The 40,379-nt window shown below is 65.7% G+C and carries 38 protein-coding genes, 1 tRNA gene and 1 pseudogene; 32 read left to right on the top strand and 8 right to left on the bottom strand.

Annotated features, from left to right (window positions below; genetic code table 11):
* The first annotated feature begins 203 nt into the window (after positions 1-203).
* The 7 genes from FJU11_RS15965 to FJU11_RS15935 all read left to right on the top strand — a co-directional run bounded on the left by FJU11_RS15965 (position 204) and on the right by FJU11_RS15935 (position 4,188).
* On the top strand, positions 204-653 hold the full coding sequence (locus FJU11_RS15965; RefSeq protein WP_141168076.1) for a DUF2948 family protein: 450 nt from the start codon (positions 204-206) through the stop codon (positions 651-653).
* A gap of 178 nt (positions 654-831) precedes the next feature.
* The gene (gene hisD / locus FJU11_RS15960) at positions 832-2,124 is read left to right on the top strand and encodes a histidinol dehydrogenase (RefSeq protein WP_141168075.1); all 1,293 of its coding nucleotides are present in this window, start codon (positions 832-834) and stop codon (positions 2,122-2,124) included.
* Between the two features lie 127 nt (positions 2,125-2,251).
* Positions 2,252-2,731, top strand: coding sequence for a UPF0262 family protein (locus FJU11_RS15955; protein WP_235891072.1), 480 nt, complete (start codon positions 2,252-2,254; stop codon positions 2,729-2,731).
* 142 nt (positions 2,732-2,873) lie between these two features.
* Complete coding sequence (infA, locus tag FJU11_RS15950; RefSeq protein ID WP_141168073.1) at positions 2,874-3,092, top strand: translation initiation factor IF-1; 219 nt, start codon at positions 2,874-2,876, stop codon at positions 3,090-3,092.
* A 43-nt stretch (positions 3,093-3,135) separates the two neighbouring features.
* On the top strand, positions 3,136-3,762 hold the full coding sequence (locus tag FJU11_RS15945) for a Maf-like protein (RefSeq protein WP_141168072.1): 627 nt from the start codon (positions 3,136-3,138) through the stop codon (positions 3,760-3,762).
* Between the two features lies 1 nt (position 3,763).
* Positions 3,764-3,988: a DNA gyrase inhibitor YacG gene (gene yacG, locus FJU11_RS15940; RefSeq protein WP_141168071.1), complete on the top strand. Its 225-nt coding sequence runs from the start codon at positions 3,764-3,766 to the stop codon at positions 3,986-3,988.
* 124 nt (positions 3,989-4,112) lie between these two features.
* Positions 4,113-4,188: transfer RNA gene (locus tag FJU11_RS15935), tRNA-Phe, on the top strand.
* 44 nt (positions 4,189-4,232) lie between these two features.
* On the opposite strand, the gene FJU11_RS15930 is transcribed toward FJU11_RS15935, so the two are convergent.
* On the bottom strand, positions 4,233-4,637 hold the full coding sequence (locus FJU11_RS15930; protein ID WP_235891071.1) for a hypothetical protein: 405 nt from the start codon (positions 4,635-4,637) through the stop codon (positions 4,233-4,235).
* Positions 4,638-4,757: 120 nt separating this feature from the next.
* Between FJU11_RS15930 and FJU11_RS15925 the strand changes: the two genes are divergently transcribed.
* The 11 genes from FJU11_RS15925 (at position 4,758) to FJU11_RS15875 (ending at position 18,216) form a co-directional block, all read left to right on the top strand.
* Positions 4,758-6,107 carry a PQQ-dependent sugar dehydrogenase gene (locus tag FJU11_RS15925; protein ID WP_141168070.1) on the top strand — a complete coding sequence of 450 codons (1,350 nt, stop codon included), beginning with the start codon at positions 4,758-4,760 and terminating at the stop codon, positions 6,105-6,107.
* Positions 6,108-6,270: 163 nt separating this feature from the next.
* Complete coding sequence (locus FJU11_RS15920; RefSeq protein WP_141168069.1) at positions 6,271-7,482, top strand: MFS transporter; 1,212 nt, start codon at positions 6,271-6,273, stop codon at positions 7,480-7,482.
* An 85-nt stretch (positions 7,483-7,567) separates the two neighbouring features.
* Complete coding sequence (gene fliF / locus FJU11_RS15915) at positions 7,568-9,250, top strand: flagellar basal-body MS-ring/collar protein FliF (RefSeq protein ID WP_141168068.1); 1,683 nt, start codon at positions 7,568-7,570, stop codon at positions 9,248-9,250.
* 224 nt (positions 9,251-9,474) lie between these two features.
* Positions 9,475-10,851: a substrate-binding protein gene (locus tag FJU11_RS15910; RefSeq protein ID WP_141168067.1), complete on the top strand. Its 1,377-nt coding sequence runs from the start codon at positions 9,475-9,477 to the stop codon at positions 10,849-10,851.
* Between the two features lie 161 nt (positions 10,852-11,012).
* Positions 11,013-11,888: a branched-chain amino acid ABC transporter permease gene (locus FJU11_RS15905; protein WP_141168066.1), complete on the top strand. Its 876-nt coding sequence runs from the start codon at positions 11,013-11,015 to the stop codon at positions 11,886-11,888.
* Positions 11,888-13,750 (top strand): branched-chain amino acid ABC transporter ATP-binding protein/permease, encoded by a 1,863-nt coding sequence (locus tag FJU11_RS15900; protein ID WP_141168065.1) that lies wholly within the window; start codon positions 11,888-11,890, stop codon positions 13,748-13,750. Before FJU11_RS15905 ends, FJU11_RS15900 begins: the two co-directional genes overlap by 1 nt.
* Complete coding sequence (locus tag FJU11_RS15895) at positions 13,747-14,445, top strand: ABC transporter ATP-binding protein (protein ID WP_141168064.1); 699 nt, start codon at positions 13,747-13,749, stop codon at positions 14,443-14,445. Before FJU11_RS15900 ends, FJU11_RS15895 begins: the two co-directional genes overlap by 4 nt.
* A 380-nt stretch (positions 14,446-14,825) precedes the next feature.
* Positions 14,826-15,491 carry a transcriptional regulator VisN gene (gene visN / locus FJU11_RS15890; protein ID WP_141168063.1) on the top strand — a complete coding sequence of 222 codons (666 nt, stop codon included), beginning with the start codon at positions 14,826-14,828 and terminating at the stop codon, positions 15,489-15,491.
* Between the two features lie 62 nt (positions 15,492-15,553).
* Positions 15,554-16,303, top strand: a complete 750-nt coding sequence (locus FJU11_RS15885; protein ID WP_141168062.1) for a helix-turn-helix transcriptional regulator — start codon at positions 15,554-15,556, stop codon at positions 16,301-16,303.
* Positions 16,304-16,551: 248 nt separating this feature from the next.
* Positions 16,552-17,451, top strand: coding sequence for a bifunctional methylenetetrahydrofolate dehydrogenase/methenyltetrahydrofolate cyclohydrolase FolD (folD, locus tag FJU11_RS15880; protein ID WP_141168061.1), 900 nt, complete (start codon positions 16,552-16,554; stop codon positions 17,449-17,451).
* A gap of 204 nt (positions 17,452-17,655) precedes the next feature.
* Complete coding sequence (locus FJU11_RS15875; protein WP_181408218.1) at positions 17,656-18,216, top strand: DUF4142 domain-containing protein; 561 nt, start codon at positions 17,656-17,658, stop codon at positions 18,214-18,216.
* Between the two features lie 362 nt (positions 18,217-18,578).
* Here FJU11_RS15875 and FJU11_RS15870 read toward each other — a convergent pair whose 3' ends face one another.
* Entirely contained in the window at positions 18,579-19,451 is an 873-nt protein-coding gene (locus tag FJU11_RS15870; protein ID WP_141168059.1) for an SDR family oxidoreductase, read from the bottom strand.
* Positions 19,452-19,681: 230 nt separating this feature from the next.
* Here FJU11_RS15870 and ftsZ point away from each other — a divergent pair, with 230 nt between their 5' ends.
* Positions 19,682-20,674: a cell division protein FtsZ gene (ftsZ, locus tag FJU11_RS15865; RefSeq protein ID WP_141168058.1), complete on the top strand. Its 993-nt coding sequence runs from the start codon at positions 19,682-19,684 to the stop codon at positions 20,672-20,674.
* Between the two features lie 40 nt (positions 20,675-20,714).
* Here ftsZ and araD1 read toward each other — a convergent pair whose 3' ends face one another.
* The 4 genes from araD1 to FJU11_RS15845 all read right to left on the bottom strand — a co-directional run bounded on the left by araD1 (position 20,715) and on the right by FJU11_RS15845 (position 24,693).
* On the bottom strand, positions 20,715-21,716 hold the full coding sequence (araD1, locus tag FJU11_RS15860; protein ID WP_141168057.1) for an AraD1 family protein: 1,002 nt from the start codon (positions 21,714-21,716) through the stop codon (positions 20,715-20,717).
* 67 nt (positions 21,717-21,783) lie between these two features.
* Positions 21,784-22,563: an ATP-binding cassette domain-containing protein gene (locus FJU11_RS15855; protein ID WP_141168056.1), complete on the bottom strand. Its 780-nt coding sequence runs from the start codon at positions 22,561-22,563 to the stop codon at positions 21,784-21,786.
* 3 nt (positions 22,564-22,566) lie between these two features.
* Complete coding sequence (locus FJU11_RS15850) at positions 22,567-23,595, bottom strand: ABC transporter permease (protein WP_141168055.1); 1,029 nt, start codon at positions 23,593-23,595, stop codon at positions 22,567-22,569.
* Between the two features lie 9 nt (positions 23,596-23,604).
* Positions 23,605-24,693 carry a sugar ABC transporter substrate-binding protein gene (locus tag FJU11_RS15845; RefSeq protein ID WP_141168054.1) on the bottom strand — a complete coding sequence of 363 codons (1,089 nt, stop codon included), beginning with the start codon at positions 24,691-24,693 and terminating at the stop codon, positions 23,605-23,607.
* A gap of 574 nt (positions 24,694-25,267) precedes the next feature.
* On the opposite strand from FJU11_RS15845, the gene FJU11_RS15840 reads away from it, so the two are divergent.
* The 13 genes from FJU11_RS15840 to FJU11_RS15780 all read left to right on the top strand — a co-directional run bounded on the left by FJU11_RS15840 (position 25,268) and on the right by FJU11_RS15780 (position 38,818).
* Positions 25,268-25,990, top strand: coding sequence for a FadR/GntR family transcriptional regulator (locus tag FJU11_RS15840; RefSeq protein ID WP_181408217.1), 723 nt, complete (start codon positions 25,268-25,270; stop codon positions 25,988-25,990).
* A 115-nt stretch (positions 25,991-26,105) separates the two neighbouring features.
* Positions 26,106-26,891, top strand: coding sequence for a DeoR/GlpR family DNA-binding transcription regulator (locus tag FJU11_RS15835; RefSeq protein ID WP_141168052.1), 786 nt, complete (start codon positions 26,106-26,108; stop codon positions 26,889-26,891).
* Positions 26,884-27,660 (top strand): triose-phosphate isomerase, encoded by a 777-nt coding sequence (locus tag FJU11_RS15830; RefSeq protein WP_141168051.1) that lies wholly within the window; start codon positions 26,884-26,886, stop codon positions 27,658-27,660. Before FJU11_RS15835 ends, FJU11_RS15830 begins: the two co-directional genes overlap by 8 nt.
* Before the next feature lie 38 nt (positions 27,661-27,698).
* Entirely contained in the window at positions 27,699-28,166 is a 468-nt protein-coding gene (gene rpiB / locus FJU11_RS15825; protein WP_141168050.1) for a ribose 5-phosphate isomerase B, read from the top strand.
* A gap of 280 nt (positions 28,167-28,446) precedes the next feature.
* A complete protein-coding gene (locus tag FJU11_RS15820) occupies positions 28,447-30,015 on the top strand; it encodes an FGGY-family carbohydrate kinase (RefSeq protein ID WP_141168049.1) in 1,569 nt (522 codons plus the stop codon).
* 16 nt (positions 30,016-30,031) lie between these two features.
* Entirely contained in the window at positions 30,032-31,549 is a 1,518-nt protein-coding gene (locus FJU11_RS15815; RefSeq protein WP_235891070.1) for a glycerol-3-phosphate dehydrogenase, read from the top strand.
* A gap of 17 nt (positions 31,550-31,566) precedes the next feature.
* Complete coding sequence (locus FJU11_RS15810; protein WP_141168047.1) at positions 31,567-32,496, top strand: sugar phosphate isomerase/epimerase family protein; 930 nt, start codon at positions 31,567-31,569, stop codon at positions 32,494-32,496.
* 102 nt (positions 32,497-32,598) lie between these two features.
* Positions 32,599-33,567, top strand: a complete 969-nt coding sequence (locus tag FJU11_RS15805) for a sugar-binding transcriptional regulator (protein WP_141168046.1) — start codon at positions 32,599-32,601, stop codon at positions 33,565-33,567.
* Between the two features lie 37 nt (positions 33,568-33,604).
* On the top strand, positions 33,605-34,261 hold the full coding sequence (locus tag FJU11_RS15800; protein WP_141168045.1) for a DUF2291 family protein: 657 nt from the start codon (positions 33,605-33,607) through the stop codon (positions 34,259-34,261).
* Positions 34,258-35,802 (top strand): sugar ABC transporter ATP-binding protein, encoded by a 1,545-nt coding sequence (locus tag FJU11_RS15795; protein ID WP_141168044.1) that lies wholly within the window; start codon positions 34,258-34,260, stop codon positions 35,800-35,802. The genes FJU11_RS15800 and FJU11_RS15795 overlap by 4 nt, the downstream gene beginning before the upstream one ends.
* Before the next feature lie 75 nt (positions 35,803-35,877).
* Complete coding sequence (locus FJU11_RS15790) at positions 35,878-36,957, top strand: ABC transporter permease (protein ID WP_328591734.1); 1,080 nt, start codon at positions 35,878-35,880, stop codon at positions 36,955-36,957.
* A gap of 36 nt (positions 36,958-36,993) precedes the next feature.
* On the top strand, positions 36,994-37,992 hold the full coding sequence (locus FJU11_RS15785) for a D-ribose ABC transporter substrate-binding protein (RefSeq protein WP_141168042.1): 999 nt from the start codon (positions 36,994-36,996) through the stop codon (positions 37,990-37,992).
* A 145-nt stretch (positions 37,993-38,137) separates the two neighbouring features.
* A complete protein-coding gene (locus FJU11_RS15780) occupies positions 38,138-38,818 on the top strand; it encodes an HAD family hydrolase (RefSeq protein WP_141168041.1) in 681 nt (226 codons plus the stop codon).
* 26 nt (positions 38,819-38,844) lie between these two features.
* Here FJU11_RS15780 and FJU11_RS15775 read toward each other — a convergent pair whose 3' ends face one another.
* The gene (locus FJU11_RS15775; RefSeq protein WP_141168040.1) at positions 38,845-39,414 is read right to left on the bottom strand and encodes a polysaccharide biosynthesis/export family protein; all 570 of its coding nucleotides are present in this window, start codon (positions 39,412-39,414) and stop codon (positions 38,845-38,847) included.
* 159 nt (positions 39,415-39,573) lie between these two features.
* Positions 39,574-40,379: pseudogene (locus FJU11_RS15770) on the bottom strand (IS630 family transposase); the annotation flags it as partial.

Below are 40,379 nucleotides of genomic sequence, written 5' to 3'. Positions count from 1 at the left end.
CAACCGCGTCTACCACCTCGACCGCGGCTTCGAACGCCTCGAAACCAAGCTCGGCGCATGCGGCGCCGAAATCGAGCGCGTCAGCGGGTAGCGTCGGCCCGATCCTTCACGCCCGTTTGGCGCGATTGAAGCGGAGCGATGCGTTTCCTATCTGCGCATTTCCAGGGCGATCACCGGCCGCGAAGAAGGAAAGACGCAAAGCGATGGACGAAGACCGCCGCCTGAAGCTCTACGGCCTCGACACGGAAGATCTCGGCATCGTTTCCGCCCATGCGCAGGATGCGATCGTCAAGGTCGGCGACATGGAGTATGTGCCGCGGCGCCACCAGTTCAGCCTCGTCTGCAACCGCTTCGTCTGGGAAAAGGCGGGTGGCCGGAACCAGCGCCGCTTCGAACGGCGCCACGCCGTCCTGCATTTCGACCGCGTGCAGCGCGTGCGCATCTTCGGCGTCGATCGCGGCCGGCCGGATACCGTCCTGTCGCTGTTGTCGTTGACCTATACGCCGTCGGGCGAGCCGCCTTCGGGCGAAATCGAACTCGTCTTCGCCGACGACGTCTCGGTCGTCCTCGACGTCGAGTGCATCGAGGTCGAACTCGCCGATCAGGCAGGCGCCTGGGAGACGGACCGCAAGCCGCGCCATCCCGTCTCCTGATCGGCATCCGCCGTTTCGGCCGTTGAGCCATTCGGACCAGGCGGCATCCGGCTCGAACGGCGAAGACCGCCGCCGATTCGCCCGGAAGTGGCTTCTCACATTCCGAATGCCGTTTTAGAACGTCCGGGAACGGCCCGCAGCGCGTGCGCCATACCGACATGAGAAGAGGGGACCGCCCGTGGCCGTCAGGCTCGACGCGAACGATGCCGATTTCGAGAACGCGTTTTCGGCGTTCCTTACGACGAAGCGCGAAGCCGCGGCCGACGTCGCCGCGCAGGTGGCCGAGATCATCGCCGACGTGCGGGAGAGGGGCGATGCGGCGCTCGCCGATCATACAACGCGTTTCGACGGACTGGATCTCGCGAAGGTCGGCATGCGCGTTGCGCCGGAAGAGATCGATTCGGCGTTCGATACGCTCGACGACGCGGTCGTGGACGCGCTGAAGCTCGCTGCCCGGCGTATCGAATCGCACCATGCGCGCCAGCGGCCGGAGGACGATTCCTACACGGACGATCTGGGTGTGCGGCTCGGCCATCGCTGGACGGCGATCGAGGCGGTCGGCCTCTACGTGCCGGGCGGCACGGCGGCCTATCCGAGCTCGGTGCTGATGAACGCACTGCCGGCCAGGGTCGCCGGCGTGGAGCGCATTGTCATGGTGGTGCCGGCGCGCGCCGGAAACCTCAATCCCGTCGTGCTCGCCGCCGCCCGGATCGCCGGCGTCGACGAAATCTACCGCGTCGGCGGCGCGCAGGCGGTGGCCGCACTCGCCTACGGCACGCCGACGATCGCGCCCGTCGCCAAGATCGTCGGGCCGGGCAACGCCTATGTCGCGGCCGCCAAGCGGCAGGTCTTCGGCACCGTCGGCATCGACATGATCGCCGGGCCTTCCGAAGTGCTGGTCGTCGCCGACGGCGAAAACGATCCGGACTGGGTGGCGGCGGACCTGCTTGCCCAGGCGGAGCACGACGCGGCGGCCCAATCCGTACTGATCACCGACGATGCGGATTTCGCGCACGCCGTGGAGCGTGCCGTCGAACGACAGCTCGAAACGCTGGATCGGGCGGCGACGGCTTCGGCGAGCTGGCGGGATTTCGGCGCGGTGATCACCGTTGCCGACTTCGATACGGCGATGGCGCTTGCCAACCGCTTCGCGCCGGAACACCTCGAGCTTGCGGTGGCCGAACCGGACGCCCTCGTCGCGAAGGTGCGCAATGCCGGTGCCGTCTTCATCGGCCGGCATACGCCCGAAGCGGTCGGCGACTATGTCGGCGGATCCAACCACGTTCTGCCGACGGCACGTTCGGCGCGCTTTTCCTCCGGGCTCGGCGTGCTCGACTACATGAAGCGCACCTCGCTTCTGCGCCTCGACGCCGACGCCCTTCGTGCGCTCGGGCCGGCGGCGATGACGCTTGCCGAAGCCGAAGGGCTCGATGCCCATGCCCGGTCGATCGGCGTGCGGCTGAACCTTTGAGCGAAGTCCTATGATTGCCGGCGCGCAACGCGTGTTCTACGCTATATCCGACGTGCCGGCCGCGAGGACCCGATCGACGAGGGGTCAGCGTGTCCGGCGCTTTGCGAAGACCCTCGAAGGATCGACCGTGCCGGGAGGCGACAAGACCAACCGCTTGAGCGAGGTGACCCTCGACGAAAGCATCGCGCCCGGAACGCTGGCCGTGGAGCGCGAATGCGCGGCCGCGATCAGCGATCTCGTGGGAGAGGGCACGTTCGAGCCGATCGGCCGCACGGGCGGGCCGTTCCGGCTGAACCTCTCGATGGTCGAGGGTCGGCTCGCCTTCGCCGTCGCCGATGCGAAGGGGGAAGCTCTGGTCACGCATCTGCTGGCCGCTTCGCCGCTGCGCCGGGTGGTCCGCGACTATGCGGCGATCTGCGAGAGCCACCGCGAGGCCGTGCGTTCGGCAAGCCCGAGCGGCCTCGAGGCCATCGACATGGCCAGGCGCGGCCTCCATAACGAGGGTTCGGAGATCCTGGTCGAACGCCTGAAGGGCAAGATCCGGGTCGATTTTCCGACGGCGAGGCGTCTTTTCACGCTGATCTGCTTGCTTCTTGGAAGAAACTGACCTTCACACGGGCCACGGAAGCGCGGTCGAATCAATCCGGTTCACAAGCACCGGCCGATTGTGTAGTTTCCGGCCAAATTTGCCGGCGCGCCCATGATCAAAGCCGGGACGCGCCTTATCAACAGAAAGACGACAACCCTGCATGGCAAAAGAAGAAGTCCTCGAATTCCCCGGTACGGTCGTGGAACTGCTGCCGAACGCGACGTTCCGCGTGAAGCTTGAGAACGAACACGAGATCATCGCCCATACGGCCGGGCGCATGCGCAAGAACCGGATCCGCGTTCTGGCGGGCGATCGCGTGCTCGTCGAGATGACGCCGTACGATCTGACCAAGGGCCGTATCACCTACCGCTACAAATAGGGCTCTCGCGAGCCTTCCTTTCTTGCGTCAGCGCGACGGGACCATGTCGAAGTCCAGGAAACTCATTCTCGCCTCGGGCTCGCCGCGTCGGCTCGAGCTTCTCGGCCAGGTCGGCATCGAACCGGACCGGCTGATGCCGATGGATCTCGACGAGACGCCGGCAAAGGCGGAGCACCCGCGCGCGCTCGCCAAGCGGCTTTCGGTGGCGAAGGCGACCGCCGCCCGCAAGGCGCTGAAGGGCGATCCCGTGTGGGACCGTCAGCTGGTGCTCGCGGCGGACACGGTCGTCGCCGTCGGCCGTCGCATCCTGCGCAAGCCCGAACATCTCGACGACGCTTCGGACGCGCTGCACCTGCTTTCGGGACGCAACCACCGCGTCTTCACCGGCCTGACGCTCGTCACGCCGTCCGGCGGGCAGCGGCTTCGCATGGTCGAAACGCGCGTGCGCTTCAAGCGGCTCGCGCGTGCCGACATCGAGAACTACGTCGCTTCGGGCGAATGGCGCGGAAAGGCCGGTGGTTACGCGATCCAGGGGCTTGCCGGTGGTTTCGTCGCGCGCCTCGTCGGCTCCTATTCGAACGTCGTCGGGCTGCCGCTCTACGAGACGATCGCGCTTCTGAACGGCGAAGGCTACGACGTGCATAGAAGCTGGCATGCGGAGGCGGGCTGAGATGGCCGGCACGGATCCGCGTTCGACGCACGATTCCAATGTCGAGCCGCTGCGCCCGACGCGGCCGTGCCCGGAATGCGGCCGGCCTTCGGCGCGCGCGCACTTTCCCTTCTGCTCGCAGCGCTGCCGCGATCGCGACCTGAACCGGTGGCTTTCCGGCTCCTACGCGATCCCGGTCACGGAAGAGGACGAAAACACCGATCCGGAAGACGGAGACCAGAGCTGATTGCGGCGATAATTTTCGCCGCGATGCTGGACAGGCCTTTCCCGATACGCTAACCCCACCGCCGTCCGCCGATGGCAAGATTTGAACCGTTCGTGAATGACGGCAGGCCTTGCACCGCCGGCTCGCCCAGGTAGCTCAGTTGGTAGAGCATACGACTGAAAATCGTAGTGTCGGTGGTTCGATTCCACCCCTGGGCACCATTCCCCGATACGATCGACCGTAGCCAAGCCTGAAGGCAAATGTTCTACTGCGCGTCCGGCCGGTCTTTTTCCCGTGAACGGGCGCCTTCGAACGTCATCGTGAAGACCTGGCCGGCGATGCCGGCGGCGAGAGCCGGTGAAAGGTCGAGCGGTGCGCAGGCGCGAACGGCGTCTTCTGCCGCCTCGACGAAGGCGGCGCGGGCTTTCGGTTGGCCGTGGTACACGACACCCGTCGGTCGCGGCACGCCGAAGATGGAACCGTCGCGCCTGAAGCTGAAGCGCAGGGTGACGAGGGCGCCGGTGCTGCCGGCGGGTGGGTTCCAGCATGCGAGAAGCGCCGAGCCGATCTGACCCATGGATACGAGCGGTGCGGCCGTGCACGGCGCGCTCGCTGCGAGGCCGAGCGCGAAAGCCGAAGCGGCGGCGCAATCACGAAGCCGTGCGGACATGGCTGACACCTCGCTTTCGCCCGAAGGAGCCTTAGGATGCGAGCCGACGGCAATGCGGACGAGCCCCGCGCTGCCTGTGCGCGGGAGCGGCCGCACCCGTCGTTTTTCGAGGAGGAGATCATGCGAGGCGTTACGCGATTGTTCAAGCCGGCACTGGCGGTTTCGGTGCTTGCCGGCGTTCTGGCGGGCGGACACATGGCGGCCGGCGCGCAGGAAGTCGTTACCGGCAGCAAGGCCTATGGAAGCTGGGAGCAGAACGAACCGGGGCGCAAGCTTCTCATTCGCCCGTCCGACCTTCCAGCACCCGGGGCGAGTTCGGTATCCAGCAATTCGCCGGGCATCGTCGCGCGGCCGAAGAACGCCGCACCGAAGGCGATGGCCGGCTTTTCGGTTCACGAGTTCGCAAGCGGCCTTCAGGCACCGCGCGTCATCGAGATCGCGCCCAACAGCGACGTCTTCGTCTCCGACAGCAGCGCCGGCACGGTCGACGTCTTCCGCATGGGCGACGACGGATCGGTGGCCGAAAGGTCCGTCTTCGCCTCCGGCCTGACGCGGCCCTACGGCATCGCCTTCTATCCGGCGCGGAACCCAAAATACGTCTACGTCGCCAATACCGACAGCGTCGTGCGCTATCCCTATTCGACCGGCGCGATGAAGGCCGGCGGCAAGGCGCAGACCATCGTGAAGCGCCTGCCGACCGGCTACCACTGGACGCGCGACATCGCGTTTTCGAAGGATGGCCGGACGCTCTACGTTTCCGTCGGTTCCGGCTCGAACGTCGCGCGCGGCATGGGCGATCGGCCGCCGCGCGGCTTCGCGGACCAAGCGCCGACGGGTGCGACCTGGGGCGACGAGCGCTGGCGGGCCGACGTGCTGGCCTTCGACCCCGACGGCGGCAACCGGCGGATCTTCGCGACCGGGCTGCGCAACTGCTCGGGCCTTGCGATACAGCCCGACACCGGCGATCCGTGGTGCGTCGTCAACGAGCGCGACATGCTCGGCGACGACCTGCCGCCGGACTACGCGACCCGGGTCGAAAAGGGCGCGTTCTACGGCTGGCCGTGGTACTATATCGGCGACCACCCCGACCCGCGCTGGTCCGACGCGCCGAGGCCCGACCTTGCCGAAAGGGTCCGCGTGCCGGACGTGCTGATCCAGCCGCATTCGGCGCCGCTCGGCATCGGCTTTTATTCCGGAACGGCGTTCCCGGCCGCGTTCCGGGGGGATGCCTTCGTCGCGCTGCACGGTTCGTGGAACCGCAACCATCCGACGGGCTATAAGGTCGTTCGGCTGCTCTTCAAGGACGGCAGGCCGACGGGCGTCTACCAGGATTTCCTGACCGGCTTCATCCTCGACGACCAGCGGGTCTGGGGTCGTCCGGTCGACGTCACGATGGCAAAGGACGGCTCCCTGCTCGTCAGCGAGGATGCTTCCGGCACGATCTGGCGGGTGAGCGCGACGGGCGAGTAGCGGTTCGGCGGGACCTCTTTCGCGACCGCCGAAACCGACGAAAGATGCATGACGACGTTTCTTCGCCCGGAGAACCGCTCTAAGGTCGTTCCATGATGATTTTCGCTTTCATGGTGCCGTGACGGCCTCTAACGAACCCGTTCGGGACGGAACGGCCGGGGGCATGGCGGACGAACGGTCGGGCGAGCGCGCCCATGGCGGCTGGATCGCCGCCGGCACGCCGGAGTTCCGCCGCGTGACGTGGTCGCTCTTCGCGGCGAGCTTTTCGGTCTTCACGCTGCTTTATTTCGTGCAGCCGATCATGCCGCTCTTCGCGAGCGATTTCGGCATCGGACCGGCAACGAGCAGCCTCGTGCTTTCCGCGTCGACGGAGACGCTCGCCTTCGCGCTGCTCGTAAGCGGGCCGGTTTCCGATCGCTTCGGCCGCAAGCCGATGATCGTCGTCTCGCTGATGATCTCGGCACTTCTGACGGTGGCAACGGCACTGGCGCCGAGCTTCGGCTGGCTGGTCGCCGCGCGCGTCCTCGTCGGCATCAGCCTCAGTGGCGTGCAGGCCGTCGGCATGGCCTATCTCGCCGAGGAGATGCGGCCCGATGCGTTCGGCCGCGCTTTCGGGCTCTTCATCGGGGGCAACGTCGTCGGTGGCATGGCGGGGCGGCTCGGCATGTCGCTTGCCGTCGACTACGTGGACTGGCGCATCGCGACGGTCGGCGTCGGGCTCGTCGGATTGGTCGCCTCGTTCTGTTTCCTGAAGCTCTTGCCCCCTTCGAGGAACTTCCGCCGCCAGACCGGCGGGATGCGACTTGCCGGCGCGTTCGCCGACCATTTGAAGAACCCCGTGCTCCTGATGCTGTTCTGCGAGGGCTTCCTGCTCATGGGCGGCTTCGTGAACGTCTTCAATTACCTGACCTTCCGGCTGGTGGCGCCGCCCTTCTCGCTCAGCCAGACCGTCGCCGGGCTCGTCTTCGTGGTCTACCTGACGGGCACGCTGTCCTCCGCGCTTTCGGGCCGGTTGACGGATCGGTACGGCCCGGCGCGGGTGTTCTGGCCGACGCTCGTCGTGACCGCGGTCGGTCTCGCCCTGACGCTGCCGGCGTCGCTTGCGACGCTTGCCCCGGCGATCGCGATCTACACTTTCGGCTTTTTCGCCGCCCACGCGACGGCGAGCGGCTGGGTGAGCCGTTCCGCGCGCCACGACACCGCGCTTGCCGCTTCGCTCTACCTCTTCTTCTACTATCAGGGGTCGAGCATCGTCGGCTTTTCGGGCGGCATGGCCTGGTCGGCCTTCGGATGGGCCGGAACCGCCGGGCTGACCGGCATCCTCCTGATCGTCGCCTTCGCGCTTGCCGCGAAGCTGCGCACCCGTCTCGCCTGAGGCAATCACCCTCACGCAAGCTTCGCGTCCTAGCTTTGCCGGTGAAGGCGAGAAACGCGGCCAACGCCAGGATGATAACGACGGCATGAACCCACTCAACCAGATCCAGACGATGGCCCGCAATCTCGCCGGGTCCGGCCAGTACCGCATGATCGCCATTCTCGGCAGTGCGGCATTGGCGATCGCGATGATCGCCGCCGCGGCGCTCTATTTCGGGCAGACGACCTACGACACCCTCTATGTCGGGCTGAAGGGCGACGACGTCACCGAGATGAGCACGACGCTCGGCGCTGCGAACATTCCCTTCAAGATCGGCAAGGACGGTGCCAGCATATCGGTGCCGACGGACAGCAAGAACCGCGCGCGCATGCTGCTTGCCGACCGCGGCCTGCCTTCCAGCACGAGCGCCGGCTACGAGCTCTTCGACAAGGTCGGCTCTCTCGGCCTTACATCCTTCATGCAGAAGGTCACGAGGGTGAGGGCGCTTCAGGGCGAGATCGCGCGCACCATCGAATCGATCGACGGCATCACCGGCAGTCGCGTCCACATCGTCATGGCCGATCGCGGCAACTTCCGCACGGCCGGGCAGAAGCCGACCGCCTCCGTGATGATCCGCGCCGACGGCGACGCCGGACGCAAGGCCGCGAGCTCGATCCGGCATCTGGTGGCCGCCTCCGTTCCCGGGCTTTCCGTCGACGACGTCACCGTGCTCGACCAGACGGGGCGTCTCCTCGCTTCGGGCGAGGCCGACGGCAACGGTTCGGGGACCCAGTCCCTGAGCCTGACCCAGAACGTCCAGTCGCAGATCGAGAACAACATCGAACGCGCGCTTTCGCCCGTCCTCGGCATGGAAAATTTCCGCACCAGCGTGACGGCCGATCTCGACACCGACGCCCAGAAGGTCGACAGCGTCGTCTACGATCCGGATTCGAAGGTCGTGCGCTCCGTTCGCACGACGAAGGAAAGCGAGAATTCCGACCGCACGACCCCTTCGAAGCCGGCGACGGTCGATTCGAACCTGCCGCAGGCCCAGCCGCAAACGTCCGATAGCGGGCCGAAATCGACCGAGAACAACGACCGCAAGGAAGAGCAGACCAACTACGAGATCAACAGCACGCGCACCCATACCGAGCGCAACGGCTTTCGCGTCGAGAAGCTCTCGGTGGCGGTGATGGTCAATCGTGCGCGGGTCGCCAAGCTGCTCGGCGGAAAGCCGACCGACAAGCAGATCGACGCCTACGTGCAGCAACTCAAGCAGACGGCCGCCACGGCCGCCGGCCTCGACGATGCGCGCGGCGACAAGATCACCATCTCGGCGATGTCGTTCCTCGACGATCAGGTGCCTGCTTCCACGACGGCCGATGCCGGCCTCATGGATTCGCTCGGCCAGCATACGAGCGGCATCATCAACGCGATCGCCTTCGTCCTCGTCGCCTTCCTCGTCGTCTGGTTCGGCCTGCGTCCGCTCGCACGCTCGCTGCAGGCGGGCAACGACGATCGCGCCGGCGATCCGGCTCTGCCGACCGTCGAGGATGTCGATGGCCTGGAACTGCCGGACTACGCACCCGACGACGCCGCCGGCGCTAGGCCGAGCGCGCTCGGCTTCGACGGTGCGGATGGCTACACGATGACGCCGGAGGAAGGTCCGACGTTCAACCGGCGCGTGCGCGAAGGTCCGGAAAAGCGCCTCGCTCGCATGGTCGAGATCAACGAGGAACGCGCGGCGAAGATCCTGCGCAAATGGGCGGCCGAAGAAGAAGCGGCCTGATCCTTCCCGAAAACGTGACCGGCGGCTCGAGGCCGGCTGTATGGTAGACGCCGTGTGTGTGCGGCGAAAGTGCATTGACCGTGGGCCGGCGGGCGGGTTTAGTGAGCGCGCGGACCGCTTCGTCGCGGGATCGACATGGCAGGATCGCCTTATAGAACGAGGGGAGGCGAGCCTGGTCGTGGAGGAGGATGCCCGTCAGGGTATGACATTTTGGGAGGATAATGATGGCACAGGATTCATCCGGCAGGCCTGACCGTACGACGGGCGTGACCCGGCGCTCGGTGCTTCTCGGTGGTGCGACACTGGCTGCGGGAACGGCACTTCTGTCGCCCGTCGTCATGCGCAACGCGTTCGCGCAGGACAAGAAGGCGCCGGTCGGCAACTATCCCGCCGGCAGCGAAGGGGATTCCGTCTTCGTCGGCATCTGCACGCCGCGCACGGGCACCTATGCGGCACAGGGCGAAGACGAGATCAAGGGCTACCAGCTCGCCTTCGAGCACATCAACAACGGCAACGAGATGCTGTCGAAGATGTCGCCGAACCTCGGCAAGAAGAAGGGCGTTCTCGGCAAGCAGATCGCGCACGGCGTCGCCGACAGTGAGGCCAAGCCGAACACGGCCGTGCAGGCACAGACGCGCTTCATCAACCAAAACAAGGCGATGATGATCACCGGCTCGGTCTCGAGCGCGGTCGCGGTCGCGATCAACAAGCTCGCCGAGCGCGAGAAGACGATCTACCTGCCGTGCATCACCGGCTCGAACGACACGACGGGCAAGGATTGCTCGCGCTACTCGTTCCGCTCGTGCTTCTACGCCGAGACGGCGGCCAACGCGATCGCCCCCGTCCTCATCAAGAATCTCGGCAAGAACAAGAAGGTCGCCTTCCTGACGCCGGACTATACCTACGGCCACACGGTTCGCGAATCCACGCAGAAGGCACTGGAACAGCAGGGCGGCTGGCAGGCCGTTACGAACCAGCTCTCGCCGCTCGGCACGACGGATTTCTCGTCCTACCTGCTGAACATCGCCAATTCGGGTGCCGACGTCGTCGTCAACATCAATTTCGGCCGCGACGCCGTGCTTTCCATCAAGCAGGCGAAGCAGTTCGGCATCCTCGACTCCATGAAGCTCGCCATTCCGTATCTCGCGCCCTTCGTGGCCGAGGAGGTCGGCGCCGACACCATGCAGGGCGTCTTCGCCGGCACGGACTACTGGTGGACGCTGGAGGACAAGTTCGAGCTCGCGAAGATGTTCAACAAGGCCTTTCGCGACAAGTACAACACCTATCCCGAATGGGGTGCCGCCGAGGCCTACCTGCAGGTGGCGATGTGGGCGGACGCCGTCGAGCGGGCCGGGTCCTTCTATCCGCCGGACGTCATCAAGGCCTACGAGAAGGGCGAGAAGTTCGAGTCGCTCACGGGTCCGGTGCATTTCCGTGCTGAGGACCACCAGCTCGTGCGCCCGGTCACGATCGTCCAGGGCAAGAAGCCCGGCGACATGAAGACGGACAACGACTACTTCTCGATCGTCGAGACGGTCGATGGCGGTCCGCTCATGCAAAAGCCCGATGCCTTCGGCTGCAAGCTCGGCGACTATACCTGAGCGCACGGACATGACGACGATCGTGCCGGCCGAATGCCGCAAGCTGAGCCGGCCGGCGCGATCCTTCGAACCGAGGCGCGGGCCGGGCGGGTCCGTCGGTCGCGTGCCGTCTTCGCGGCGTCGCTCGGCCTCGCGCGCACCATCTTGATACGGGGACCCTTTTGCTTACCTGGGCCAATCTCGTTTCCCAGATGTTCAACGGCCTCGTGCTCGGCGCGCTTCTCGCGTTGATCAGCTCCGGCCTCACGATCATCTACGGCACGCTCGGCGTGCTCAACCTGGCGCATGGCGCGCTCTTCATGCTCGGCGGCTACGCCGGCTGGCTGACCTTCGACTACACGGGCTCCTATATCGCGGCCGTCGCCGGAGGTGCGCTCTTCGTGCTCCTCGTCGGCATCGTCATCGAACGCGGCATCATCCGCTTCTTCTACGACCGCCCTCACGAGGACCAGATCCTCGTCACCTTCGGCATCGGCATCGTCATCGTCGAACTGGTGCGCCTTTCCTTCGGCAGCCTGTCGCTATCCGTCACGCCGCCGAGCCTGATCTCCGGCATCACCAATCTCGGCTTCGTCATCTATCCGACCTACCGCCTCGCCGTCGTCGCGATCGTCGCCGTGGCTCTGCTCGCCCTCTACCTGGTCCTCTACCGCACCCGGCTCGGCATGATCGTGCGCGCCGGCATCGAGGATGCAGGCATGGTCGATGCGCTCGGCATCAACGTCTATCGCGTCTTCATGGTCGTCTTCGGCATCGGCGCCATGGCGGCGGGTTTCGCGGGCATCGTCAACGCGCCCGTCGCGCCGATCACGCCGGACGTGGGAACCGAGATCCTCGTGCAGACCTTCGTCGTTGTTGTCATCGGCGGCGTCGGGTCCTTTCCCGGCGCGATCCTCGGCGGGCTGATCGCTGGCGAGATCCTGAGCCTGACGTCGATGATCAATCCGGCCTATTCGCAGGTGATGCTCTTCGCGGTCATGACGCTCGTCCTCGTCGTCAGCCCGCACGGCCTGCTCGGCGTTCGGGGGCGCCAGTAATGGCGCGTCGCACGATCGCCTCGCGCGCCTGGTGGCCGGACGTGGTGACCGCGCTCGGCCTTTTCGTCGCGCCCTACGTGCTGCCCGCACTCGGCTTTTCGCCTGACACGATGAGCCGCATCCTGATCTTCGGCCTCTTCGGCATCGGCTTCGACCTGCTTTTCGGCTTCACCGGAATGCTGTCCTTCGGCCAATCGGCCTTCTTCGGCACGGGCGGGTTCGCTGCCGCCTACCTCCTGACGCAGACCGGCATGACGAGCGTCATTCTCGCGCTCGTCATCGGTACGGTCGTCGCTGCCATCGTCGGCGTCGGCGTCGGCCTGATCGCGCTTCGCCGCACCGGCATCTATTTCGCGATGATCACCGTGGCGATCGCCGAGGTCTTCTATTTCCTCGACATGTCGCCGCTTTCCGCCTTTACCGGTGGCGAGAACGGGCTGCCGGGCGTGCCGTCCCCGACCTTCTATCTCGGCTTCGCGACGATCCATATCGAAGCCGGCTGGTCGATGTACGCCTTCCTGGCCGTCTGCTTCCTGATCGGCATGGTTCTCGCCCGGCGCATCATCGCCTCTCCGGTCGGCCTCGTGCTGGTGGCGATCCGGGACAACCAGTTGCGTGCGGCCGCCGTCGGCCATCATGTCGACCGCTACAAGCTGCTCGTCTTCACGATCGCGGCCGCCTATGCGGGCATGGCCGGCGGGCTCCTCGGCGTCCTGCAGAGCTACATGCCTCCGGATGCCTTCGCCTTCGATACGTCGGGCCAGCTCGTCATGCAGACGGTGATCGGCGGGCTCGGCACGCTGTTCGGCCCGCTCGTCGGTGCGGCCGTCTGGCTCTACCTGCGCGATTTCCTGCAGAGCACGCTCGCGCTCGGCGCGGCCTGGAAACTCGCGCTCGGCATCGTCTTCGTTCTGCTCGTCTGTTTCCTTCGTCGCGGCATCATCGGCGGCTTCGCCGACCTTGCCGGTTATTTCCGCTCCCGTGGTTCTTCGGCAGCGCCGGACGGCGAGCGCGAACCGGAATCGGCGGGCATGGCGCCGACGTCGGCGGGCGCCGCTGCGGTCGGCGAACCGGTCCCGGAACCCGCCGAACCGATCGAGCACGGCGACCCGATCCTTCGCACCGAAAATATCTCCAAGCGCTACGGCGGGCTGCTTGCCAACGATTCGATCGATTTCACGGTCCGCGAGGGCGAGTTGCGCGGCATCATCGGGCCGAACGGTGCGGGCAAGAGCACCTTCTTCAAGATGCTGACCTGCGAGGTTGCACCGAGCTCGGGGCGCATTCTCTTCCACGACCAGGACATCACCGGCTTCGGCGTCACGCGCGTCGCCCAGCTCGGCCTGACCAAGAGCTATCAGGTCAACCAGCTCTTCAACCGACTCACCGTGCGTGACAATCTCGCCATCGCGGCCGCCGCCGAGCGCCGCGGTCCCTTCCGGATGGATCTCCTTCGCAGCGTCAGACGGGTCGATGGCCTGCAGGCACGGGTCGATGAGACGCTCGGCCTCGTTAACCTCGCGCACCGCGCCGATGCGCTCGTCTCCGAACTCGCATACGGCGAAAAGCGGCGCCTGGAGATCGGCCTTGCGCTCGCGACCGCACCCTCGCTGCTTCTGCTCGACGAGCCGCTGGCCGGCATGAGCCCGCAGGAGCGCGTCGAGACGATCAGGCTCCTGCGCTCGATCCGCAAGGGCCGCACCATGGTCGTCATCGATCATGACATGGATGCGATCTTCAACCTCGCCGAACGCATCACCGTGCTTCAGGAGGGGCGGGTGCTGGTGGAGGGCACGCCGCAGGAGATCAGGGACAACACGGCCGTCCAGGAGGCCTATCTCGGCGGGATGGAAGAGGCATGAGCCTTCTCGAAGTGACCGGCCTCAACAGCTATTACGGCGATTCCCACATCCTCTTCGACATCGACCTGCGCGTCGAGGCGAACGAGGTCGTCGCCCTGATCGGCCGCAACGGCGCGGGCAAGAGCACGACGCTGAAGAGCCTGATGGGCATGGTGCAGCCGCGTTCCGGCGAGATCCGCCTGGAAGGCGAGAACGTCGCCGGGCGCAAGGCGCACGTCATCGCCCGGCGTGGCATCCAGCTCGTGCCGGAGGAGCGGCGCGTCTTCGGCAGCCTCGATGTCGAGGAAAACATCGTTCTCGCCCGCCTGACGGCGTCGTCCGCATGGCCGCTGGAGCGCATCTACGAGATCTTCCCGCGGCTTGCAGAACGCCGATCGAGCCGCGGCACGGACCTTTCCGGCGGCGAGCAGCAGATGCTCGCCATCGCCCGCGCGCTGGTGCGCGACCCGAAGATCGTCCTTCTCGACGAGCCCTTCGAAGGGCTGGCACCGGTCATCGTGCAGGACCTCATGCGCGTGTGCCGTCGCCTGGTGGAGGAGGGCCAGACGATCGTTCTCGTCGAGCAGAACATCGCCGCGACGCTTTCGCTCGCCGATCGCGCCTATGTCATCAACAATGGGCACGTGGTGCACGAGGACACGACGTCGGCGATCCGCGCGCAGCCGGAAATCCTGCGGCGCTACCTCGGCGTATAGCCGCCGCATCGTCGGGCCGTCATTCGGCCGCCGCCCGAAAAAGTTCGCCACGGCAAAGTCCTGTTGCGTCGGCATCGGCAGTGATTCGGTGACCCCGCGAACGGAGCGCAAGCCCCATCTCCCGAACTTTGCGGTATTTTTTCGGCAATGCTTGGCGTACTCTTTAGAGATCCATAACGGATGATTCGTGAGCGGGGTCCGAGTGTACCGGTATTCGCGTAGGGCGTACTCGCCACGGCGTTGACGATGGTGGTGTTCGGGATGCGTGGGGCGCATCCCGTGGTGTTTTCGGCGGGCGACCGTGCGAAGCGCCTGAGGGCCCGGATCGGGTGGGCTCGTTCATTGCACCCGTCGGCGAAGCGATACCGGGGGACGAACGCATGATGGCGCGCGCGGCGCTGCTCGAAGAACTCGAAACCCTTGCCGTGCGCGATACGTCGTCCGGCATGGATCGGATCTGCGCCTATGCGGGCGCGGCCGGCTTTCTGCTCGCGCGATGCGACGGTTCGCCGGACGACGGGCTTTCCAACGTCGTGGCGAGCGACTGGCCCTTCGATCTTGTCCGCCGATTGGGGCTTGCGCTGCTCGCCGCCCAGGCGAGGAAGAGCGAACTGGATCGTTGCCTGGCCATCCTGCAGCCGGTCGTCGAGCACTGCGGCGAGGAGTTCGTCCTGCCCTCGGGCATAGACCGGCGGTTGTGCGTCGTTCCCTTCAACGCCGGAACGATGCGCATGGTCGTCGCCTTTCTCCTGCCGGAAGGCGCAACTCCCTCACGCGAACGCCTGGGCGATGCGGCGCTGCTCGCCGCCTATTTCGTCGAGCCAGGCGCCGGCGTCCACGAGCCGGATCATCATCCCGACCTCACCGAACGCGAGATCGAATGCCTGGCGTGGATCGCGCAAGGCAAGACGAGCGAGGAGATCGCGATGATCATCGGCATCTCGCGCAACACCGTGAACAATTACATCACCGGCATCATGCGCAAGACCGCGACGCGGACCCGTTCCGAAGCGATCGCGCTCGCCACGCGAAGACATCTGATCTGAGCGCTTCGGGGGCGGCCGGTGCGGCGCCGGCGACCTTCGGGCGATACGACGAGGAAACCGAAATGCCACTCGACACCCATCCCGTGCTTGCCGGGATTTCCGATCCGGCGCGCACCGAAATCCCCCGCATCGCGGCTCCCATCGAGCGGCCCGGCATGACGGACGTCATCGCGCTTCTGAACGCGATGCGCCGCATGGTCGATGCCGATGCGTTCGCGGTCTATACCTGCCCGCAGGCAGGCGCGCGCGTCGGCGGCTGCCTCTCGCTCGTCCTCGACGAACGGCCCGAAGATGCCGGACCGGCCGTCGATCCGGCGTCGGCGGAGGGGATGCAACTTCTCGACCATGTCCAGACGGCGACCATGCCGCTCGTCTGGAATGCCGGGCCGATCGCGACGGAGAGGCCGGTAAGCCTCCTTGCCAGTGCGCAAATGCCCGGTTGTGCGTTCCCCGGCATCGCGCTGCCGGTGCGTCTCGGTGCGCTCGGCAACGGCGTCGTCGTCTTCGAGGGCTGTCGCGTGACGGCCTTTTCCGATCTCGTCTTCCGGCTGCACCGCATGGCTTACCGCGTCATGACGGGGCTGCTACGGCTTGAAATCGCCGAGGGTTCGCCCGCACGCCAGCTCAGCGAACGCGAGCTGCAGTGCCTGCAGATGACCGGCGAAGGCTGCAAGAGCGAGACGATCGCCGAGCGCCTCGGCCTTTCCGTCCATACGGTGAACGCCTATCTGAGCGCCGCGACGGCCAAGCTCGACGCCGTCAATCGCATCCAGGCGATCGCCAAGGCCATCCGCCTCGGCCTCATCGCCTGAGCTTCGTGCTTCACTGGCGACGGCGAAGCGGGCCGCAGCACGATCTCGAAGGATATCGGCCGGGCCGAAGGGGCTGCCGGATGCCCTTGCGCGCGTCTTGGCCGCGGTCGGTGCGCGCCACGGTCGCTTGACCCGATCGCGAAGCCGCGTCTACAGCGCTCCGGCAGGAACCTCGCGCCCGTCCGGAGATCGGCGACCATCGACGGGCGAAACGGGCGAGAAACAGTAAGCGCGACACGGAGCGGCAGGTGGCGAGCGTAATCGACGGTAAGGCGGCGGCGACCGCGGTTTTGGCGGATGTGACGGCGGCGAGCGAGCGGCTGAAGCGCGAAGCCGGCGTTCAGGCCGGGCTCGCCGTGGTCATCGTCGGCGACGATCCGGCAAGCCACGTCTACGTCGCCAGCAAGGGCAAGCGTGCCGAGGCCTGTGGCTTCCGATCCGTGCAGCATACGCTTCCGGCCGACACCGAACAGGCGGATCTGCTTGCGCTGGTCGAACGCCTGAACGCCGACGAGGCGATCCACGGTATCCTCGTGCAGCTTCCCTTGCCGGGGCACCTCGACGCTTCGAGCGTGACGCAGGCGATCCGGCCGGAAAAGGACGTCGACGGGCTCACCGTCGTCAATGCCGGCAAGCTGATGAGCGGCGATCGCTCGAGTGGGCTCGTTTCCTGCACGCCGGCCGGTGCGATGCGCCTCGTGCGCGACGTCCACGGGGAGGATCTTTCCGGGCTCGAGGCCGTGGTCGTCGGCCGTTCCAACCTCTTCGGCAAGCCGATGGGGCAATTGCTGCTCGCCGCCAACGCGACCGTGACGATGGCCCATTCGCGAACCGCCGACCTTTCGGCGGTATGTCGGCGCGCCGACATCCTGGTCGCTGCGACCGGCCGCGCCGGCATGGTGCGCGGCGACTGGATCAAGCCCGGCGCGACCATCATCGACGTCGGCATCACCCGCATCGACGCGCCCGAACGCGGCCCGGGCAAGACGCGTCTCGTCGGCGACGTCGCTCACGACGAGGCCGAAGCGGTTGCCGGCGCCATGACTCCAGTGCCGGGCGGGGTCGGTCCGATGACGATCGCCATGCTGATGGCGAACACGGTCATCGCCGCCTGCCGGCAGGCCGGCATCGAGGCTCCTTCGTTCTAGAGCGCGCGAAACGTCTTTAAGTCACTGATGTTACTCGTGAATTTTCGCGGTAACGGGCGGGAGGATTGCAGACCAGGGCACGTTAACGTGATTGCCGGATCGCTCCGGTATCCGAACCAATGGCCTCGCCCTCGAATTGCCCTTCGGCAGGTCCGACAACGGCGCATTCCGCGCCGGATCGTTTTCCTGCCCGAGGAGGTTTCCATGAAACGCCAATTCATCGTCGCAGCGCTCGCCCTTACGATGACCGCGCCGCTCGCGGTCGCGCAGAGCTCGAACGACACCATGTCGAACGGCACGATGTCCGACAGTTCGTCTTCCATGGCAAAGGTCACCGACGCTTCGAAGTTCGTGCCGATGGCCGCACAGGCGAACATGACCGAAATCCAGATGGCGAAGGTTGCGCTCAAGATGTCGGACGATGCCGATGTCAAGCAGTTCGCCAACCGGATGATCGCGGACCATACCAAGGCCGGCAAGGGCCTGAAGTCGGCGGTCAAGGCATCCGACGCGGATCTGAGCGTTCCGAGCTCGCTCGACAAGACGCATCAGGCCATGGTCGACAAGCTCGAGAACGCGTCTTCCGGTCAGTTCAACCAGATGTATATCGATGCGAACGTGAAGGCGCACGAGCAGGCGGTGGCCCTCTTCCAGGGGTTTGCGACGGACGGCAAGGCCGGACCCGTGAAAGACTTCGCCCAGAAGACGCTGCCGACGCTGAAGGAGCATCTCCAGATGGCCGAGAAACTGAACCAGTCGGCATAGGTATCTCGCCTGCCGCAGCGGCAACGCTCGCCGGTCAGCCGATCTCGAAGCCCGTTCCGGCCCCCGTCGGAGCGGGCTTCGCGTTTCCGACATGCGCTGTCGGAAACCGCTTCGGGGGTGTCGCGGCAAACATGACGTGAACCCGCATCGAGAACTCGGGACGCTATGGCGCCAGTCCCTGCGAGCGAAGCCATTCGGCTGATCGGAACGGCAAGATCGACAAGGCATCGGCGCGACCGCGATGCGCTCGCTGCCGACGTGCTTTTCGATCCAGTCTTACTTTAAGGATCGCGACCGGATGCAGGATGCAGAGGAGAGCAAGCGGGCGGGGCGGCGAATGTCGCCGCCCCGCCGATCGCCATTCAGATCATCGACTTGCCGCCGGTCACCTCGTAGAGCGCGCCGGTCGTGTAGCTCGATTCGTCGCATGCCAGAAGCACGTAGGTCGCGGCGAGTTCGGCCGGCTGGCCGGGGCGGCCGAGCGGCGTGTTCGCGCCGAAATTGGCGACGTGGTCCTCGCCGAGCGTGGAGGGGATGAAAGGTGTCCAGATCGGCCCCGGCGCCACCGCGTTCACGCGAATGCCGCGCTCGGCGATCATCTCGGCGAGCCCGTTGGTGAAGTTGGCGATCGCGCCCTTCGTCGTCGCGTAGGCGAGCAGCGATGCCGAGGGGTCCGTTGCATTGACCGAGGACGAATTGACGATCGACGAGCCCGGCTTCATGCGCGGCACGGCTGCCTGGCAGAGATAGAACATCGAGTAGATGTTCGTGCGGAACGTGACGTCCCATTCTTCCGCCGAGATGTCCTCGAACTTGGCGAAGCTCGCCTGGTGCGCCGCGTTGTTGACGAGCACGTCGAGCTTGCCGAATTCCTCGATCGTGCGCTCGACGAGGGCGTTGCATTCCTCCTGTTTCTTCAGGTCGCCGGCGATGACGAGCGCCTTGCGGCCCGCCTCCTCGACGAGGCGCGCGGTCTCCTTCGCTTCCTCATGCTCGCTGTAATAGGAGATCGCGACGTCGGCACCTTCGCGCGCGAAGGCGATTGCCACGGCGCGGCCGATGCCGGAATCGGCGCCGGTCACGATCGTCGCGCAGCCTTCGAGCCGGCCGTTGCCGCGATAGGTCTTCTCGCCGTGGTCCGGGCGCGGGTCCATCTGGTCCGTCGCGCCGGGCATCGACTGCTTCTGCTTGGCGAATGGCGGGCGCGGATAGCGGTTGAGAGGGTCTTGGGGCATGAGGGTTTCTCCATGGATTTCCGGCTCAAGCCGCGGTCGATCTCTTTTGTTCCTTTCGGCGCGGGAGAAAGCGCAGCCATCTTTTTGACGCGTAGGGGAACCATGCAGAAACGGTGGTCTCGGCGGACTGCCACCTTGCGCGGCGGGGCGGGGTCTGATTCTCTTCAGATCATTCGACACTCTGATTCTTGCGCATTCGCGCGGACGCCCGGTTATCGAGGGGACAGGACATGGCGGAATCCATCACCCATCCGGAACTGGCGACGATGCGCCCGAAGCTGACGGTGCTCGGCGTCGGGGGCGGCGGCGGCAACGCGGTCAACAACATGATCACGGCCGGCCTCGAAGGGGCCGAGTTCGTGGTCGCCAATACCGACGCGCAGGCGCTTGCCGCCTCGAAGGCTCCCAACGTCATCCAGCTCGGCGCCCAGGTGACCGAAGGTCTCGGCGCGGGCGCCATCGCGGAAGTCGGCACGGCCGCCGCTGAAGAGGCGCTGGAAGAGGTGATGGACTACCTCGCCGGCACGCATATGTGCTTCGTGACGGCCGGCATGGGTGGCGGAACGGGCACGGGTGCGGCCCCCGTCATCGCCAGGGCTGCGCGGGAGGCCGGCATTCTCACTGTCGGCGTGGTGACGAAACCCTTCGGCTTCGAGGGCACGAAGCGCATGCGCATGGCCGAGGCCGGTATCGAGCGGCTGCGCGAAGCGGCCGACACCGTCATCGTCATACCCAACCAGAACCTCTTCCGCATCGCCGACGCGGCGACGACGCTCGCCGATGCCTTCGCGGCGGCGGACAAGGTGCTTTATTCGGGCGTCGCCTGCATTACCGACCTCATCGTCAAGGAAGGCCTGATCAATCTCGACTTCGCCGACGTGAAGAGCGTCATGAAGGGCATGGGCCGCGGCATGATGGGCACCGGCGAAGCGCGGGGCGAGGGCAGGGCGACGTCGGCAGCGGATGCGGCGATCGCCAATCCGCTGCTCGACGAACAGTCGATGAACGGCGCACGCGGCGTCCTCATCTCGATCTCCGGCGGCATGGACATGACGCTTTTCGAGGTGGACGAGGCAGCGACCCGCATCCGCGACGAGGTGGACGACGATACGGAAATCGTCGTCGGTGCGATCTTCGACAACGCGCTCGAAGGCACGTTCCGCGTTTCCGTCGTGGCGACGGGGCTGGATCCGGAAGCAAGCGTGCGAGAAGCTGCCGAATAGGCTCCTTATCTCCACGGATCGGGGTCGATCGGACGCCCGCTCAGAGCGGCACGACTTCCACGCGTTCTTCCGGTGCGATCGCCACCGGATTGGCGAGCGGAAGGCCGAAGGTCTCGCATTCGATCTCGAAGACGTCTCCCGGCCGGGTCGCAATTCCATCGGCGAATGACAGCGTCGCGGTGCCGAACATGTGCACATGCAGGTCGCCGGGCTGGCGAAACACCGCATATTTGAAGTGGTGATGCTCGAGGTTGGCGAGCGTGTGCGACATGTTCGCCTCGCCCGACAGGAACGGCTTTTCCCATAGCACCGCGCCGTCGCGGCGAATGCGCGAGGTGCCTGCGATGTCGTGGGGCAGCTCGCCGACCAGCAGCTCCGGCCCGAACGCGCAGGGGCGCAGCTTGGAGTGCGCGAGATAGAGATAGTTCTCGCGCTCCATGACGTGGTCGGAGAATTCGTTGGCAAGCGCAAAGCCGATGCGGCGCGGAATGCCGTCGGGATCGACGAGATAGATGCCGGCGATCTCCGGCTCCTCGCCCGCATCCTTGCCGAAGGCCGGCGATTCGAGCGGTGCGCCGGGGGCGACGAGGCAGGTGCCGTTGCCCTTGTAGAACCATTCGGGCTGCACGCCGGTCTCGCCAAACTTCGGCTTGCCGCCTTCCAGGCCCATGCGGAACATGCGCATGGAATCCGTCAGCTTTTCCGCCTTCGCTTCGCTTTCCTCGTGCGTATGCATCGCATCGCGCGTGGAGGCGGAACCGAGATGGGTGAGCCCCGTGCCCGTCACGTGGATATGCGCCGGATCGGTGTGCGAGACCGGCGCGAGAAGGCGTCCTTCGCGGGCGAGCGCTTCAAGGTCGACAGCGTCGCCGCGGCCGGCTTCCGCGACCATCGCGGCCATGTCCTTGCGAGCGTCGATCGCGCGCGTTGCAAGATCGACGATGCCCGCCGCGCCGGGCACGCGGCGTGCGGCGGCACCGGCGCCCTCCCGGACGGCGACGCCGATCGTGCCTTCCGGCGTGGAGAATTGCGAAAGAAGCATGGACCGCACCTTTTGAAAAATGGCGTTGCGAACGGTGACACGGAAGAGTTCCGCCGTTTCGAGTTCGTCAGGCCTCGTGCACGCTCGCGCGAGCCATCCTGTATTCGTTGACGACGAGATCCGTCAGTTCCTGCACCGAGGTTTCGGCCGTCGGCTTGTCGAAGACGATCTTCCCGCCTTCGACGAGATTGACCCGGTCGCACACGTCGAACACCTGGGCGTAATTGTGCGCGATGATGATGATCGCCATGTCTCCCTGTTCCCGCAGTCGCTGAATGACGTCGAGGATCTGGGCGGATTCCTTCGCGCCCATGGCGGCCGTCGGTTCGTCGAGGAGCAGGAGGTCGGACTTCTGGTAGACCGAGCGGGCCACGGCGATCGCCTGCCGCTGGCCGCCCGAAAGCTTGGAGACCTCGGCGTCGACCGATGGAATGTTCACCCCGATGCGACCGAGATGTTCGCTGGCCGCCTTTCGCATGGCCCTGTCGTTCAGGATGCCAAGGAAGCCGCCGCGCGTCGGTTCGCGTTGCAGGAACATGTTCCGGTAGACGTTGATCTCGTTGACCAGTGCCAGATCCTGATAGACGCACTCGACACCCATCTGGCGGCCGTGCGCGACGGACTTCAACGTCACTTCGCGTCCGTTCAGGAACAGCTTGCCGGATGTCGGCTGATGAAAACCGGTAAAGATCTTCATCAGCGTCGATTTGCCGGCGCCGTTGTCACCCAGGAGCCCGAGCACTTCGCCCCGGTTCAGGTGCATGCTGATGTCCTTCAGCGCCGTCACCTGCCCGAAGGACTTGGAGATGTGTTCGGCGCGTAGAACTTCCCTGCTTTGCTCCGCCATCTCTCAGAGGCCTCCGCGTTCCTTGAGCAGCGTCAGCCGCACGTTGATCACCATGGTGACGAGAATCGCCCCTCCGAGGATCATGTCGAAGGTGTAGGCGCTGACACCGAGCAGCGTGAAGCCGTCCTTCAGAATGCCGAGCACCAGCGCGCCGAGGAGGGCGCCCAGAATGGTGCCGACACCGCCGGCAAGCAGCGTGCCGCCGATCACCGCCGACGCGATCGCCGCGAACATGATCTCCGTTCCGCCGGAAAGCGGATCGATGGAGCCGATGCGGAAGGCGTCGAGGATGCCGGCGAGTCCGCCGAGCACGCTGCAAAGGACGAAGTTGCCGGTCTTGATCGTCTTCGTCTTGATGCCGACTTCGGCCGCGCCGTGCGGGTTGCCGCCTGTCGCCACCGTGTGCAGGCCCCAGCGCGTCTTCTTGAGCACGAACTGGAAGAGGAGAGCGATCACGACCGCCCATGCCATCAGCGCGAGCGCGTTCGCGCCGAAGATCCCCGTGAAGACCGCGCCCGCCTGCGGCTGGACGGGAAAGCCGCCCGAGATCGTCAGCGTGAAGCCGTTGATGAGGAAGAGCATGCCGAGCGTGGTGACGAAGGAAGGCACCTTCAGGAGCGTCGTCACGGCGCCGTTGATCAGCCCGACGACCGCGGCGGCCAGAAGGCCGAGAATCACCGCGAGCCAGACCGGCAGACCGGCCGAAACGGCGAAGAACATGACGAACGGCGTGAGCGCGTAGACCATGCCGACGGAAAGGTCGAGTTCGCCGCACACCAGCACGAAGACCTCGCCGGCGGCGATGATCGCCGTCGTTGCGGAGTATTGGACAAGGTTGCCGAGGTTGGGCCCCGAGAGGAAGGCGGAACTCGAGATCTGGAAGTAGATCACCAGCAGGATGCCGGCGATCAGAATGCTCGCCTCGCGCTGGCGCAGGAAGAAGATCCCGGCGCCCGAAAGGGGGCGCCGGGCCGGCTTGTCGCCGGTTCTCGTTTGGCCGGACGCGGTGCCGGCCGAGGTCTGATCGTTCATGATTATCGCTCAGCCGCCGATCGGTCCGGAACGCTCCACGACCTGCTGCTTCCTGGAGTTGCCCTCGAAGCGGGTCTTCGTCTTCTGGTACGGATCGACGTTGTCCTTGGTGACGAACTTCAGGCCCGTGTTGATCTTGGCCGGTCCCGTCAGCCCGCCGGACATCTTGAACATGAACATCTCCATGACCGTATAGAAGCCCTGAAGGTAAGGCTGCTGGTCGATGGTAAAATCGAGGTGGCCGTTCTTGATGCCGTCGAGCGTGTTCGGCAGCATGTCGAAGCCGCCGCCGCGTACGCCCTTCTTGTGAAGGCCGTACTTTTCCATGGTCTTCGCGACGGCCATGGTCGATCCGGCGTCGACGGCGAACATGCCCTTCAGATCGTTGTGGCCGACATAGTAGGAATCGACGCGCGAAACCTCCTCGTTGACCGTCGGGCCCGACGCGATCTGCTTGAAGTTGATCTTCTTACCGGATTCCTTGATGGCGTCCGCCGCACCGTCGAGACGGGGCTGAATGTTGAGCTGGCCTGGCGTCGCGATGAAGCCGACGACGTCGCCGGAATCAACGAGGCTGACGATGCGTTCGCCGAGCGCCTTGCCGGCGAGGTAGAGATCCTGGCCGATATAGGCGAGACGGTCGTTGCCCTTCGTGTCGGCGTTATAGGCGAAGACCGGAATGCCGGCCTTCAGGGCCCGGTCGGTCGGGGCGTTGAAGGCGTGCTGGTCGACCAGGCAGACCGCGATGCCGTCGACGTTCGCCGCGATCGCCGTGTTCATGGCGTTGACCATTTCCGAGGCGATCGACTTCTGCGAGCCCGTCCACTGGTAGTCGCAGCCGAGCAGGGCGCAGGCATCGGCGATGCCGTACTGCGTCGGCACGAAGAACGGGTTCGTCGAGACGTGGTTGACGAATGTGAACTTCCACTTCTTGTGCTTGGGGAAGTTGCCTTCACCCGCATCCTGCGCGAGCGCCGGGCTGGCGCCGAGCGCGGCGAGCGAACCCAGCGCGCCAGCGCCGAGCGCGCCCTGCATGACGGCACGTCGGCTCGCCATCATGCGGCGTTTCTGCTGATGGTCTTCGTGATCGTTGCTCATCGCGTTCTATCCTCCTTTTGCGAAAGCCCGGTATGCGAAGTCGCCGGAAACCATTCCGGCGAAAACTGATCGATCGTCGTGTGCACGTCGTGCCCGCAGCTTCGGATCGCGGATCGCGCGGCAACGCTTCCATGGAAATCGGAAACGATGTCGGCGCGGATACGACCGGCAGGCAGCATCGACGGGCGTACTAAAGCCCATCCGTGCGCGCTCGTCTGCATCGAAACCTCCTCCACGCTTTCCTCCTCGACAAACCGTCCGGCTGCCTTTCGAGCGCTTCCCGCGCTGGCCGTCCCGGACTTCTCTCCCCCTCGGAGGGTCGCCGATTTTCCGAAACGTAAATCAAAAGTATGATGATTTCAAAGCTTCGATTTTGTCGCACTACGGAAAATCAGTGGAAAATTGGTGCTGCAGCGCAAGAACTGCATGGTTCGCACCGTTTCGCAGCTATCTTGCGGCACGGGTCCGTGAGCCATATCATCATACTTTTCAGCGGTTCCTGGCAGAAAGGGCACTACGCCGGCGCATGGCGAAGCAACCGGACGAAAGACGATCCAGTCGGCGAACGATCACGGTGGCGGAGGCGCTCGCCGAACGCATTCTGACGGGGGATTATCCGCCGGGCACCGTCATCCCGCCCGAGGCCGAGCTCCTCGCCGAGTTCGGGGTAAGCCGCACGGTGCTGCGCGAGGCGTTTCAGGTGCTCGGCGCCAAGGGCATGATCCGCTCGCGTCCGCGCATCGGCACCACCGTCACCGATCCGTTGCACTGGAACTATCTCGACCGGGAAGTGCTGCGCTGGCGACAGAAGGTGGTCGAACCGCGCGTCATCATCGGCGAACTGTTCGGCCTGCGCCGCATGATCGAGCCGGCTGCCGCCGGCATGGCTGCCGAGCATATCGACGCGCAGGCGCTCGAAACGCTGCAGCACGCCGTATTCGCGATGGCGCGTGGCAATGGCGAGCGCACGCCGGAGACGACCGCCGCCGACGTCTCGTTTCACCGCATCCTGCTCATGAGCAGCGGCAACCGGCTGCTTTCGGGCTTCGGCGCCGTAATCGAGGAAGCGCTGCGCTCCTCGATCTGGATCGGATCGGATCCGGCGAACCGGTTGCCGGTGGCACTCGACCTGCATATCGCCGTCTTCGAAGCCGTGCGGGCGGGCGAGGGTGCGCGCGCCTACGAGGCGATGGCCTCGCTGCTCGACGTCACGGCCGGCATCCTCGAAAGCGCGGGCTACCCGTGCGAACTCCCGGCCTATCTGCGCGGCGGGCTGTGGCCACCGGAAAAGAGCTGATCCGCACTGCGGGACCGCAGGCTGGCCGCCCTCGGATGAATGTGCCGTAACAGATATCGTCACAAGATAACAGAATCTGTGTTGCAACGAACGTGTCCGCTTCTATGTTCAGGGTATGAAGGCGCGGATGCGAAGGCAGGAGATCATGGACGTGCTGATGGAGGCGGGAAGTGCCGGGGTCGACGATCTCGCCGCGCGCTTCCGCGTCAGCCGGATGACGGTCCATCGCGATCTCGACGAACTCGAGCAGGCCGGCTTCGTGCGCAAGGTGCGCGGTGGCGCCTCGATCCAGGCGAGTTCCAAGTTCGAAAGCGATTTCCGCTATCGCGAACGCCTTGCGATCGCGGAAAAGCGCCATATCGCGGCTGCGGCTGCCGCAAGTGTCGAACCCGGCCAGACGTTGATGCTCGACGACGGTTCGACCGTGGCGGCGATGGTCGAGCACCTCGTCGAGCGCCGGCCGCTGACCGTCGTGACGGGAAGTTTTGCCGTCATACGCGCATTCGCGGACTGCTCCGGCATCGAACTGATCGCGCTCGGCGGACGCTACAGCACGAAGTTCAACGGCTTCTTCGGGCTCGTCGCAGAGGAGGCGATCCGCTCGCTTCGCGCCGACGTCGCCTTCCTTTCCACGTCCGCGATCCTGGGGACGTCCGCCTACCATCAGGACGAAGGGGTCGTTCAGGTGAAGCGGTTGATGATGGCGGCCGCCGAAAGGCGCTGCCTGCTGGCCGACCACGCGAAGTTCGGGCGATCGGCGCTGCATTTCCTTGCCGATCTCGCCGATTTCGACACGGTTTTCACCGGCGAACCGCTCGGTCCGGCCGCCGCGACGCCGCTTGCGGCAGCCGGCATCCATCCGGAAGTGGCTTCGGCACATGGAGAAGACGGGCATGGCTGAGCGTTCGGTATGGATCGGCACGAGCTGGAAAATGAACAAGACGCTGCCCGAGGCGCTGAGCTTCGCCGAGCGGCTGAATGCGGACCTGAAGCCGCACCCGGCGATCCAGCCATTCGTCATTCCGCCCTTCACCGCCGTTCGCGAGATCAAGGCCGCGCTTGCCGATACCGGTGTGAAGGTGGGTGCGCAGACCATGCATTGGGCCGATGCGGGGGCCTGGACCGGCGAAATCTCGCCGGCGATGCTCGTCGATTGCGGCCTCGACCTCGTCGAACTCGGCCATAGCGAACGGCGCACGCATTTTGGCGAGACGGACGAGACCGTCGGCCGCAAGGTCGCCGCCGCGATCGCCCACGGCCTCGCTCCGCTCGTGTGCGTCGGCGAGACGATGGACGAACGCGAAGCGGGCCGGGCCGACGCCGTGCTTTGCGAACAGGTACGCGGCGCGCTTGCCCATCTCGACAGCAAGGCTGTGAATTCGCCGATCCTCTTTGCCTACGAGCCGGTCTGGGCGATCGGCGAGGGCGGCGTTCCGGCTTCGCCCGACTACGCCGAGGAGCGCCATGCGAAGATCGCCACGCAGACGCGCGAACTGCTTCCGGACGGCGCGCCGGTGCTTTACGGCGGCAGCGTCAATCCGGGCAATTGCGAGGACCTGATCCGGCGCGAGACGATCGACGGGCTCTTCATCGGCCGTTCCGCCTGGCAGGCCGAAGGCTATCTCGGCATCCTTTCCCAATGCGCCGCCGCGCTCGATGCGACGGCGTGAACCAAGCGCCAAACCCTTTCAGACGGAGTGACACCATCATGGGCAAGAAAGTCGTCATCGGAACGGACCATCTCGGTCTCGAAATGAAGAACGCGCTCGTCGAGCACCTGCGCGGCAAGGGCCACGAGGTCGAGGACATCGGCGTGCACGAGGACCAGCCGGTCGACTACCCCGACATCGCCCTCGAACTGGCCGAGCGGATCGCCCGCGGCGAGCACGAGCGCGGCATCCTGATCTGCGGCACCGGCCTCGGCATGGCGATCACCGCCAACAAGGTGCCGGGCGTGCGCGCGGCGAGCGTCTCGGACCCCTATGCCGCCGAACGCGCGATCGCCTCGAACAACGCGCAAGTCATCACCATGGGCGCGCTGAACACCGGGCCGAACGTCGCGAAGATGCTCGCGGACATCTGGCTTTCCAACGAGTTCCAGGGCGGCGGTTCGGCCCGAAAGGTCGATAAGATGAACGAGATCGACGCCCGATATCGCGAGCAGCGCACCTCCTGAACGAGCCGTATTCGCGAGACGTGAAGCGGTCGCCGTCACGCGGGTGATGGCGACCCTTTGCGCTCGGCGCTTCCGACAGCCGAACATGTGGACGTCTCCCGCAGAAACGCGCGCGGCACGCATTGACAACGCGACCCGTTTCTGAAAATTTTTCGCTTAACTGATATAATTATCATCGTCGGGAGGAGGCGATCATGCGCGGGGCGTCTGCTCCAATGCGTCCACGCCGCGAGGCACCTGCCTTCGGCTCTGTCTGCGGCGCGCGCCGGGACCGCGAGCGATGAAGGACGTGATCATCGGCATCGACGCCGGCACCTCCGTCATCAAGTCTGTCGCCTTCGACACGAACGGCGTGCAGCTCGCCATGGCGTCCATGCCCAATGTCTACGACACGTTGGAAGGCGGCGGTGTCGAGCAGGACATGAACCTCACCTGGCGCAAGACGGCCGAAACGCTGCGCGCGCTCGGTGGCAAGGTTTCCGGTCTTGCCGAGCGTACGGCCGGCATCGCGGTGACGGGGCAGGGCGACGGAACGTGGCTCGTCGGGCGCGACGGCGAACCCGTCGGCGGGGGGCTGCTGTGGCTCGATGCGCGCGCCGGCGAGATCGTTCGTGCCGCACGGCAAGACCCTGCCGATCGGCGCCGCTACGAACTGACGGGAACCGGGCTCAACGCCTGCCAGCAGGGCGGCCAGCTTCAATGGCTGCGTCGAGCCGAGCCGGAGCGCATCGAAGCGGCCGCCGCGGCGTTCCACTGCAAGGACTGGCTTTATCACAAGCTGACGGGACGGATCGCGACCGACCCCAGCGAGGGGACGCTGACCTTCGGCGACTACCGCACGCTTACCTATAGCGACGAGGTCGTTTCGCTGCTCGGGCTTGACGACGAGCGGCGGCTGATGCCGGAGATCGTGAACGGGCTCGAACGCCACGATGCGCTCGGCGCCGATGCAGCCGGGCAAACGGGGCTTCTCGCGGGCACGCCCGTGGTGCTCGGCTATATCGATATCGTCTGCACCGCGCTCGGCGCCGGCCTCTACGACCGGACGGCCGATGTCGGCTGTTCGATCGTCGGTTCGACGGGCATGCACATGCGCCTTGCCCGCAGCGTCGAGGCGGTGACGCTCGACGAGCGCGCCTCCGGCTATACGATCGCCATGCCGGTGCCTGGAACCTATGCGCAGCTTCAGTCCAACATGGCTGCCACGCTCAACATCGACTGGGTGCTGCGCCTTGCCCGCGATGTCCTTTCGATTGCCGGCAGCGAACCCGGGCATGGAGAACTGATGCGCGCGCTCGATCGCTGGGTGACGACCGCCGAGCCGGGGACGGCACTCTACCAGCCCTATATCTCGGAGGCCGGCGAGCGTGGCCCCTTCGTCGATGCGGCGGCGCGGGCGGGCTTCGTCGGCCTTTCCACCCGCCACGGCTTCGCCGATCTCGCGCGCGCGGTCGTCGAGGGGCTCGCGTTCGCCGGTCGCGACTGCTACGCGGCGATGGGCGAACTGCCCGAGGAGATCCGGCTGACCGGCGGGGCGGCGCGCAGCCCGTCGCTGCGGCGCGTGTTCGGCGCTGCGACGCACGCGCGCATGCGCACCGGTTCGAGGCAGGAGGCGGGCGCGGCCGGTGCGGCCATGATCGCGGCCGTCAGGCTCGGCGTCTATCCTTCAATGGAGGCGTGCTGCGACGCATGGGTGACGCCGCTTCTCGGCGAGGCGGAACCCTGCGACGAGACGCTCGCACGGACATATGACCGGCTCTTCCCCGCCTTCGTCGAAGCGCACCAAGTGCTGCGGCCCGTCTGGCGCTCGATGGCCGGACGCGGCACGGCGAACGGGCAGGGCGCGTGAGAATGGAGACACTCTTTTGAGCGAGAATGACAACATCTTCGATCTGCTCGTCATCGGCGGCGGCGTGAACGGCGCCGGCATCGCCCGTGATGCTTCCGGTCGCGGGCTTTCGGTTCTGCTTTGCGAAAAGGGGGATCTCGCGGAAGCGACGAGCTCGCGTTCCGGCAAGCTCGTCCATGGCGGGCTGCGCTATCTCGAATACTACGAGTTCCGGCTGGTACGCGAAGCACTGATCGAGCGCGAGGTGCTGATGGCATCGGCCCCGCACATCATCTGGCCGATGCGCTTCGTACTGCCGCACAGTCCGCAGGACCGCCCGGCCTGGCTCGTGCGTCTCGGGCTCTTCCTCTACGACCATCTGGGCGGGCGAAAGAAGCTGCCCGGCACGCGCACGCTCGACCTGCGCACCGCTCCCGAAGGGGCGCCGGTGCGCGACGCGTTCACCCGCGCCTTCGAATATTCCGACTGCTGGGTCGACGATGCGCGCCTCGTGGTGCTGAACGCGATGGACGCGCGCGACCACGGCGCCGAGGTGTGCGTGCGCACCGAATGCGTTTCCGCACGGCGCGAGGGTAATCTCTGGCACGCGACGCTGAAGGACACGCGCACGGGCGAGGAACGGCGCGTGCGGGCGCGCGGCCTCGTCAACGCGGCCGGCCCCTGGGTCAATTCGGTGATCGGCACGGTGGCCGGCGGCAATTCGCAACGCCATGTGCGCATGGTCAAGGGCAGCCACATCGTCGTGCCGAAGTTCTGGCAGGGCGAGCACGCCTATCTCATCCAGAACACCGATCGCCGGGTGATCTTCGTGAACCCCTACGAGGGCGACAAGGCGCTGATCGGCACGACCGACATCGCCTACGAAGGCAAGCCGGAAGACGTGAAGGCCGACGAAAGCGAGATCGAATACCTGCTGAAGGCGATCGGCCGCTACTTTAAGCATACCGTGCGGCGCGAGGACGTCCTTCACACCTTTTCCGGCGTGCGCCCGCTTTACGACGACGACAACGAGAACCCGAGCGCGGTGACGCGGGACTACATCTTCGACGTCGACGGCCGCGACGGCGAAGCGCCGCTGCTTTCGGTCTTCGGCGGCAAGATCACCACGTTCCGCCGCCTTTCCGAGCATGCGCTGGAAAAGCTGCAACCCTTCTATCCGAAGATGAAGAAGGCATGGACCCGGGAGGGGCACCTGCCGGGCGGCGATATGGCCGACGGCGATTTCGAGCAGTTCCTCGCCGACTGCCGGAGACGCTACCCGTTCCTGCCCGCCCGTCTCGCCAAGCATTACGCCCGGCTCTACGGCACGAGGATCCACGAACTCCTGCGCGGTGTCGCGAGCCTCGACGCGCTCGGCGAGCGCTTCTGCGAGACGTTCTACGCCTGCGAGGCGGAATTCGTCATGCGCACGGAATGGGCTTCGACCGCCGAAGACGTGGTCGAGCGGCGGACCAAGCACGCCCGCCACATGAACGCCGACGAGATGGAACGGTTTCGCGCCTGGTTCGAGCAACGTGCCGTCGAGGCGGCGTAAGCAGAGGGGAGGAAGGGATGGCCTTTACGCTGTCAGTGAACACCAACCCGCTCGTCAATCGCTTCGCCGAGCCGGACGATCTGATCGACACGATCGCGCACGACATCGGCCTGCGCGACGTCCAGCTCACGCACGAATTCGTCAATCCGGCATGGCCGGCCGCGACGATCCGCCGATACGTGCGTGCTTTCAACGAAGCGACGGCGCGCACCGGCGTACGCATCACCTCCGGCATGACCGGCCCATACGGTCGCCTCAACCATTTCGGCCATCCGGACCCCGAAGTGCGCCGCTACTACGTCGACTGGTTCCGCGCCTTCGCCGATATCTCCGCCGATCTCGGCGCCACCGGCATGGGAACGCAGTTCGCGATCTTCACGCTGAAGGATTTCGACGACGAGGCGCGACGCGAGGAGCTGATACGGATCGCGATCGATTGCTGGGGCGAGGTCGCGGAGCAGGCGAAGGCGGCCGGTCTCGACTACCTCTTCTGGGAACCGATGTCGGTCGGTCGCGAATTCGGCCATACGATCGAAAGCTGTCGCGCGCTTCAGGACCGGCTGGACGCGGCCGGCTTCGCGGTTCCCATGCGCATGATGGTCGACATCGACCATGGCGACGTCGCCTCCGCAAATCCCGACGACGTCGATCCGTATGCCTGGGCCGAAGCCTTTCCGCCGCGCTCGCCGATCATCCACGTCAAGCAGTCGTCGATGAACAAGGGCGGCCACTGGCCCTTCACCGAACGGTATAACGCTGAGGGTCGCGTCCAGCCGGAGAAGCTGCTGGATGCGGTCCGTACCGGCGGCGGAACGGACAACGAGATCTGCCTCGAACTCTCCTTTCGCGAACGCGAACCGAGCGACCGTGCGGTCGTCGGCGCGCTGGCGGAATCCGTCCGGTTCTGGGCGCCGTATGTCGATACCGGCGCGGGGACGCTTCGCTGAACGCAATTTTTGCGCGTGAGGCCATGTGGGCAATTGACAACCATCTGCTGTTGTGAAAATTTTTTAAGCGGATGATATAAATATCATTCGGGAGGAGTACGCATGAAAGGCAACGGGGTCGCACCGCGCGACGAGACGTCCAGCATGGCGACGCGCGCCGCCTGGCTGCACTACGCGGGCGGGCTGACCCAGGCGCAGGTTGCCAAGCGTCTCGGCCTTTCGAGCCTGAAGGCGCACCGCCTGATCACGCGGGCGAACCAGGAAGGCTCCGTCAAGGTCTTCATCGATGGCGAAGTCAGCGAATGCGTTGAACTCGAGCAGCGGCTCGTCGACGCGTTCGGGCTCGAAACATGCCAGGTCGTGCCGGAGATCGACGAGCCGGAACTGCCGCTGCGCTCGCTCGGCATTGCCGGTGCCCAGTTCCTGAGGCGTGAAATCGAACGGGGAGAGGGCACGCTGATCGGCGTCGGTCACGGCCGCACGCTCGCGGCGAGCGTCGAGCACCTGCCGCAGGTTTCCGCCGACAATGTGCGGTTCGTCTCCCTCTTCGGCGGCCTCACGCGCAAGTTCGCGGCGAGCCCGCACGACGTTATCTACCGGCTGACGGAACGCACGCACGCGCAGGCCTATGTGATGCCGGTGCCCTTCTTCGCCAATACGGTGGAGGACCGGCGCATCCTGCTCGGCCAGCGGGGCGTCAGCGACGTGCTCGAACTCGCGCGCTCCGCCGACCTCATGTTCGTGAGCGTCGGCACGGCCGAGCGCGAAGCCTCGCTCGTGATGACGGGTCAGATCGAGCCGGAGGAGATCGACGAGGTCAAGCGCGACGGCGGCGTCGGCGAACTGCTCGGTCACTTCTTCGACAGGGATGGAAACCCGGTCGAAACGGCGCTTTCCGAGCGCATTCTGGCGCTCGGCCGGGCCGAACTCGCCAACCGGCGCATCGTCGCCGTGGCAGGCGGCACGGTGAAGATGGACGCGATCCGTTCCGTTCTCGCAAGCGGCTACCTGACCGGCCTCATCACCGACGAGAACACGGCGCGCACGCTGACAGAGGCGTCAGCGCGATGAACCGGGTTCCCGTCATGTCCGCAACGGAGCATTCCGCATGAGCACAATCTCCGAAGCACCCCGCGGCCGCCGTCGCCGGTTTTCCGTTCGCACGATCGTCGTCGCGCTCGTCGTGGTCGTGGTGATCGTCGCGATGGCGCTCGATACGACCGTCGTGCGCGTAGGGTCCAAGCGCGACCAGAGCAATGCCGGCTTCCAGGCCGCGGCCTTCGGCACCGAGAACTTCCCGAAGATCAAGGATTACATCGTCAAGAACGCGGTCCAGGCGCCGGAACTCGCCAAGGCGGTGCTTTCCGATCAGCAGGCGGCGGCGAAGAAATACGGCGTTCAGGGCACCATCGGTGCCGAGATCCCGGTGACGTTCACGGGCACGGTCGGCGAAGGCAAGTCGGGGATCTACTCGGTCAGGGTGCCGAACGTGCCGGACGAAATCACCATCCGGGTCCAGACGGGTCCCGCCGTCAACGGCACCGATCTGCGCGATGCGACCGGCAACATCGCCTTCGGCCAGTTCAAGAACCAGATCGAGTACCAGAACGCCGGCGCGGCGCTCAACAACGCCATGAAGCAGAGCGTGCTCGCGAACATCGATACCGCGAACCTGACCGGCAAGACGATCTCGGTGACCGGCGTTTTCAACCTGATCAATCCGAAGAACTGGCTCGTCACGCCGGTCGAAATGAGCGTCCAGTGAACCCGCGGCCCGACATCGAGCGGCGCGGCGGCGAAACGGTGCTGGCCGCACGCGGCATCACCAAGAACTACGGCGGCATCCGCGCGCTGAAGGGCGTCGATTTCGAGGTGCGTCGCGGCGAGGTGACGACGCTCTTCGGCGAGAACGGCGCCGGCAAGTCGACGCTGATGAAGATCCTTTCCGGCGTGGAACGGCCGAGTTCCGGCACGATCGAGGTCGACGGCGAGCCGGTGAGCTTTGCTTCCTCCGTGGAAGCGCAGGCGCGCGGCATCGCCATCATCCATCAGGAACTCTCGCTCGCACCCAACATGAACGTGCGCGACAACGTCTTCATGGGTCGCGAGCTCACGAATGCCGGCGGCGTGGACTATGCCGAGGAGGCACGCCAGACCGAGCGTCTCATGAAGGAGCTCGAAGAGGACATCGATCCGCTGACGCCGCTCCACGACCTGCGCCTCGGCCAGCAGCAGATCGTCGAGATCGCCCGGGCGCTGTCGATCGACGCGCGCATCCTCATCATGGACGAGCCGACCTCCGCACTGAGCGCGAGCGAGGTGGAGGTGCTCTTCAAGGTGATCCGCGACCTGACCGCGCGCGGCGTGTCGATCGTCTACATCTCCCACCACCTCGAAGAAGCGCTCGAGATCACCGACTACGCGGTCGTGCTTCGCGACGGCACCATGACCGCAAACGCGCCGGCCGCCGAGATCGATCTCGAATGGATCGTGCGCAACATGGTCGGCGAGAACTACGACCTCGGCTCGCCGCCTGCGGGCTACGAATTCGGCCAGACGTTGCTTTCGATCGAGGATGTGAGCGTGCCGGATGCGAGCATTGCCGGACGGCGCGTCGTCGACCGTCTCTCGCTCGACCTTCGCGCCGGGGAGATCGTCTGCATCTACGGGCTCATGGGGGCGGGGCGCACGGAACTGCTCGAAGCCGTCGCCGGGCGGGTCGCCATGAATGGCGGGCGCGTTCGCCTCTACGGCGAGGACCTGAAGGGCTGCACGATCGCCGAGCGGATCGCCCGCGGCCTCGTCCTGGTGCCGGAAGACCGCCAGCGCGACGGGCTCGTGCAGACGATGACGGTCGGCCGCAACCTTTCGCTCGCCAGCATCAGCGCCTTCGTGCGCGGTATCTTCCTGTCGCGCGATCGCGAGGCCGAGATCGTCGATCACGCGATCGAGGACGTGCAGGTCAAGACCGAGGGCGGCAACGCGCCGATCGGTTCGCTTTCGGGCGGCAACCAGCAGAAGGTCGTCATCGGCAAGATGATGACGACGCAGCCGAGCGTCATGCTGCTCGACGAGCCGAGCCGCGGCATCGACATCGGCGCCAAGGCGGAGGTCTTCCGCCTCCTGAGCGAACGCGCGCGCGAAGGGCTCGGCGTCATCTACTCGACCTCGGAAGTCGGCGAATGCTTCGCCGTGGCGCATCGCATCGTCGTCATGAGCCGCGGCCGCATCGCCGCCGAGTTCGGCCCCGACGTTTCCAAGGAAGACATCATGGCCGCCTCCGGCGAGCACGAAGCGGCGGCCTGAGGCGAGGGACGGAGCATTCCAATGGCGCACACACGCACGGAACGAAAAGGGGCGAAGGGCGGCAGCCGCCGGCGCATGGGCTTCGGCGAACTCCTTCTCGAAGGCCGCGCCTTCTTCGCGCTGATCGTCATCATCGTCGTCTTTTCCATCCTCTCGCCGAACTACTTCTCGGCGGAGAACTTCCTGACGATGGCCTCGCACGTGGCCATCTTCGGCATTCTCGGCATGGGCATGCTGCTCGTCATCCTCAATGGCGGCATCGACCTTTCGGTCGGCTCCACGCTCGGCCTGTCCGGCGTCGTCGCCGGCTTCCTGATGCACGGCGCCACGCTCGACGTCTTCGGCGTCATCCTCTATCCGCCGGTCTGGGTCGTGGCGATCCTGACGTGCTGCGTCGGTGCCTTCGTCGGCCTCGTCAACGGAACGCTCGTGGCGCGCTTCAAGGTGCCGCCCTTCGTTGCCACGCTCGGCATGCTTTATGCAGTGCGCGGCGTGGCGCTGCTGATGACGGGCGGCCTGACCTACAACAATCTCGGCGGCAGTCCCGAACTCGGCAATACCGGCTTCGACTGGCTCGGCTTCAACCGGCTCTTCGGCATTCCCGTCGGCGTCCTGATCATGGTGGCGATCGCCATCATCGGCATCGTGCTCCTGAACCGGACCGTCTTCGGGCGCTGGCTCTATGCGTCGGGCGGCAACGAGCGGGCGGCCGAGCTTTCCGGCGTGCCGACGAAGCGCGTACAGATCACCGTCTACATCCTCTCGGGCATCTGCGCCTCGATCGCCGGCCTCGTGCTCACCTCCGAACTGACCTCGGCAGGGCCGACGGCCGGCAACACCTACGAACTGACGGCGATCGCGACCGTCGTCATCGGCGGTGCCGCGCTGACGGGCGGGCGCGGCAACATTCGCGGCACGCTGCTCGGTGCCTTCGTCATCGGCTTCCTGTCGGACGGCCTCGTGATCACCGGCGTCTCCGCCTACTGGCAGATGGTCTTCACCGGCGCGGTGATCGTCTTTGCCGTGCTCCTCAATTCCTTCGAATATGGCGGGCGCGGCAGGCGCAAGGCGCCGCCTTCGGAGGCCACCCCTTCCTCGGGTTCGGGAACGGCGACCGGAAAGGCCGCCGCCCGACGCGAGAAGACGGCCGGCTGACCGGCCCGACCACCACCCCAAAGGGAGAGAGAAAGAATGTTCAAGAGGCGTACAGTTCTCGGCCTTGCCGCGGCCGCATCCATGGCCATGGTCTTTGCCGGCCCGGCGAGCGCACAGTCGGACTCCGGTTCGAAGTCAGACGGGAGCAGCGGCGGAAAGGGCCTGATGACGATTATCGTCAACGACCCGTCGAACCCGTACTGGAAGACCGAAGGCGACGTGGCCGCGCAGGCCGCCAAGGATCTCGGCTATTCCGTCAATGTCGGTGCGCACAAGGGCGACACCAATACCGAAAGCCGTCTCATCGACACGGCGATCACCAACAACTCCAAGGCGATCATCCTCGATCCGGCCAATGCCGACGGCTCCGTCGGCGCGGTGAAGAAGGCCGTCCAGGCGAACATTCCGGTGATCCTCGTCAACGCCGAGATCAACCAGGAAGGCATCGCCAAGGCGCAGCTCGTTTCCAACAACGCGCAAGGGGCCGCCCTCGGTGCCCAGCAGTGGGTGCAAATGGCCGGCGACAAGGGCAACTTTGTCGAACTGACGGGCGCGCCCTCTGACAACAACGCGGCGACGCGTTCGAACGGCTACAACACCGTGCTCAGCCAGTATCCGGACCTCAAGAAGGTCGGCTCGCAGGTCGCAAACTGGGACCGTACCCAGGGCCACGACAAGATGCAGGGCATGCTCCAGGCGAACCCGAACATCATGGGCGTCATCAGCGGCAACGACGAGATGGCGCTCGGCGCGATCGCCGCGCTGAAGGAAGCGAACAAGCTGAAGGGCGTCACGGTCGGCGGCTTCGACGGTTCGCCGGCCGCCATCGACGCGCTGAAGAGCGGCGAACTCGCCTATACGGTCCTGCAGCCGGTCGCCGTCTTTTCCAAGAAGGCCGTGCAGGAAGCCGACAGCCTGATCCGCACCGGCAAGACCGGCGCCGACACGGAGAAGCAGCTCTTCAACTGCATCCTCGTCACGCAGGACATGGCCGACCAGTTCGTCGCGCCGTTCACGCTGAAGAGCATGCAGTAAGGTAGAACCGGCGTTCCCGGCGGGCGACCCCGTCATCCGCCGGGAACGCGTCTTCGCCATGCCGTGAGGGCAGGGTGCGGACGTCTTGGCGATGATGCCGAGCGGGGCTACGGTGATGCCGATCATTCCGATCGAGGAACACCCGATGGCCAATATCAAGCAGCCCGCCTTCCTCTTCGATCTCGACGGTACGCTGATCGACAGCGTCTACCAGCATGTGCTTTCCTGGCAGGAAGCGCTCGAGGAAGCCGGCATTTCCCTTTCCGTCTGGCGCATCCATCGCCGCATCGGCATGAGCGGCGGGCTCTTCATGAACGCGCTCCTGCGCGAGACCGGCCGTGAGATCAGTCCCGAACGCGTCGAGGAACTGCAGCGAGGCCACGCCGAGGCATATGCGCGCCGGTCCGCAAAGATCGGCCCGCTGCCGGGGGCATGCGAGCTTCTGGAACGGCTGAGCGAGATGGGCGTGCCGTGGGCGATCGCGACCAGCGGACGGATGGAAACCGCCGGAACGCCGCTCAGGAACCTCGGCGTCGATCCGCAGAAGACCGTCGTCGTGACGCGGGATCAGGTGAGATACGCCAAGCCCGATCCGGACCTCTTCATCGAGGCGGCCGAACGGCTCGGCGTCGACGTCAGCGAGACGCTCGTGGTCGGCGACAGCATCTGGGACATGCTGGCCGCCCGCCGCGCACGTGCCCTCGGCATCGGCCTGCTTTCGGGCGGTTACGGAGAGGACGAGCTCGAACGCGGCGGTGCCTTCCGGGTCTACGAGGACCCGGCCGACCTCCTCGAGCGTATCGACGAGGTCGGCGTCAGGCAGTGATCGTCGAGCCGCCGCGATGAAAGTCTCTAGAAGAGGCGCTCGCGCACGGTGATCGTGTCGCCCGGCCGGATCGGCTCGGTCGGCAGGATGCGGCCCGTCAGGGACTTGCCGTTCAACCGGCGCGTCACCTCGACCGTCTTTTCGTAGGCGCGCGCAGAGAAGCCGCCGGCGGCCGCGACGGCCTGTTGCGCGGTCATGCCGGGCACGTAGCTGTACTGGCCGCCCTGGCTGACCTCGCCCATGATGAAGATCGAGCGATACCGGTCCATCTGGACCGAGACGTCCGGGTCGCGAACATAGCCGTTGGCAAGCTTGCCGGCGATCGTCCGTTCGAGGTTTGCAAGCGTCTTGCCGCGCGCCGGCACCGCGCCGATCAGCGGAACGGAGATGTAGCCGGCCGGATCGACATTGTAGGTTCCGGTCAGCCCGGACTGGTCGAATACGGTGACGCGGACCTGGTCGCCCGAATCGAGATGGTAGGGCTGGACGCTGCCGGTCGGGAACGGGTCCAGCGGCGGCTTTTCGCTCTGGCATGCGACGAGGGGCGCGCAGGCGAGCGCGGCGACGCAAAGTCTCCGAAAACGCGAATACAACATGGTCTCGGACTTTCCTTCCGGAGCCTTCGATGCAGACGGTTTTCGTCGAATACGATTAAAACGCCGTAAATCGGCGCGGGGTTGCCGGAGCACGAGTGAGAAAGGTGTGATAGAAATCGGTTTGATCATTCGATTGGATGATCCTAGAGCGGGATGATTTTAGCATCGGGCATAGCCTGCGTTGATGAGATAGTTTGAACATTCGCGATCGGTGACGGTCTTGAGGATTTCTCCGATCGCGCTGCAGATGGTGTCGCGCGTTCTCGGTCCGGCCTTGCGCAGGTGGTGCTTGAGTTTGGCGAAGAACTGCTCGATCGGATTGAGGTCGGGCGAGTATTTCGGCAGGAACAGGAGCTTTGCGCCGACGGCTCTGATCGCGGCGCGCACAGCCCTGCTTTTATGGCTTCCAAGATTGTCGAGCACGACGACATCGCCGGGCTTCAGGGTTGGGATCAGAACCTCTTCGACGTAAAGACGGAACGTTTCGCCGTTGATCGGTCCGTCGATCAGCCATGGCGCCTCGATCCGGTCGTTTCGAAGGGCGGCAATGAAGGTCGAGGTGTTCCAGTGCCCGAACGGTGCTTTTCCGAAGAGACGCTGACCGACCGGAGCCCAACCGTAAAGCGGGGCCATGTTCGTCTTCGTCCAGGTTTCGTCCATGAAGACGAGACGGCCAGGGTCGACCCGGTCTTGGTACTTGATCCATTGGCTGCGCCGACGCGCAACGTCCGGGCGGTCCTGCTCGATGGCGATCAACGTCTTTTTTTATGCGACAGCTTCTCGTCATGCACGAACTGCCAGACCGAGCGGTAATCGACCTTCAGCCCACGTTCGCTGGCGAGCTCGGCGACCAGACCGCGAAGCGTGAAGGGCTTGTCTCGGCATCGTTCGCGCAGCCAGTCGGCATGTTCTTCGCGGATCGTGCGCGGTTTGTAGCCGCCGATCTGACTGGGAGCGACAGTGCC

This window comes from Pararhizobium mangrovi, from assembly GCF_006516965.1.
GTDB classification, from domain to species: Bacteria; Pseudomonadota; Alphaproteobacteria; order Rhizobiales; family Rhizobiaceae; genus Pararhizobium_B; species Pararhizobium_B mangrovi.
The sequence above is the reverse complement of the archived record's forward strand: the minus strand, read 5'-3'. Positions and strand labels throughout refer to the sequence as shown.

Bases quoted from the DNA above. Each gene is read 5' to 3' on its own strand.
- FJU11_RS15965 (WP_141168076.1), top strand. From the start codon at position 204: ATGGACGAAGACCGCCGCCTGAAGCTCTACGGCCTCGACACGGAAGAT.
- infA (WP_141168073.1), top strand. From the start codon at position 2,874: ATGGCAAAAGAAGAAGTCCTCGAATTCCCCGGTACGGTCGTGGAACTG.
- FJU11_RS15945 (WP_141168072.1), top strand. From the start codon at position 3,136: ATGTCGAAGTCCAGGAAACTCATTCTCGCCTCGGGCTCGCCGCGTCGG.
- yacG (WP_141168071.1), top strand. From the start codon at position 3,764: ATGGCCGGCACGGATCCGCGTTCGACGCACGATTCCAATGTCGAGCCG.
- FJU11_RS15930 (WP_235891071.1), bottom strand. From the start codon at position 4,637: ATGTCCGCACGGCTTCGTGATTGCGCCGCCGCTTCGGCTTTCGCGCTC.
- FJU11_RS15925 (WP_141168070.1), top strand. From the start codon at position 4,758: ATGCGAGGCGTTACGCGATTGTTCAAGCCGGCACTGGCGGTTTCGGTG.
- FJU11_RS15920 (WP_141168069.1), top strand. From the start codon at position 6,271: ATGGCGGACGAACGGTCGGGCGAGCGCGCCCATGGCGGCTGGATCGCC.
- fliF (WP_141168068.1), top strand. From the start codon at position 7,568: ATGAACCCACTCAACCAGATCCAGACGATGGCCCGCAATCTCGCCGGG.
- FJU11_RS15910 (WP_141168067.1), top strand. From the start codon at position 9,475: ATGGCACAGGATTCATCCGGCAGGCCTGACCGTACGACGGGCGTGACC.
- FJU11_RS15900 (WP_141168065.1), top strand. From the start codon at position 11,888: ATGGCGCGTCGCACGATCGCCTCGCGCGCCTGGTGGCCGGACGTGGTG.
- FJU11_RS15895 (WP_141168064.1), top strand. From the start codon at position 13,747: ATGAGCCTTCTCGAAGTGACCGGCCTCAACAGCTATTACGGCGATTCC.
- visN (WP_141168063.1), top strand. From the start codon at position 14,826: ATGATGGCGCGCGCGGCGCTGCTCGAAGAACTCGAAACCCTTGCCGTG.
- FJU11_RS15885 (WP_141168062.1), top strand. From the start codon at position 15,554: ATGCCACTCGACACCCATCCCGTGCTTGCCGGGATTTCCGATCCGGCG.
- FJU11_RS15875 (WP_181408218.1), top strand. From the start codon at position 17,656: ATGAAACGCCAATTCATCGTCGCAGCGCTCGCCCTTACGATGACCGCG.
- FJU11_RS15870 (WP_141168059.1), bottom strand. From the start codon at position 19,451: ATGCCCCAAGACCCTCTCAACCGCTATCCGCGCCCGCCATTCGCCAAG.
- ftsZ (WP_141168058.1), top strand. From the start codon at position 19,682: ATGGCGGAATCCATCACCCATCCGGAACTGGCGACGATGCGCCCGAAG.
- araD1 (WP_141168057.1), bottom strand. From the start codon at position 21,716: ATGCTTCTTTCGCAATTCTCCACGCCGGAAGGCACGATCGGCGTCGCC.
- FJU11_RS15855 (WP_141168056.1), bottom strand. From the start codon at position 22,563: ATGGCGGAGCAAAGCAGGGAAGTTCTACGCGCCGAACACATCTCCAAG.
- FJU11_RS15850 (WP_141168055.1), bottom strand. From the start codon at position 23,595: ATGAACGATCAGACCTCGGCCGGCACCGCGTCCGGCCAAACGAGAACC.
- FJU11_RS15845 (WP_141168054.1), bottom strand. From the start codon at position 24,693: ATGAGCAACGATCACGAAGACCATCAGCAGAAACGCCGCATGATGGCG.
- FJU11_RS15835 (WP_141168052.1), top strand. From the start codon at position 26,106: ATGAAGGCGCGGATGCGAAGGCAGGAGATCATGGACGTGCTGATGGAG.
- FJU11_RS15830 (WP_141168051.1), top strand. From the start codon at position 26,884: ATGGCTGAGCGTTCGGTATGGATCGGCACGAGCTGGAAAATGAACAAG.
- rpiB (WP_141168050.1), top strand. From the start codon at position 27,699: ATGGGCAAGAAAGTCGTCATCGGAACGGACCATCTCGGTCTCGAAATG.
- FJU11_RS15820 (WP_141168049.1), top strand. From the start codon at position 28,447: ATGAAGGACGTGATCATCGGCATCGACGCCGGCACCTCCGTCATCAAG.
- FJU11_RS15810 (WP_141168047.1), top strand. From the start codon at position 31,567: ATGGCCTTTACGCTGTCAGTGAACACCAACCCGCTCGTCAATCGCTTC.
- FJU11_RS15805 (WP_141168046.1), top strand. From the start codon at position 32,599: ATGAAAGGCAACGGGGTCGCACCGCGCGACGAGACGTCCAGCATGGCG.
- FJU11_RS15800 (WP_141168045.1), top strand. From the start codon at position 33,605: ATGAGCACAATCTCCGAAGCACCCCGCGGCCGCCGTCGCCGGTTTTCC.
- FJU11_RS15790 (WP_328591734.1), top strand. From the start codon at position 35,878: ATGGGCTTCGGCGAACTCCTTCTCGAAGGCCGCGCCTTCTTCGCGCTG.
- FJU11_RS15785 (WP_141168042.1), top strand. From the start codon at position 36,994: ATGTTCAAGAGGCGTACAGTTCTCGGCCTTGCCGCGGCCGCATCCATG.
- FJU11_RS15780 (WP_141168041.1), top strand. From the start codon at position 38,138: ATGGCCAATATCAAGCAGCCCGCCTTCCTCTTCGATCTCGACGGTACG.
- FJU11_RS15775 (WP_141168040.1), bottom strand. From the start codon at position 39,414: ATGTTGTATTCGCGTTTTCGGAGACTTTGCGTCGCCGCGCTCGCCTGC.